The organism is Aeromicrobium sp. PE09-221, assembly GCF_002174305.1.
Lineage (GTDB): Bacteria > Actinomycetota > Actinomycetes > Propionibacteriales > Nocardioidaceae > Aeromicrobium.
On sequence record NZ_MIJB01000014.1, the window covers coordinates 56,491 to 112,305 of the forward strand.

Annotated in this window: 56 protein-coding genes and 5 pseudogenes (2 of these 61 cut by a window edge); 23 read left to right on the forward strand and 38 right to left on the reverse strand. The window is 65.1% G+C overall.

Annotation, left to right across the window (positions count from 1 at the left end; translation table 11 throughout):
- From BHE97_RS07805 to BHE97_RS07820, 4 genes are all read left to right on the forward strand, one after another.
- Positions 1-395, forward strand: partial view of an acyl-CoA dehydrogenase family protein gene (locus BHE97_RS07805; RefSeq protein ID WP_087623477.1) — the 3' portion only. 721 nt of this gene lie to the left of the window's left edge; only the last 395 of its 1,116 coding nucleotides appear in the window; the start codon falls outside the window, past its left edge; the stop codon is at positions 393-395.
- A gap of 57 nt (positions 396-452) precedes the next feature.
- Positions 453-632: a hypothetical protein gene (locus BHE97_RS07810; protein ID WP_087623478.1), complete on the forward strand. Its 180-nt coding sequence runs from the start codon at positions 453-455 to the stop codon at positions 630-632.
- Between the two features lie 98 nt (positions 633-730).
- Complete coding sequence (locus tag BHE97_RS07815; RefSeq protein ID WP_087623479.1) at positions 731-1,858, forward strand: NDMA-dependent alcohol dehydrogenase; 1,128 nt, start codon at positions 731-733, stop codon at positions 1,856-1,858.
- Between the two features lie 60 nt (positions 1,859-1,918).
- Positions 1,919-2,833 carry an acyl-CoA thioesterase domain-containing protein gene (locus BHE97_RS07820; RefSeq protein WP_236757583.1) on the forward strand — a complete coding sequence of 305 codons (915 nt, stop codon included), beginning with the start codon at positions 1,919-1,921 and terminating at the stop codon, positions 2,831-2,833.
- Positions 2,834-2,873: 40 nt separating this feature from the next.
- Here the strand turns inward: BHE97_RS07820 and BHE97_RS07825 are convergent, their stop codons facing one another.
- The 5 genes from BHE97_RS07825 to BHE97_RS07845 all read right to left on the reverse strand — a co-directional run bounded on the left by BHE97_RS07825 (position 2,874) and on the right by BHE97_RS07845 (position 10,077).
- On the reverse strand, positions 2,874-3,551 hold the full coding sequence (locus tag BHE97_RS07825) for a TetR/AcrR family transcriptional regulator (RefSeq protein WP_087623481.1): 678 nt from the start codon (positions 3,549-3,551) through the stop codon (positions 2,874-2,876).
- Between the two features lie 159 nt (positions 3,552-3,710).
- Positions 3,711-5,312, reverse strand: coding sequence for an MFS transporter (locus BHE97_RS07830; protein ID WP_140400043.1), 1,602 nt, complete (start codon positions 5,310-5,312; stop codon positions 3,711-3,713).
- Between the two features lie 111 nt (positions 5,313-5,423).
- Positions 5,424-6,851, reverse strand: coding sequence for an MFS transporter (locus BHE97_RS07835; RefSeq protein WP_087623483.1), 1,428 nt, complete (start codon positions 6,849-6,851; stop codon positions 5,424-5,426).
- 36 nt (positions 6,852-6,887) lie between these two features.
- Positions 6,888-8,579 carry an AMP-binding protein gene (locus BHE97_RS07840; RefSeq protein WP_087623559.1) on the reverse strand — a complete coding sequence of 564 codons (1,692 nt, stop codon included), beginning with the start codon at positions 8,577-8,579 and terminating at the stop codon, positions 6,888-6,890.
- 73 nt (positions 8,580-8,652) lie between these two features.
- Positions 8,653-10,077: an aldehyde dehydrogenase family protein gene (locus BHE97_RS07845; protein WP_087623484.1), complete on the reverse strand. Its 1,425-nt coding sequence runs from the start codon at positions 10,075-10,077 to the stop codon at positions 8,653-8,655.
- A 181-nt stretch (positions 10,078-10,258) separates the two neighbouring features.
- Between BHE97_RS07845 and BHE97_RS20665 the strand changes: the two genes are divergently transcribed.
- The 3 genes from BHE97_RS20665 (at position 10,259) to BHE97_RS07860 (ending at position 13,334) form a co-directional block, all read left to right on the forward strand.
- Positions 10,259-10,570, forward strand: a complete 312-nt coding sequence (locus BHE97_RS20665) for a 2Fe-2S iron-sulfur cluster-binding protein (RefSeq protein ID WP_236757584.1) — start codon at positions 10,259-10,261, stop codon at positions 10,568-10,570.
- Between the two features lie 61 nt (positions 10,571-10,631).
- Positions 10,632-11,987, forward strand: a complete 1,356-nt coding sequence (locus BHE97_RS07855) for a cytochrome P450 (RefSeq protein WP_201791353.1) — start codon at positions 10,632-10,634, stop codon at positions 11,985-11,987.
- Between the two features lie 87 nt (positions 11,988-12,074).
- Positions 12,075-13,334 (forward strand): FAD-dependent oxidoreductase, encoded by a 1,260-nt coding sequence (locus BHE97_RS07860; protein ID WP_087623485.1) that lies wholly within the window; start codon positions 12,075-12,077, stop codon positions 13,332-13,334.
- A gap of 70 nt (positions 13,335-13,404) precedes the next feature.
- Here the strand turns inward: BHE97_RS07860 and mftF are convergent, their stop codons facing one another.
- Genes mftF through mftA form a run of 7 tightly spaced genes read right to left on the reverse strand, consistent with a single transcriptional unit; the run spans position 13,405 to position 19,178 of the window.
- A complete protein-coding gene (mftF, locus tag BHE97_RS07865) occupies positions 13,405-14,772 on the reverse strand; it encodes a mycofactocin biosynthesis glycosyltransferase MftF (protein WP_170931324.1) in 1,368 nt (455 codons plus the stop codon).
- A gap of 26 nt (positions 14,773-14,798) precedes the next feature.
- The gene (locus BHE97_RS07870) at positions 14,799-15,596 is read right to left on the reverse strand and encodes a mycofactocin-coupled SDR family oxidoreductase (protein ID WP_236757585.1); all 798 of its coding nucleotides are present in this window, start codon (positions 15,594-15,596) and stop codon (positions 14,799-14,801) included.
- The gene (gene mftE, locus BHE97_RS07875; RefSeq protein WP_087623488.1) at positions 15,593-16,312 is read right to left on the reverse strand and encodes a mycofactocin biosynthesis peptidyl-dipeptidase MftE; all 720 of its coding nucleotides are present in this window, start codon (positions 16,310-16,312) and stop codon (positions 15,593-15,595) included. Before mftE ends, BHE97_RS07870 begins: the two co-directional genes overlap by 4 nt.
- Positions 16,309-17,520: a pre-mycofactocin synthase MftD gene (mftD, locus tag BHE97_RS07880; RefSeq protein WP_087623489.1), complete on the reverse strand. Its 1,212-nt coding sequence runs from the start codon at positions 17,518-17,520 to the stop codon at positions 16,309-16,311. Before mftD ends, mftE begins: the two co-directional genes overlap by 4 nt.
- Positions 17,517-18,782, reverse strand: a complete 1,266-nt coding sequence (gene mftC / locus BHE97_RS07885; protein WP_087623490.1) for a mycofactocin radical SAM maturase — start codon at positions 18,780-18,782, stop codon at positions 17,517-17,519. Before mftC ends, mftD begins: the two co-directional genes overlap by 4 nt.
- The gene (mftB, locus tag BHE97_RS07890) at positions 18,779-19,060 is read right to left on the reverse strand and encodes a mycofactocin biosynthesis chaperone MftB (RefSeq protein ID WP_087623491.1); all 282 of its coding nucleotides are present in this window, start codon (positions 19,058-19,060) and stop codon (positions 18,779-18,781) included. The genes mftC and mftB overlap by 4 nt, the downstream gene beginning before the upstream one ends.
- A gap of 10 nt (positions 19,061-19,070) precedes the next feature.
- Entirely contained in the window at positions 19,071-19,178 is a 108-nt protein-coding gene (mftA, locus tag BHE97_RS07895; protein ID WP_140400045.1) for a mycofactocin precursor MftA, read from the reverse strand.
- A gap of 95 nt (positions 19,179-19,273) precedes the next feature.
- Between mftA and mftR the strand changes: the two genes are divergently transcribed.
- From mftR to BHE97_RS07915, 4 genes are all read left to right on the forward strand, one after another.
- On the forward strand, positions 19,274-19,873 hold the full coding sequence (gene mftR, locus BHE97_RS07900) for a mycofactocin system transcriptional regulator (protein ID WP_087623493.1): 600 nt from the start codon (positions 19,274-19,276) through the stop codon (positions 19,871-19,873).
- A gap of 335 nt (positions 19,874-20,208) precedes the next feature.
- Positions 20,209-20,607, forward strand: coding sequence for a hypothetical protein (locus tag BHE97_RS07905; RefSeq protein WP_087623494.1), 399 nt, complete (start codon positions 20,209-20,211; stop codon positions 20,605-20,607).
- Between the two features lie 265 nt (positions 20,608-20,872).
- Positions 20,873-21,631, forward strand: a complete 759-nt coding sequence (locus tag BHE97_RS07910; protein ID WP_087623495.1) for a tyrosine-type recombinase/integrase — start codon at positions 20,873-20,875, stop codon at positions 21,629-21,631.
- Between the two features lie 26 nt (positions 21,632-21,657).
- Positions 21,658-21,987 carry a hypothetical protein gene (locus tag BHE97_RS07915; RefSeq protein ID WP_087623496.1) on the forward strand — a complete coding sequence of 110 codons (330 nt, stop codon included), beginning with the start codon at positions 21,658-21,660 and terminating at the stop codon, positions 21,985-21,987.
- A 54-nt stretch (positions 21,988-22,041) separates the two neighbouring features.
- Here the strand turns inward: BHE97_RS07915 and BHE97_RS07920 are convergent, their stop codons facing one another.
- Both BHE97_RS07920 and BHE97_RS07925 read right to left on the reverse strand, forming a co-directional pair.
- A complete protein-coding gene (locus BHE97_RS07920) occupies positions 22,042-22,284 on the reverse strand; it encodes a hypothetical protein (RefSeq protein ID WP_087623497.1) in 243 nt (80 codons plus the stop codon).
- Positions 22,275-22,727 carry a hypothetical protein gene (locus BHE97_RS07925; protein ID WP_087623498.1) on the reverse strand — a complete coding sequence of 151 codons (453 nt, stop codon included), beginning with the start codon at positions 22,725-22,727 and terminating at the stop codon, positions 22,275-22,277. Before BHE97_RS07925 ends, BHE97_RS07920 begins: the two co-directional genes overlap by 10 nt.
- A 692-nt stretch (positions 22,728-23,419) precedes the next feature.
- On the opposite strand from BHE97_RS07925, the pseudogene BHE97_RS07935 reads away from it, so the two are divergent.
- A pseudogene (locus BHE97_RS07935) lies at positions 23,420-24,413 on the forward strand (IS481 family transposase).
- Positions 24,414-24,424: 11 nt separating this feature from the next.
- On the opposite strand, the pseudogene BHE97_RS07940 reads toward BHE97_RS07935, so the two are convergent.
- The 4 genes and pseudogenes from BHE97_RS07940 to BHE97_RS20675 form a co-directional block, all read right to left on the reverse strand.
- A pseudogene (locus BHE97_RS07940) lies at positions 24,425-25,340 on the reverse strand (IS5 family transposase).
- Positions 25,341-25,420: 80 nt separating this feature from the next.
- A pseudogene (locus BHE97_RS07945) lies at positions 25,421-25,927 on the reverse strand (DDE-type integrase/transposase/recombinase); the annotation flags it as partial.
- A 107-nt stretch (positions 25,928-26,034) separates the two neighbouring features.
- A complete protein-coding gene (gene ltrA, locus BHE97_RS07950) occupies positions 26,035-27,474 on the reverse strand; it encodes a group II intron reverse transcriptase/maturase (protein ID WP_236757586.1) in 1,440 nt (479 codons plus the stop codon).
- A gap of 622 nt (positions 27,475-28,096) precedes the next feature.
- Positions 28,097-28,861: pseudogene (locus tag BHE97_RS20675) on the reverse strand (IS3 family transposase); the annotation flags it as partial.
- Here BHE97_RS20675 and BHE97_RS07965 point away from each other — a divergent pair.
- Positions 28,860-29,111, forward strand: a complete 252-nt coding sequence (locus BHE97_RS07965) for a hypothetical protein (protein WP_140400051.1) — start codon at positions 28,860-28,862, stop codon at positions 29,109-29,111. The pseudogene BHE97_RS20675 and the gene BHE97_RS07965 sit on opposite strands and share 2 nt — an antisense overlap.
- A gap of 455 nt (positions 29,112-29,566) precedes the next feature.
- Here BHE97_RS07965 and BHE97_RS07970 read toward each other — a convergent pair whose 3' ends face one another.
- Positions 29,567-29,821 carry a HigA family addiction module antitoxin gene (locus BHE97_RS07970; protein ID WP_087623562.1) on the reverse strand — a complete coding sequence of 85 codons (255 nt, stop codon included), beginning with the start codon at positions 29,819-29,821 and terminating at the stop codon, positions 29,567-29,569.
- Positions 29,822-30,319: 498 nt separating this feature from the next.
- On the opposite strand from BHE97_RS07970, the gene BHE97_RS07975 reads away from it, so the two are divergent.
- Complete coding sequence (locus BHE97_RS07975) at positions 30,320-31,810, forward strand: NAD(P)/FAD-dependent oxidoreductase (RefSeq protein ID WP_087623505.1); 1,491 nt, start codon at positions 30,320-30,322, stop codon at positions 31,808-31,810.
- A gap of 75 nt (positions 31,811-31,885) precedes the next feature.
- On the opposite strand, the gene BHE97_RS07980 is transcribed toward BHE97_RS07975, so the two are convergent.
- The 11 genes from BHE97_RS07980 to BHE97_RS08030 all read right to left on the reverse strand — a co-directional run bounded on the left by BHE97_RS07980 (position 31,886) and on the right by BHE97_RS08030 (position 39,267).
- Positions 31,886-32,413, reverse strand: a complete 528-nt coding sequence (locus tag BHE97_RS07980; protein WP_087623506.1) for a carboxymuconolactone decarboxylase family protein — start codon at positions 32,411-32,413, stop codon at positions 31,886-31,888.
- Positions 32,410-33,390 carry a zinc-binding dehydrogenase gene (locus BHE97_RS07985; RefSeq protein ID WP_087623507.1) on the reverse strand — a complete coding sequence of 327 codons (981 nt, stop codon included), beginning with the start codon at positions 33,388-33,390 and terminating at the stop codon, positions 32,410-32,412. The genes BHE97_RS07980 and BHE97_RS07985 overlap by 4 nt, the downstream gene beginning before the upstream one ends.
- Before the next feature lie 2 nt (positions 33,391-33,392).
- On the reverse strand, positions 33,393-33,926 hold the full coding sequence (locus BHE97_RS07990; RefSeq protein WP_087623508.1) for a VOC family protein: 534 nt from the start codon (positions 33,924-33,926) through the stop codon (positions 33,393-33,395).
- On the reverse strand, positions 33,923-34,240 hold the full coding sequence (locus BHE97_RS07995; protein ID WP_087623509.1) for an SCP2 sterol-binding domain-containing protein: 318 nt from the start codon (positions 34,238-34,240) through the stop codon (positions 33,923-33,925). The genes BHE97_RS07990 and BHE97_RS07995 overlap by 4 nt, the downstream gene beginning before the upstream one ends.
- A 95-nt stretch (positions 34,241-34,335) precedes the next feature.
- Positions 34,336-34,776: an SRPBCC family protein gene (locus BHE97_RS08000; protein WP_087623510.1), complete on the reverse strand. Its 441-nt coding sequence runs from the start codon at positions 34,774-34,776 to the stop codon at positions 34,336-34,338.
- Positions 34,773-35,771 carry an alpha/beta hydrolase gene (locus BHE97_RS08005; protein WP_087623511.1) on the reverse strand — a complete coding sequence of 333 codons (999 nt, stop codon included), beginning with the start codon at positions 35,769-35,771 and terminating at the stop codon, positions 34,773-34,775. Before BHE97_RS08005 ends, BHE97_RS08000 begins: the two co-directional genes overlap by 4 nt.
- A complete protein-coding gene (locus BHE97_RS08010; RefSeq protein WP_087623512.1) occupies positions 35,768-36,931 on the reverse strand; it encodes an alpha-hydroxy-acid oxidizing protein in 1,164 nt (387 codons plus the stop codon). Before BHE97_RS08010 ends, BHE97_RS08005 begins: the two co-directional genes overlap by 4 nt.
- Positions 36,928-37,830 carry an SDR family NAD(P)-dependent oxidoreductase gene (locus BHE97_RS08015; RefSeq protein ID WP_201791354.1) on the reverse strand — a complete coding sequence of 301 codons (903 nt, stop codon included), beginning with the start codon at positions 37,828-37,830 and terminating at the stop codon, positions 36,928-36,930. Before BHE97_RS08015 ends, BHE97_RS08010 begins: the two co-directional genes overlap by 4 nt.
- A complete protein-coding gene (locus tag BHE97_RS08020) occupies positions 37,827-38,354 on the reverse strand; it encodes a carboxymuconolactone decarboxylase family protein (RefSeq protein WP_087623513.1) in 528 nt (175 codons plus the stop codon). Before BHE97_RS08020 ends, BHE97_RS08015 begins: the two co-directional genes overlap by 4 nt.
- A 47-nt stretch (positions 38,355-38,401) precedes the next feature.
- Complete coding sequence (locus tag BHE97_RS08025) at positions 38,402-38,929, reverse strand: VOC family protein (RefSeq protein WP_087623514.1); 528 nt, start codon at positions 38,927-38,929, stop codon at positions 38,402-38,404.
- Entirely contained in the window at positions 38,926-39,267 is a 342-nt protein-coding gene (locus tag BHE97_RS08030; protein WP_170931327.1) for an SCP2 sterol-binding domain-containing protein, read from the reverse strand. Before BHE97_RS08030 ends, BHE97_RS08025 begins: the two co-directional genes overlap by 4 nt.
- A 165-nt stretch (positions 39,268-39,432) precedes the next feature.
- On the opposite strand from BHE97_RS08030, the gene BHE97_RS08035 reads away from it, so the two are divergent.
- The gene (locus BHE97_RS08035) at positions 39,433-40,053 is read left to right on the forward strand and encodes a TetR/AcrR family transcriptional regulator C-terminal domain-containing protein (RefSeq protein WP_236757587.1); all 621 of its coding nucleotides are present in this window, start codon (positions 39,433-39,435) and stop codon (positions 40,051-40,053) included.
- 147 nt (positions 40,054-40,200) lie between these two features.
- Here the strand turns inward: BHE97_RS08035 and BHE97_RS08040 are convergent, their stop codons facing one another.
- Genes BHE97_RS08040 through BHE97_RS08060 form a run of 5 tightly spaced genes read right to left on the reverse strand, consistent with a single transcriptional unit; the run spans position 40,201 to position 44,177 of the window.
- Positions 40,201-41,532 carry an ABC transporter permease gene (locus tag BHE97_RS08040; protein ID WP_087623516.1) on the reverse strand — a complete coding sequence of 444 codons (1,332 nt, stop codon included), beginning with the start codon at positions 41,530-41,532 and terminating at the stop codon, positions 40,201-40,203.
- On the reverse strand, positions 41,529-42,227 hold the full coding sequence (locus tag BHE97_RS08045; protein WP_087623517.1) for an ABC transporter ATP-binding protein: 699 nt from the start codon (positions 42,225-42,227) through the stop codon (positions 41,529-41,531). The genes BHE97_RS08040 and BHE97_RS08045 overlap by 4 nt, the downstream gene beginning before the upstream one ends.
- The gene (locus BHE97_RS08050; protein ID WP_140400052.1) at positions 42,224-42,892 is read right to left on the reverse strand and encodes a hypothetical protein; all 669 of its coding nucleotides are present in this window, start codon (positions 42,890-42,892) and stop codon (positions 42,224-42,226) included. The genes BHE97_RS08045 and BHE97_RS08050 overlap by 4 nt, the downstream gene beginning before the upstream one ends.
- Positions 42,892-43,557 (reverse strand): NAD(P)-binding oxidoreductase, encoded by a 666-nt coding sequence (locus BHE97_RS08055; RefSeq protein ID WP_087623519.1) that lies wholly within the window; start codon positions 43,555-43,557, stop codon positions 42,892-42,894. Before BHE97_RS08055 ends, BHE97_RS08050 begins: the two co-directional genes overlap by 1 nt.
- Entirely contained in the window at positions 43,554-44,177 is a 624-nt protein-coding gene (locus BHE97_RS08060) for a TetR/AcrR family transcriptional regulator (RefSeq protein ID WP_201791356.1), read from the reverse strand. Before BHE97_RS08060 ends, BHE97_RS08055 begins: the two co-directional genes overlap by 4 nt.
- A 28-nt stretch (positions 44,178-44,205) precedes the next feature.
- Between BHE97_RS08060 and BHE97_RS08065 the strand changes: the two genes are divergently transcribed.
- Positions 44,206-45,081 (forward strand): SDR family NAD(P)-dependent oxidoreductase, encoded by an 876-nt coding sequence (locus BHE97_RS08065; RefSeq protein WP_201791357.1) that lies wholly within the window; start codon positions 44,206-44,208, stop codon positions 45,079-45,081.
- A 74-nt stretch (positions 45,082-45,155) separates the two neighbouring features.
- On the opposite strand, the gene BHE97_RS20100 is transcribed toward BHE97_RS08065, so the two are convergent.
- The gene (locus BHE97_RS20100) at positions 45,156-45,617 is read right to left on the reverse strand and encodes a hypothetical protein (protein WP_170931328.1); all 462 of its coding nucleotides are present in this window, start codon (positions 45,615-45,617) and stop codon (positions 45,156-45,158) included.
- 380 nt (positions 45,618-45,997) lie between these two features.
- Between BHE97_RS20100 and BHE97_RS08075 the strand changes: the two genes are divergently transcribed.
- The 6 genes from BHE97_RS08075 to BHE97_RS08100 all read left to right on the forward strand — a co-directional run bounded on the left by BHE97_RS08075 (position 45,998) and on the right by BHE97_RS08100 (position 51,787).
- Positions 45,998-46,996: an ABC transporter substrate-binding protein gene (locus tag BHE97_RS08075; protein ID WP_087623522.1), complete on the forward strand. Its 999-nt coding sequence runs from the start codon at positions 45,998-46,000 to the stop codon at positions 46,994-46,996.
- Between the two features lie 31 nt (positions 46,997-47,027).
- Positions 47,028-47,873, forward strand: a complete 846-nt coding sequence (locus BHE97_RS08080) for an ABC transporter ATP-binding protein (protein WP_201791358.1) — start codon at positions 47,028-47,030, stop codon at positions 47,871-47,873.
- Positions 47,874-47,876: 3 nt separating this feature from the next.
- Entirely contained in the window at positions 47,877-48,629 is a 753-nt protein-coding gene (locus tag BHE97_RS08085; RefSeq protein WP_087623523.1) for an ABC transporter permease subunit, read from the forward strand.
- On the forward strand, positions 48,626-49,459 hold the full coding sequence (locus BHE97_RS08090) for an ABC transporter permease subunit (RefSeq protein ID WP_170931329.1): 834 nt from the start codon (positions 48,626-48,628) through the stop codon (positions 49,457-49,459). The genes BHE97_RS08085 and BHE97_RS08090 overlap by 4 nt, the downstream gene beginning before the upstream one ends.
- A gap of 1,105 nt (positions 49,460-50,564) precedes the next feature.
- Complete coding sequence (locus BHE97_RS20680; RefSeq protein WP_236757588.1) at positions 50,565-50,705, forward strand: hypothetical protein; 141 nt, start codon at positions 50,565-50,567, stop codon at positions 50,703-50,705.
- Positions 50,706-50,755: 50 nt separating this feature from the next.
- Positions 50,756-51,787, forward strand: coding sequence for an acyl-CoA dehydrogenase family protein (locus BHE97_RS08100; RefSeq protein ID WP_236757589.1), 1,032 nt, complete (start codon positions 50,756-50,758; stop codon positions 51,785-51,787).
- A gap of 1,046 nt (positions 51,788-52,833) precedes the next feature.
- On the opposite strand, the pseudogene BHE97_RS08110 reads toward BHE97_RS08100, so the two are convergent.
- Both BHE97_RS08110 and BHE97_RS08115 read right to left on the reverse strand, forming a co-directional pair.
- Positions 52,834-53,704, reverse strand: a pseudogene (locus BHE97_RS08110) (IS5 family transposase); the annotation flags it as partial.
- A 14-nt stretch (positions 53,705-53,718) separates the two neighbouring features.
- Complete coding sequence (locus BHE97_RS08115) at positions 53,719-55,224, reverse strand: AMP-binding protein (RefSeq protein ID WP_087623527.1); 1,506 nt, start codon at positions 55,222-55,224, stop codon at positions 53,719-53,721.
- Positions 55,225-55,469: 245 nt separating this feature from the next.
- Here BHE97_RS08115 and BHE97_RS08120 point away from each other — a divergent pair, with 245 nt between their 5' ends.
- Positions 55,470-55,815: the 5' portion of a carboxymuconolactone decarboxylase family protein gene (locus tag BHE97_RS08120; protein WP_140400054.1), read on the forward strand. 227 nt of this gene lie beyond the right edge of the window; only the first 346 of its 573 coding nucleotides appear in the window; it begins with the start codon at positions 55,470-55,472; its stop codon lies off the right edge, out of view.

Sequence of the window (55,815 nt, forward strand, 5' to 3'; positions counted from 1 at the left end):
CCGTGGGAGCCATGCGAGCGGTACTGCAACTGACCGTCGACTACCTGAAGGCCCGACAGCAGTTCGGAGTCCCCCTGTCGACCTTCCAGGCCCTGACCCATCGGGCCGCGGACATGTATGAGGCCGTGGAGCTGGCCAACAGCCTCACCCTCCAGGCGACCGCGGCGCTCGCCGACGGGATCGTGGACCCGGTATTGGCATCCCGTGCGAAACTGCAGGTCGGCCGTGCTTCGGTCTTCGTCGGTGAGCAGGCCGTCCAGATGCACGGTGGGATCGGCATCACCCGCGAGTACCCGGCCAGTCACTTCCTGAGCCGCCTCACCGCAATCAGCCGAACCTTCGGTTCGACTGACGACCACCTGCGCCACCTCGCGAGCCTGGTCGGCACGGACTGAACGCCCTCACGATCCGACAACACACCAAAGCTCACCACAGGCGACGGAAGGGACGTCATGCGTTATCAGATCGAATGCCCGTGCGGGCAGACCATCGTCGCCGCGGACGCGGTGTTCGTCGACCTCGTCAATGAGCATCTGGCCGCTGCCCACGACGGCCGCACTTACACCGAGGAACAGATCATGTTCCTCGCCTCACCCGCTCCCGACGGCGCACGCGGCTCCGACCCGCCGTGAGCTTTGAAAGCAGTCCTTGACAAGTCTGATCAATTTCAGAATATAATTCTGAAATTGTCGTTCTCAGGTAGCCCTGTCCGCCCGAAGGAAGAAGCCCCATGTCCGTGACCACGAGAGCCAGTCTGCTTCGCCATGCACCAAGCAAGTATGAGCTGGCCACCGTCGAGCTCGATGAGCCGCGCAAGGACGAGATCCTGGTCAAGATGGCGGCCTCTGGCCTTTGTCATTCCGACGACCACCTTGCCACCGGGGACCTCCCCGCCGGGGTCTACCCCTTGGCCGGCGGGCACGAGGGGGCTGGCGTCGTCGTCGAGGTCGGGCCGCACACGGGGAGCTTTGAGGCAGGTGACCACGTCGTCTTCTCCTTCCTCGCCTCCTGTGGTCGATGCGAGTTCTGCGCCCGCGGCTTGGGAAACCTCTGCGATCGAGGGGCCGACGTGCTCATGGGGGCCCGCCCCGGCCAGCCCGGTTCCTACCGCATGTCCGAGAACGGCACTGCGGTCGGTCAGGCCATGGGCATCTCGACGCTGAGCGAGTACACCACTGTCTCTGTGGACTCCGCGGTCAAGATCGACTCGACGATCCCCCTCGAGGCTGCCGCACTGCTGGGCTGCGCAGTTCCGACCGGTTGGGGATCGGCGGTCAACTCCGCCGACATCACCCCCGGAGGAGTCGTGATCGTCATGGGCGTGGGTGGAATCGGCGCCGTGGCACTCCAGGGGGCGGTGCACGCTGGTGCACGCACGGTCATCGCCGTCGACCCGGTGGCCTTCAAGCGTGAGGTCGCGCCCGCCTTCGGCGCCACCCACGCCTTCGCCACGATCGAAGAGGCCACCGAATGCGCCAAGTCGCTCACCAACGGGCAAGGTGCCGACGCCACGATTGTCACCGTGGGAGTCGTCAAGGGTGACCACATCGCCCAGGCCCTGGCCTCGGTGCGCAAGGCGGGCACCGTGGTGGTCACGGCACTTGGTCCGTTCTTCGACGTCGGTGCACCGATCATGCTCAGCGAGCTCACGCTCTACCAGAAGCGCATCCAGGGCAGCCTCTTCGGCCAAGCCAATGCTCGCTTCGACATCCCCCAGCTCCTCCGGATGTACCAGGACGGCGTGCTCAAGCTCGATGAGCTCATCACCCGCCGCTACCGCCTGGAGGAAGTTGCCCAAGCCTACGAAGACATGCACGCCGGGACCAACATCCGCGGCCTGGTCGTCTTCGACGATTGATCACCTCGACGGTCGGGCGACTTGGCCGACCTCATCACTCGAATCGCACTGGAGGCCGTCGTGACCGAGCGCGGTGTCAGCACCTTCGATCGCACCGGGCATCGCCCCCTGCCCATGGAGTCCTTGTTGGACACCGTTGGGCAGCTGGCTCCCGGGCTCTTCGAGGCCGGGCCGAGAGCCGCGGTCCGTGAGCACGCCTTCGGAGGCGGCACCGCGGCCCAGGCGCTCTGGGCGGCAACCCAGACAGTCGAGCAGGACCGCGAGGTCCACGCAGTCCACTGTCGATTCCTGCGCCACGGTGACACCACCGCGCCCACGCAGATCGAGGTGACACCGACCCAGGATGGCCGCAGGTACACTGCCCGCTCGGTCGTGGCCGAGCAGCACGGTCGAAAGATCTTGACCATGGACGCCGCCTTCCACCTGCCCGAGAGCGGCTGGCAACATCAGGTCCCCACGGCGGACGCCCCCGACGCTGAGGATGTTCCGGCGCTCGAGGACCGCTTGCTCACCCTCTCCGATGCGGGGCAGCGGTGGCTGGATCACCTCAGGAACAGCCATCCCTTCGAGTTCCGCTTTGTCGACACCCTGCACCCGATTCTCTCAGGTGAATGCACCTACCCACCCCGTCTTCGAGCTTGGCTGCGCTCACGCGACCCGTTGCCGAGCGATCGCTTCGCCCAAGCCTGTGCGATGGTCTACGTCTCGGACCTGTTCCTTCTCTCAACCGCGATGATGCCGCACGTGCCTGTGGCCAGCCGTGACAACGTGGCCCGCGCCAGTCTGGACCACGCCGTGTGGCTGCATCGCACACCTGACCTGGACGACTGGCATCTGTTCGACATGGAGAGCACCTGGGCAGGGCACGGCCGCGCGCTGTGCGGGAGCCGAATCTTCGACCGCGATGGCCGAATCGTTGCGACCGTCCAACAGGAGGTCATGCTCCGTCAGCCGTCAGAGCCAGCAACGGACTGACCCCGGCCGGGATGGGCGGGGTTATGCAAATCGATGACGTTCAGGACTTTCCCAGGACCTCGGAGACGACCTCAGCCTTGACCAGGTGGGTGATGATCGAGACGGCAGCGTCGGTCAGCTGCTCGGCCTCACCTAAATCGGCACTGCCCATGATCTCCTGACCCGCCTCACCGATGATGGTCGTCAGAATCGCGACGGTGAGCCGACCCGCTGGCTGGTCCGGCGAATGCAGCAGCAAGGTGTTCTGCTTGAGCCATCTGTAGCGACGCTGACGTCGCATCGCATCGAAACCCGACGGCCCGTCACGGTCGTAGAACAACCGGCCGATAGATCGAGTCTCCCACGCACCCTCCAGGTATCCGCGGGCTCCCGCCGCGAACAACGTCATCGAGTCAGACTCCCCAGCGCGACGCGCAACGGCGACGGCCTCGGCCGCTCGCTCCTCCTGGGAGCTCATCCACTGGTCCCACAGCGCCATGTACAGGCCGGTCTTGTCCCCGAAGTGGTGGTAGAGGCTGCCCACGCTGGAGTTAGCGCGCTCGACGACCTCGGCAACGCTGGCCTTGGCGTAACCGTGCTCGATGAAGACCTCTCGTGCCGCATCCAGCAACATGCGCTGGGTATCGGCAGTACGGCTCCACCTCCACGAGGAACGGTTCTGCTCCAATTCAACCGTCGCGTCAGACTCCTGACCGGTCTCGGACTGCCCGGTGGACATCAGGTGCGCTCGCCTTGTCCGAGGAGCTCGGGCCACGATCGGGAGATCCGGAGCCACCGCATCTGGGACGCGCGGGCCGGCGGCCAACTCTGGAACATCTCGCCACTCCTCGATGAAATCGGGTTCAGGTGTCCTGCGGATCGGGACGCCTGCGCCGAATCATACGAGATCGCGTGCTCGCTCGCCGGACTCGGCTCGATCCCGACGTGGTCTTCGCGAACGGGCGTTCGACCGTGCCGTGGTGGCGGCCGCGGTTGCTCTTTCCCCGCGCAGTCCCTGAACGCTGACCAGGAAACCGATCAGCGCCACGACGGAAATGAAGACGAACGCGTGCTGAAAGCCCAGCAGGATCACCGGGACCTCGTCGCGCGAAGCCGTCGCCGCCAACACAGCGTCGCGCAGCCGGCTCGGAAGGCTGGTGGTGAGAATGCTCAGCGCCAGGGCCAAGCTGACGACATTGCCGGTGTTCAGCAGGGTCAGCCGGATCGCATTGCCCACCCCTGCATGGTGAGATGGAAGCTTGTCGAGCAGGGCAGTGGCATTGGACCCCAGGAACAGGCCCGTGCCCGTTCCGACCAGGACCAACGAGACCGGCAACGACCAGGGCTGATCGACGAAGACGCCGGCAGTCAGTCCGAAGACCCCGGTCATGCCGAGTCCTGACCCCGCCATTGCCAGGGCGGCCGGAGTGAACCGCGACGACAGCAGCCCGAGGGTGAGCGAGGCGACGATCGTCGCCGCGGGCAGGGGCAGGATCGCCAGACTGGCATGAAGTGGATCCTGCATCATCACCGACTGGAAGTACAGGCTCATCAGCACCACGACTGGGAAGCGAGCCGCACCGTTGAGCAGTCCCGACAGGTACATCAACGGCACACCCGGAGTGGTGAGCACATCGGGACCGAGTACCGGATTTCTGCTTCGCCGCTCGACCCACACCAGGGGGGCGACGAGCACGGCCCCGACGACCAGCGGTGCCCATACGGTGGGATGCAACCACCCTTGGGAGGTGACTTGCGAGATGCCGACGATGATCATCACCAAGATCACGATGATCAGTGCATTTCCGGCACCGTCGAGCGATGACCGCTGGCGCGGTCCGTCGCGGGGGATCACCCACCACGCCAGCGCCAGAGCGATCACGCACAGCGGCACGTTGAACCAGAAGATCCACGGCCAGCCCCACAGCGCCACCACAGCGCCGCCGGCGGAGGGACCGATCAGGTTAGCCACTGAGAACGACGCTGTGTACAGCCCCATCGCGTGGCCCAGGCGTGAGCCGGCAAAGGCACGGTGGACGAGCGTCGCACCGCTGCCCATCAGGACCGCGCCGCCGAGAGCGGCCATCACCCGAAGCCCGATCAGGACGTGCATGTTCGGCGCGAATCCGCACAGCAGACTGGTCACAGAGAAGATGCCCAGCGCAGCCAGGTAGAGCCGTCGTTGTCCAAGCAGGTCGGTCAGACGGCCGCAGGCCAGCAGGCAGGCCGTCAAGGTCACGAGGTACGACAGCAGGAGCCACGATCCCAGTGAGGCGCTGGCCTGGAAGTGACGAGTGACCGAGGGCAGCGCGAGATTGGGCATGTTGACGTTCAAGGCGATCAGCATGCTCACCAGGCAGACGACCAACAAGCCGAGCCAGGCCGCCGCACCAGGCTTTCGCTCCGTGGCGTCCGTCGTCCCCACGACGCCACGAGCCACCGTTCCCTTGAGAGTCGCTTCGCGAGACGTCGTTTCCCTCGTGGCGGTGTCACGGGCCACCACAGATCACCTCACCTGTGAAGAATCTCGACAACGGCTGTCGCGCGCATGCGGCAGCCGTGCCGCGCGGTGAAGGCACAGGGCACCACGCGGCACGGCCTGCAAGGCAACTCAGGACCGCGCCAGACTGGCCGGGCCGTCCGCCTCGGCCGAGGTGTCGGCCGGCGCCGTGGAATCGTCGGCCGACTGCAGGCGTGTGCGGCGATGACCCCGCTGCAACCCCAGGTACAGCAGGCCCAGACCGATGAGGCCGACGACGCACGAGCCGTACATCGCGATGAAGTACGCTCCGCTGATGTCGAAGACCAGGCCCCAGCCGGGCACCGAGATCGCCAGACCGCAGAAGTAACCGGTCAGGACGACACCGTAGATGGCTGGGAATCGCTGGCGGCCCGCAGCCTCCACCACGATGAGCGGGAGGATCACGGTCGTGACTGCCATGGACAGTGCGGTCACCGCCAGGATCGGGAAGAGCAGACGGAGCTGAACGTAGCCCGCCTGGAGAACCAGACCCATCAGCGGCAGACCGGCGATGAACAAGATGGTGAGCATGACGAAGAGCGCTCTGGTCCCTAGCCGATCGTGCATGAATCCGAGCGCCGGTTTGGCGAGGATGCCGCACAGTGCGTTGAAGGACAAGGCATAGCCCGCCAACGTCGCATCCAGCCCCACCGATTCGTAGACCGCCGGCTGGACCGAGTTGAACGCGCCTTCAGGTGCACAGAGCAGTGCGGCCATCGCGAGCAGGAAGGCGACGAGGCCGTAGCCCGCCAGCCCGGCACGGCTCCCGCCACGGTCCGCCTCGGTCATGCCTGCCTCTTCGTCCTCGGCCGGCCGGCGGATCTCGTTCGGTGCCGCGTCCGTGATCGCCGGATCGTTGCACTCGCGCACGTTCACGTCGATCGGTGCTGTCCCGTCGGTGAAGATGACCCGTCCGGCGGGCGGGTTCTTGGCCAGCAGGAAGCCCGGCAGAATCCCGAACAGGCAGAAGATGCCGCCGATGGTGATGACGCCGCCTTGGAATCCCCAGGTCTGGATGATCGGCGGGAACACCAGACCCCAGGTCATCGCTCCCAGTCCGGTGCCGACGGCCGCGATCCCCAGCACCGTGCCACGACGCGGGTGGGTGTGCCATCCGGTGGCCAAGGTGTTGGCCGGCAGCAGGGTCGACCCTGCGACGGCCACGCCCAGCGGGACGGCGAGGAGGTAGATCACGTAGATGTTCGGCGCCAACGCCATCGCCAGCACCGATGCCGATCCGACCACGCCGCTGACCGTCATCAGCCTGCGCACTCCCAGGCGCACGATCCACGAGCCGACGAACGACATCGAGATGGCCGAGACCAGGATGAAGATCGAGTAGAAGAGCAGGAACTGTGCGGTGCTGACGCCGAAGTGTTTGGTACCCGGCACCACCACGAAACCGAAGGCGATCGACAACGAGGCGATGACGAACGCGGCGAACGCGGCAACCGTCGAGGTCGCGCGGTGACGCCGATATCGGCGCTCCTCCATCACGACGACCAGAGCTTGCGACATGGTGACTTCCTTTCGAACGGTGTGGTCGATGCTGAATCAGTCGGTCAGCACGTGCATCTCGCGGAGCCGGGTCTTGAGCACCTTTCCGGAGGGAGTGGTCGGGAGGCCCTCGATGAACTCGATCCCACGCAGGCGTGCGTAGGGGGCCACCCGCGCTGCCACGTGCTCGAGGAGTTCCGCAGCCAGGTCCGGCGACGGCTCATGGTCTCGGCGCACCATGACGTAGGCGACCGGAATCTCGCCGGCGTCGGAGTCCGGCACACCGATGACGCTCGCCTGCGCGACGGCCGGATGGCTCGCCAGGTGGCCCTCGAGCATGGCCGGGTAGACGTTGTAACCCTTGTAGATGATCAGGTCCTTGGCCCGCCCGACGAGGTACAGCCAGCCGTCGGCGTCCATGCGACCCAGATCTCCCGTCCTCAGCCAGCCGCCGGGGAACTGCTCGGCGGTGCGCTCGGGGTGGTTCCAGTAGCCGTCGGCGATCTGTGGACCACGTGCCCACACCTCGCCCACCTCATCGCGTGCCAGCTCCTGACCGTTCGACGCATCACGGATGGAGATCTCGGTGTCGAAGATCGGCGCACCGCAACTGCCTTCCGGCACCTCGTCTGGACCGACGAGCGGGTGCAGCGTCAACACCGTGGTGGCCTCGGTCAATCCGTACCCCTCGGTGATCAGTGCGTTGGGGAAGATCTCGGCAATCCGCGCCTGTGTCGCCGCATCGATCGGGGCCGCGCCGGTCAGGATGCTGCGCACGGACCGCAGATCGGCTTCCTCGATGCCCGGGACGGCCAGGAGCGCATGGAACAGGGCCGGTGATCCACCCATCGAGGTGATGCCCCGCTCCTCGATGACCCGGGCCAGGCGAACCGAGTCGAAACGGCCGAACATCGTGGTCTGACCGCCGGCCAAGACACCTCCGACCTGTCCGGCCATACCCAGGGCGTGGTAGAGCGGGGCGATCGCCACCGAGGCCTCGTCACCACGACGGCCGGTGTAGGCAGTGGCTGCCTCGGCGATGGGCTCGACGCCGATTCCGCCCTCCTCATCGAGCACGGGTCGCGATCCGGTACGCCAGCACACGGTCTGCAGAGCATTGGCCACCACATTGCGATGGAGAAGCCGTACGGCCTTGGAGACGCCGGTCGTACCGCCGGTGAATGACAGGTGAGCCAGGTCGTCCGGACTGACCGCAGTGGCAGGCTCGGGTGGATGCGCCAGCAGGTCGCGCAGCGGCACATGGTCCTCCACCTCGGCAGGCATGTCACCGGGTGCGGCCTCGGTGGACTCGACGACGACGGTGAGCCGGAGCCCTGCAGGATCTGCGGCCCGCACGGTGGCGACCGTGCTGGGGTGGCTGATGACCGCAGCCGCGCCGACCTCCTCCAACTGCTCCTTGAGTGCCAGAGGCGGGAGCGTCGGATTGGTGGGCGTGACGACCCCTCCGGCAAGCAGCACCCCGAAGTAGGTCACGGTGAACCACGCCGAGTTCGGCTGGTGCAGCGAGACGACGTCACCCAGCCCGATTCCTCGCTCGCGCAGGCCAGCAGCCAGGCTCAGGGCCGCGTCGTACAGCTCGGTGTATGTCAGAGAGAGGTCGCCGTCTCGAATCGCGACGCGGTCACCGTAACGACGAGCCGACCCGGCGAGGACGTCCCCGATCACACCCTTTGGTGGGTACTCCAGGTGGAACCCGGGCTGGCCCGGCGGCAAGTAGGTGCGTGTCATCGCGGTCTTCTCCATTCATTGATCGACTCCAGCGCTGGGTGCGCGTCACTCGTGCTCCACGCCGATGAGGGGTTCATCGCTGGATCGCCTTGACCTCCAAGAACTCCTCAAGGCCCAGGCGGCCGGCCTCGCGTCCGGTGCCGGACTGCTTGTAGCCGCCGAAAGGCGCCAGCGTGTTGAAGCCGCCGGAGTTGACTTGAACCTGGCCGGTGCGCAACCTCCGGGCCACGGCGAGGGCTCGCTCCTCGTCGGCTGACCACACGCCCCCGGACAGGCCGAAGTCGGTGCCGTTGGCGATGTCGATGGCCTCGTCGACGTCGCGATAGGCCATGACCGACAGGACCGGGCCGAAGATCTCTTCCTTGGCGATGGTCATCTGCGGCGTGACGTCGCTGAAGATCGTGGGGCCGATGAAGTTGCCCACAGCCTGATCGTGGGCGCGGCCATCGAGTGTCAGCGTCGCCGCTTCCTCGATGCCGGTCTCGATGTAGCGGGCCACCCGCTCACGCTGGCGAGCGCTTACCAGCGGGCCGAGGACGATGCCCGGTCTCTGCGGATCGCCAATCGTGAGCTCACCCGCGACCCGCGCGGCGACAGCCGCGTACTCGTCGATCCGGTCTTGCGGCACCAGCATGCGGGTCAACGCCGAGCAGGTCTGCCCAGAGTTCAGCATGCAGTTGTTCACCACCTGGGTGGCGGCGGTCTCCGTGTCGGCATCGGGCAGCACGACGGCAGCCGACTTGCCGCCGAGCTCCAACCCGACTTTCTTGACCGTTGTCGCGGCCAGCGCAGCGACACGTTTGCCCGCCACGTTCGATCCCGTAAAGGAGACCATGTCCACATCGGGGTGCGAGGCAATGGCCTCGCCCACGACCGGCCCGACTCCGCTGACGAGATTGACCACGCCGTCCGGGAGGCCAATCTCATCGAAGATGTCGATCAGTTCGTAGCTGATCAGCGGGACGACCTCGCTGGGCTTGAGCACCACGGTGCAGCCCGCCGCGATCGCCGCCCCGACCTTGAGCACGACCTGGTGCAGAGGATAGTTCCACGGGGTGATGGCACCGACCACTCCCACGGGCTCACGAACGACCAGAGAGTTTCCGACCGTCTCACCGTCGAAGTCGTACTGCTCAGCGAGGTCGGCGAAGTTCGCCAGGTTGGCCGCCGGCAAACCGATCTGCACCAGTTGCGCCCAGTCGATCGGCATACCCAGGTCGCGTGAGACCACGTGCCCCAGGTCCGCCATTCTCTGACGGAGGAGCTCGTGCGCCTTGCGCAGGTAGGCAGCTCGTTCGGGACCCGTGGTCTGCGACCAGTCCGCGAAGGCTGCACGCGCCGCGCGAACGGCGCGGTCGACGTCCTCGGCGGTGCCGTCCGCGACCATGCCAATGGACTCAGACGTTGCCGGATCGAGTACGTCGATCCGGCTGTCGGCGGTCGAGTCGATCCACTGCCCGCCTACATGGATCCGACTGCGATCCTTGAAGAGATTCAACGACGCCACTCCTTGGCCTCCGGAACTCGAGCGGGCGGCCGTTGGTGAGCCTGCCCGACATTACAGTGACTCTTGTCACAAATTAATTCTAGAGGTAGATTTTAGTAGTGGCAATGTTCTTCTTGAGATCCTTGACCGAAGGCAGCACACAAGACCCCGGAAACCAACCAAAGGTGCCGAAGTGAAAGTCACTTTCATCCTGCAGGATCAGACGGCGCGCGTGGTCGACGCCGAACCCGGCTGGAGCCTCATGGAAGTCGCCGTCAACAACTCCATCCCCGGCATCGACGCCGACTGCGGCGGTGCGGCCGCCTGCGCGACCTGCCACGTCTACGTGGACTCGCAGTGGGACGAACAAACCGGAGAACGGACCCCGCTGGAGCAAGCCATGCTCGACAATAGCTTCGAGGTCCGAGACAACAGCAGGCTCTCCTGCCAGATCGACGTGACCGAGGATCTCGACGGCATGGTCGTCGAGGTCGCCGACAGCTGAAGACCCGGACCGCACCGCGGTGCCCCCGACCCGTGACCAACTCCAAAGGAGAGGCCAGACCATGACGATGACCACCCCCGAAACAGGAATCCGCACCCCCGAGGAACGCGAGCAGATGCGCCAGAAGGTTTACAACGCGCCGCTGGAGTCGCTCGACCCCGGCGACCCCGGCGGATTCGAATCTGGTGAGATGTGGCTGAAGTTCGAGCGGCTGCGCTCCGAGGACCCGGTACACTTCACCCCTGGCGACCAGACCGTCTACGGACCGTACTGGTCGGTCACCCGGTGGGACGACATCGTCGCCATCGACTCCAACCACGAGGTGTTCTCCAACGAGGCCAGCATCATGCTTCGCCGGCCGCGCGGCGCCGACGAGGAAGTGAATCTGCCCTTCGCCGATGGCGGCAACTTGAGCGAGGAAGAGATCAAGCAGTACGAGGAGCGTGGTCTGCAGTCACTGCTGAGCATGGATCCGCCCGACCACGAGGTCCACCGCAACGCCGTGTCGATGGGGGTCTCGCCGGCTCGTCTCACGAGCATCGAACCGCTGATCCGTGAACGTGCCGGCCAGATTCTCGACGGGCTCCCGATCGGTGAGGAGTTCGACTGGCACGACCAGGTCTCCATGGAGCTGACGGCGATGACCCTGGCGACCCTGTTCGACTTCCCCCAGGCCGACCGCCGCAAGCTGACCTACTGGTCCGACGTCGCGGTCTGCACTCCCGGTCCGGGCCAGATCGTCCAGACCCGTGAGGAACAGATGGATGTTCTGCGTGAGTTCTTCACCTCCCTTGCAGGGATGTTCATGGAGCGCGCGGGCAAGGATCCCCAGCCGGACTTCCTGTCACTGATGGCGCACAGCCCCCATGCCAAGGAGTTCACTCCGGCTGAGCTGTTCGGTGACATCGCGGTGCTGTTGGTCGGCGGCAACGACACCACCCGCAACACCATCAGTGGCTCCGTCTACGCGCTCAACACCCGGCCCGAGGAGTACGACAAGCTGCGTGCCGACCACAGCCTCATCCCCTCAATGGTCTCCGAGACGATCCGCTGGCAGACCCCGTTGGCCCACATGATGCGCAAGACCACACGGGACGTCGAAGTCGCCGGAAAGCTCATCCCCGAAGGAGATCGGCTGGCGCTGTGGTACGTCTCCGGAAATCGCGACGAGACCAAGATCGACCGCCCCAACGACTACATCATCGACCGCAAGAACGCCCGTCGGCACATGTCCTTCGGTTTCGGGATCCACCGTTGCCTGGGCAACCGACTGGCCGAGATGCAGCTGAAGATCATCTGGGAGGAGATCCTGCAGCGCTTCCCCGACATCCAGGTGCTCAGGCCCCCCCGGCTCTCGTACAACAGCTTCGCCAAGGGGTACGAGGATCTGCACGTCATCATCCCGCGGCGTTCATGAGGAACCCGATGCCCGACACCCAGCACGACGCCGGGCGCGATCCTCAGATGCGCAGCGGCACCGGCACGAGCACAGAGGGAGACTGACATGTCCGTCGAGACCGTGGTGATCGTGGGTGCCGGCCAAGCCGGCTACCAGACGGCAGCCTCACTGCGTCAGAAGGGATTCACCGGGACCATCACCCTCGTCAACGGCGAGGCTGGCCTGCCCTACCAGCGCCCACCCCTGTCCAAGGCATACCTGCTGGGCAAGCTCGATGCCTCGAGGCTGCCTCTGCGCCAGGGGAGCTGGTACACCGACCAGCGCGTGGAACTGATCCATGATGAAGCGGTTTCGGTCGACCGACACGACGGCGTCGTGGTGCTACGAAGCGGCACGCGCCTGAGATATGACCATCTCGTCCTGGCTACCGGAGCACGCAATCGCACTCTCGAGATCCCCGGAAGTGACGTGCCCGAGGTGATCGGGATGCGTTCGCAGGCCGACGCCGATCGCCTCGCCCCGCTGGTGGTTCCCGGCACCCGCGTGGTGGTGGTCGGGGCGGGATTCATCGGCCTTGAGTTCGCCTCGGTGGCAGCCCACAGGGGGGCGTCGGTCCACGTGCTCGACCTCGCCGATCGGCCGATGGCCCGAGCGGTTTCCGAGCCCGTCTCCCGTTTCTTCCAGGACCGGCACCAAAGCTGGGGCGTGACCTTCGGTTTCGGCGAAGGCGTCACCCGGATCAAGGAGACCGAGGGTCATGTCACGGCAGTGGTCACCACGACCGGCCGCGTGCTGCCAGCCGATCTGGTGGTCTACGGCATCGGTGTGCTGCCCAACGCGGAGATCGCGCGAGAAGCCGGCCTACGGGTCGACAACGGCATCGTCGTCAACGCCGACCTGCTCACCAGCGATCCTGACATCTCGGCCATCGGCGACGCCGCCTGCTTCCCATGTGCGCAACTCGGCTACGCGCCAACCCGGCTCGAGTCGGTCCAGAACGCCGCGGACCAGGCGCGGCACGTCGCTGCCCGGCTCATCGGGGCCACAGCCGACGGGTACGGCGGCCTCGCGTGGTTCTGGTCCGACCAGGGTGATCTGAAACTGCAGATCGCCGGACTCGCCGACGGCTACGAGGACATCGTCGAACTGCCGGTCGCAGATGAGGACACACAGAAGTTCGTGCTGTGTTTCCGCGGTGATGAACTCGCGTCTGTCGAGACGGTCAACCTCCCGGGTGAACACATGAGTGCTCGCCGCCTGTTGAGCGGAGCGTCCGCTTTGCCGACCCCCAGCGACGCCAGGTCTCCGGGATTCGACCTGACGGCGTGGGGGCGGGCGATCCGCGAGCCGGCCTCGACCGCCTGAGGGCTCCGACGTCCCACGGCGGCGCGCCCGACGTCTCAGCTACCGTGCGTTCCCGGGGCCACAAGACACCTCAACGACTTCGTCCGGTCATATGCCATCTGGGGATCAGCGGACGTAGCGTGCGAGCTCGCCAAGCACCGGTCCAGACGCCGAGTCCGTAGGCTGCGTCGTCGAGTCGGCGTGCCAGGGCGAATCGGACGGGGTCGAGGTCGGGTCGGTGTCGCTGGAAGGTGAGCGCAGCGTCGACGACGGTCATCATGGCGACCCACCTTCTCGCCGGTCGGCTGATGGTGCAGGCCAGAGCCGTCACGGGCCAGGCGTGGCGGATCGCGAGTTCCGACAGTTGGGCCGCGGTGGACAGCACGCCGAGCGCTGTGAGTTTCGATGCATGGCGTCGTCTCCGGGTGCCGGTCGGCAGGGACCGGTGGGTGCGGAGCCAGATGGTGGCAAGTGCGGCGATCGCCAGAAGGAAGGACCATCGTCGTTGCACGGCGAGGGCGAGGATCGCGATCGTGGGTGCCGGTGTGAGCACGGCGGGGGCGACGAGGTCTCCGTGGCGCTGTGCCAGCGGGGCGGCGCCGGTCCCGTAGTAGGTCTTGCGTGCCAGCCAGGAGGTCAGCATCGCCCTGGCGTCGTGGGTGACCTGGATGGTCGGCTCGTAGCGGGCTCGCTTTCCCGCAGTGATCGTGCGCCAGACCAGGTCGACGTCCTCGGCGACTCTGAGGGCGGGATCGAATCCGTCACCGATGTCGTCCACGCGGGCCAGCAGACAGGCGCTGGGCAGCCAGGACAGCGCCGACCACGGCCTCACAGTGGACGGCTTGTCGGCGAGATCGAGCGACGACACGGCCTCCTCGTAGCTCTGGAACCAGGTTGGTGCCCCACCGGAGGTGATGCCGCGCACACGGGGGGCGATGAGTGCAAGCTGTGGGTCGGCGAAGTGGCGCGCGAGGTCACGCAGATCACCCGCCCGGGCGGTCACGTCGCTGTCGATGAAGGCCACGACGGGAGTTCGCACGCGTGCGAGGCCGATGTTGCGCGCTTGTGCCGGTCCGACGTTGTCGGGCAAGTGGATGATCGATGCGCCGTGCCTGCGGGTCACCTCGCAGAGAGCAGCGGGGTCGTCGGAGGCGTCGTCGACAACGATGACGGGCAGCTCAGCCCCGAGGTTTCGCAGAAGGCGGTCGAGTGCCCGGACCCGTCCGCGGACGGGGATGACGACGGTGAGCTCCGGAGCTTCGGGCAGGGAACCGGTCAGGGGGTAGGCGAGGTTGAGGTCGATGAGCCGCTCGGCCAGGGCCCTGCTCGCTGGCGAGTCGACCAGGACCTCCCTACAGTGGAACATGGCCACAGCGCGCTGAGACAGCCGGGCGACTCGATGGGGCGAGCCCCCCGAGAGCAGACAGCCGTCGAGGGTCACGTCCTCGCGAAGTCGCACGCGTGCATCGTCCGGAAGGCCAAGGGTCACGGGACGAAGCCGCCATCGGCGTGGACGGTGGTGCCGTTGAGGATGCCCCCGTCGAGCGAAGCGCAGTGCGCGATCGTGGCGGCGATCTCGCGGGGTGCGATCACGCGGCGGATCAGTCCATGCCGTCCGAGCTCCCCGGTGCCGCCTACATCGTCGTAGAGGGCGACGGTGGCCCGCAGCATCGCCGTATCGGTGGAGCCGGGTGAGACAGCCACAGCGGTGACTCCGGTGCCGACCAGGTCCGCAGCCAGACCCTTGACCAAGCCGACGACTGCATGCTTGGCAGCGTTGTAGGCGGCGAGCCGGAAGAGCCCGTGTGTGCCCGCGGCTGAGGACACGGCGATGAACCGGCAGCCCGCCGGGTCGGGGCCTGCCAGCATGGCGGGTACGGCGGTGGCAGCGGTGTTCCACACTCCCTTGACGTCGACGTCCCAGAGCAGCTCGAGGTCCGTCGCGGGTGTCTGCCACAGAGGTCGGCCACCGGCGATCACGGCTGCGGCAGCGACGGCGACGTCGAGTCGTCCCCACCGTGCGATCGCGGCGTCCACGGCCTGCGCGATCCCGTGATGGTCACGGACGTCGGACTCGACCGTGATGATCCTGTCCTCTCGTCCGGCACGCAGGGTTGCCAACTCCTGCGGTGTCGCCAACGGGTAGCCGGGTCCGTCCGGGCCCGCGCACGAGTCGAGGGCGACGACCGCGTAGCCGCGTTCGTGGAGAGAGTCGACGGTGGCCGCGCCGATCCCGCGGGCCGCGCCGGTGACCAGAGCGACGCGCTCGACGACCTCGCTCACACCCTGATTCCAGTACGACTGCGGAGCATGCCGTGGTCGTCTCGCCGCCATTCGGAGACACGGGCGGTGACGTCGGCGACGATCGCATTGAACTCGGCCTCTCCGCGGCTCGCCGTGGAGCCGGTGGGATCGCCCAACACGCCGTTGGGCGACACTGCGCCGATGCCTCCCGCCATCATCAAGGGGAGTATCTCGCGCAGTGGCCGGGTCTCGCCCGGCTCGACCATGTCCGTTCTGACCGTACCCGGTCGGAGATGAAGCATGAGCGAGGTCTCGGTGATTCCAGCATGCAGGTCGGCACCCTCCGTCACGCAGGGTACCCAGGCCACCTCATGCCTCTCGTCGACCATGAGCGCCACGGCGGAACCGAGAGTGCTGCTGTTTCCGCCGTGGGCGTTGACGAAGACCGTCCGACCGACCCAGGTGGCGATCGAGCGCACGAGCTCGACCACGACACCGTGAAGCGCCTTGCCGCCGATGGAACTCGTCCCGGGGAACGATTGGTGCTCGCCGCTGGACCCGTAGCTGATCGGCGGAGCCACGAGTACGACCTCGTCCATGGCCTCAGCCAAGGCGTCGGACACGGCTTGGGCGATCACGGTGTCGGTCTCCAATGGCAGATGCGGTCCGTGTTGCTCGAGCGACCCGACTGGTACGACGACCGTGGGGCGTGCCGGGATCTCGGTCCACACTGCCTCAGCCAAACTGATTCTCATGACGTACCCGCCGGACCGAGTTCGCGCCTGAAGCCCGGGGCGACCACCACGTCAGTGGGCGAGAGCTCGTGGATCGACGAGCGCCCTAGGCCGAGGAGACTCGAGTCGATGCCGCTGCGCAGGATGTCCAGCACGTTCTCGACACCGGCCTGGCCGTTGGCAGCCAATCCCCACAGGTAGGCACGTCCGATCATCACGGCCCTCGCCCCGAGCGCGAGCGCCTTGACGACGTCGCTGCCGCGACGGATGCCGCCGTCGAGGAGTACCTCGACCTGGTCTGCGACCGCGTTCGAGATCGATGGGAGCACGCGGATCGGGGCAGGCGTCCCGTCGAGGTTGTTGCCGCCGTGGTTGGAGACCGACAATGCGTCGACGCCGCAGTCCACCGCTCGCCGGGCGTCGTCAACGCGGCAGACCCCCTTGAGCATGAACGGCTTGCCGCTCAGTTGGCTCCACTGATCACGCATCCACGCCACGTCGTCCCACGTCGGCGGAGGGGTGGTCATCCACTCGTAGTAGGCACCGAAGAAGGTCGGCCCCTTTGATTCACCCGGCGCAGCTAGGTTCGGTGCCGTGAGGTCGGGCAGATTGCGGGCAAACGAGGTGAGCCAACGCGGCTTTCGCACAACCTGCGGCGCGAGCCTCACAGCTGTCCTGAAGTCGACCCTCTCCGGGATCTCCGGGCTCCCCCAATCGCGACCCATCGAGAAGGACCAATCCAAGGTCGCGATGAGCCCCACCGAGCCAGCAGCGTATGCACGCTCCATTCGCTGAATCATCACATCGCGGTCACCTGTCCAGTACATCTGGAAGAAGGTCTGCGGGTTGGCGGCCACCACATCCTCGACCGACCGGCTGGCGAAGTTGCTCAACCCGATGACTGTGCCGCGTGCCGCCGCGGCGCGGGCCACCGCGACCTCGCCGTCGGGGTGAACCGCTTGGACGCCGGTCGGGGACATGACGACCGGGAAGGAGATCTGCTGGCCCATCACCGTGGTGGCCAGGTCGCGCTTGGCCTGGTGCCCGGCCACATGGGGAGCAAGTCCGAGCTCGGTGTAGGCGGCCTCATTGTCAGACATCGACTGGCCACGCTCGGACCCGGCGACGAGCGCGTCGTAGACTGGACGCGGCAGTCGCCTGCGCGCTCGTCGCTGGGCGACGGCGACGGACTCGAACCACGGGTTCTGCTTCCAGGGGTTCAACTTCATGACGTGATCCCCTCCAAGGGAGCGACGAACCCCGCCAGAGGGTTCTCCGCGCAAGCCGAGACCGGAGGCGTCGCCGCCGCGACGACCGCGTCCTCGCGGCGCTGCAGCGTGAGCATGACCGGCTCGTTGCGAGTTGGCATCCGCCGGGAGTGATCCTGGCTGGCCGCCGGGATCGAGCGGTCGTCTGCGAGCGCGGCCTCGCCGTAGCCCTGGACGCACTCCGGATCGGGTCCGTCCAGGGGCAGGCCGGTGAAGAACTTGGCTGCCATGCAGCCACCCCGGCAACTGTCGAAGAACGCGCAGGACGAGCACGCGCCGCCGGTCTGGGGGGATCGCAGCTCGGTAAACAGCGCCGAGCGCTGCCAGACCTGGCCGAACCCACCGTCGGCGAGCACGTTTCCGGCAAGGAACTCCTCATGTATCGCGAACGGACAGGCGTAGACGTCACCGATCGGATCGATCAGGCACACCACCCGTCCGGCGCCGCACAGGTTGAGTCCCGGCAGACTCTCACCGAACGCCGACAGATGGAAGAAGGAATCCCCGGTCAGCACGGACTCGCCGTTGGCCATGAGCCAGTCGTAGAGCTCGCGCTGCTGCTCTGGCAGCGGGTGCAACTCGTCCCACACGTCCGCTCCACGGCCCGAGGGTCGCAGCCTGGTGAGCCGCAGAGTCGCGCCGTAGCGGTCGGCGATCGCCTTGAACTCATCGAGCTGGCCGATGTTCTGCCGTGTGCAGACCACCGAGATCTTGGCGTCGGCGAAACCCGCGTCCTGCAGGTTGGCCAACGCCCGCAACGCAGTGTCGTAGGAACCCGGCCCCCGGACGTAGTCGTTCACCTCAGCAGTTGCGCCGTCGAGAGAAACCTGGACGTCGACGTAGTCGGTCGAGGCCAGCCACCGCGCGCGCTCGGGAGTGATCCGCACCCCGTTGGTGGAGAACTTGACGCCCACCTGGTGATCGACGGCGTACCCCAGCAGCTCCCAGAAGTCCGGGCGAATGGTGGGCTCGCCGCCGCCGATGTTGACGTAGAAGACCTGCATGCGCTGGAGCTCGTCGATCACTGCCTTGCACTGCTCGGTGCTCAACTCGCGCGGGTCGCGCCGCCCCGACGACGACAGGCAGTGCGCGCAGGCCAGGTTGCACGCGTAGGTCAACTCCCACGTCAGGCAGATCGGTGCATCCAATCCGTACTCGAACTGCTCGATGAGCGTCCCACCGGACGGTCGCAGAGCTTCCGGACGCGTCTGCAGGATGGTCATGCCGCCTCCTGGTCGCGACGTCGGATCATGTCAGTCTCGGCCAGAGCCTGCAGTGCAGCGGCGTATGTCCCGTACTGACCCTCGGGGACGCCGGCAGCGTCCAGCGCGTCGCGCACGTCACGATGGTCTGAGAGCAGACGCACCACGGTCACCAACTCGGGACGCTTGAGGAAGGTCAGCTTGCGGTTTCCGAAGTGATAGGCCAATGCACCGAAAGGCTCCGGGCGCAGGGCGACCGATGGTGAGAGACTCCAGGCCTCGTCGAGGATCTCGGCCATCTCGATCTCCTCAGTAGACGCCGCACATGCCGTCGATGGAGACCTCCTCGATCAAGGACTCCACCTCGACCTCGGTCGTGGTATCGGCGGCGTCGTGCTGCGTGGAAGTTGGCTCCATGACTCCTCCATCGTGTGGATCGTGATGTGGCCCACACATTAATGGCACTCAGCGCCACAATGCAAGGGTCTGCAGCACATTGCTATCGTCCGGCCATGACGCCGGAAAGCGCACCGCCGCGGACGACGGTCGGCCGCCCCGGCGCCACCTCACACGCTGAGATCGAGCAGGCCGCCTTCGACCTGTTCACCGATCGCGGCTTCGACCAGACCACCATGGGTGACATCGCAGACGCAGTGGGGGTCGGCCGGCGCACACTGTTCCGCTACTTTCCGTCCAAGAACGACATCCCGTGGGGGCAGTTCGACCGAACACTCGAGGCATTCCGGCTCATCCTGGACCAGGCGCCGCGCGACATCGCCCTGCACGAAGCAGTGCACCGCAGCGTGGTGACGTTTAACGCCTTCCCCGACGACGCGCGCCCGCCCCACCGCGACCGGATGAGACTCATCCTGTCCACCCCGTCGCTCCAAGCCCACTCGGTCTTGCGCTACGCCGACTGGCGACGAGTGATTGTCGAGTTCGTGGCACGAAGAACTGGCCAGGACCCGACCGACGCACTCCCACGTACCGTCGGCCACGTCAGCCTCGCGCTGGCTCTGTCGGCCTACGAATCCTGGCTCGAACAACAGAGCAGCAGCATCACGACCCTGCTCGACGAGGCCATGGCCGAGCTGCGGTGGTATCTGAAGTGATGCGTAGGAGCGGTGACGGTTGGCCCCGTGGGACTCGAACCCACAACCCGCGGATCATGGAGATAACGTCTCTGACCTGCATGGACGTCGGCGGGTCGCGGTCGCGGAGCGTGCAGCATGAGCGGCGCGCTGGTGGAGTACGACGAGGACGCTTTCTACGGGTACGCCCACGCCTCACCGTTGCTCGGTCGGGCATGTGAGGACTGTGGTGCGACGGCTGGCCTGCGGTGGGTGCGGCTGTTGACGGCTCCCGATTGCTGGTTGTGCGTGGATGCGGCCGGGTGCCGTGCCCGTCGCGCGCGTCGCCTTCGATCGACCGATCAGGTTGATATCCGATGAGTGCGTGGGACGAGATGCAGCAGCGAGAGCAGGACCGGACCGCCGCGATCCGAGACGCGATCGGCGATCAGATCGACGTAGTGGTCGCGGAGTACGAGTTCGGATCTGCTCCGGCTGTGAAGCGCGGTCGGAACCCGCAGTGGCCCTACGTGCCGATCCTGAAGTCGATCGACGAGCACGGGCGTGCCAGCACCCGGCAGGTGCAGGGTCTGGCCTACGCCACCCGGGAGGAGGCTGTCGATCGTGCCGAGCGGTACATCGCCGAGTGGCGCGAGAAGATGCGTGCCGACCTCGCGAACCCGAGACACCGCGCTTGGCGTGAGCATTTGGGGCTACCACGGGACCCTCTATCGACCGACTCGGAGCATAGTGCAGACGGAGGGCGTGATGAGTGAGTTCAGGTACGGCGTGAGCGCGCAGGGCGTCGTCCTCGTCCACCGGCGAGGGTGCCAGCGCTGGCCCCGCTTGACCTTCGACTGGTCCCCGCCCGAGAACCGTCGTACCGGCGACCGTGCATGCCGACTGTGCCTGCCCGACGGCCTTCCCACATCGACCGATCAGGGGGAGCTGCGAACACTCAGGGTGCAACTGTGACACGGCTCTCCCTAGCATCCGGGATGGATACCTGGGAGAAAGACCATCGAGGACTGGACCACCTACATGACCGCCGCGGGCGCACCCGAGACCACCCGAAACCTGCGGACCTACCACCTACAGCGCCTCGCCGCCGACATGACCCGCGGACCGTGGACCGTCACGTTCGACTACCTCGTGCAGTGGCTCGCCGGTCAGGGTTGGGCTGCGAACACACGGAAGTCGTACCGGCAGTCGTTGCGGTCGTTCTGCTCGTGGGCGATGGCCACCGGCCGCGTCACGGAGTCGCCGGCCCATCTGCTGCCGCCGGTGCGGGTGCCGCGGGGGAACCCGCGCCCGGTGGACGAGGCGACGTACAGGGCGGCGCTCGCGTCTGCTGACGAGCGGGTACGGCTCGCTCTGCTGCTCGGTGGGGCGATGGGTCTCAGACGGTCGGAGATCGCGCGAGCACGCCGCGAGGATCTCGTGAGGGATCTCGTGGGCTGGTCGCTGCGGGTGACGGGGAAGGGTGGCCACGTGCGTGTCGTGCCCGCGCTGGCCGAGCTCGCCGAGGTCATCCGTGCCGGGCCGGCCGGATGGCTGTTCCCGTCAGCGCACGGTGGTCACCTGACCGGCCACCATCTGGCCAAGCTGATGTCTGCTGAGCTCGGGGACTACTCGGCTCACGCGCTGCGTCACCGTTGCGGGTCGGTGGCGTACGGGGTGACTCGTGACCTTCGGGCAGTGCAGGAGCTGCTGGGGCATGCGAGGCCCGAGACGACGGCTGCGTACACGTTGGTGCCGGATGACGATGTGCGTGCGGCGATGATGGCGGCTCCGGCGTGAGCCGCGGACATGAGAGGGTGCAGGCCATGACGGATCAGGTCGAGTTCAGGTTGGTGCAGCTGGGGACGCGTCCAGTGGTGCGGGTGTCAGCGTTGCAGCTGACGTACGAGCGTCGGTACGCGAACTGGATCACGAAGCTGATCCTGATCTGCTCCTTCGGTATGGCGTTCCTTGCGTGGCCGTGGATCCGGTTCGGTCGGGAGACGGTGACGATCCCGCGGTCGCGGGTGAACTCGGTGAAGACCAAGTTCGGCCCCGCGCTGGCCGACCTGACGGTGGTCACGTCGAGCGACTCGGTGTCGTTCCGCACGGACCTGTCGACGCCCGACGCTGCTCGGGCTCTGCTGATCGACTGACGCAGACGTGACGAGGCCCCCACCCCGATGGTGGGGGCCTCGTGCTGTGCCGGGTCACTCGGTGTCGAGCTTCATCCGCTTCCCGTTCCCGGGCGCGATCGGCGTCACCTTCCGGCGTGCGTAGAGCACCGACCCGAGCACCGCCCCCGCGGAGACGAACCCGACGATCCCCGTGGCCTGCGCCTCGGTGACGTTGATCCCGAACGCGGTCAACAGCGCGACACCGGCAATGACGACGCCGACGACCGCGCCGGACAGCGCGACTGGTTCGCGCTCGATGGTGTTCCTCACGTCCATGATTCACTTCCTCCCCTCTTGAGTCGACGGACCGGGAGCCACCCGCCGTTGACGCCCTCGCGCCAGCCCGCGCCCTTCCGGTCACGCCCTGATCCCACGGCCGTGAACGTCGAGCCCTTCCGAGCTCGCTTCGGCCCGCCACCAGAACGGACGGCAGCGTGGTGTGCGCCGGGACCGGTGCGCACGATCGTGTCCTTCTTCACCGTGTACTGAGCGCCCGCATCCTTCGGGGCCCGGTACCGGCCCGGGTTCAGCAGGATGTACGGGTGGTCCTTGTGGTTGGCCGTGGAGTTACCCCGATCAGCCATCAGCCGCGCGACGCCGGGCCGGTTGGTCGTCAAGGTGATCCGCTGCCACCAGATGACGTGCTGTAGCCGGAGCCGGACGCGATGCCGCCACACGTGGGCGTTGATCCAGTCGCCAGCGGCCTTGTTGTGGACCATCAGGTCCAGGGCACGGCCGGTGCGATGCTCGCCGCATGGAGCCCATGCCCCACATGAACCAGATCTCGTGTCCGGGCTTGCGGGCTGCGTTGTAGATCTCCTTCGCGACCGAGCGGGTGGCGGGGTCGATGTTGCCGAGCTTGCTTGAGACGTGTCGCCAGTTACTCATCGTCGGTCTCCTCGTCGTCGGCCAGCAGTGCTGGATCGTCGAAGCTTTCCGGCTCCTCCGGGCGTGTGGGGATTTCGGGGTTCATCTCTCACTCCTCTGTTGGTGGTTCTGGTGTTGGGATGCAGACGAGGCCGGGCACGGGCTGCGTCGTGCCGTCTGAGTAGGTGGCGGTCACGTCGCCGTCGATGCAGTCGCACCGCTCGACGCCGCGGCCGGTGGGGCCCTGCTCGCCGCGCGGTCCGGTCTCGCCTCGTGCGCCCTGGGGGCCGGCGGGGCCGGTTTGGCCGGTCGATCCGCCGGGCCCTTGAGCTCCGGGCTCCCCGTTGGCTCCGGGTTCTCCGGGCGGTCCGCGCTCGCCCATGACGCCGGGCTCGCCGGGTGCGCCGTCCTCCCCGTCCGTGCCGGCCGGACCACGCTAGCTGTGGTGTCCGGGGACGTTGTTTCGGGTTGGGTGCTGGATAGGTGAAGGCCTCCGGGTGAGGGTGGAGCTGTCTAAGAACCGTTTCTCACCCAGGAGGCCTTCATGGTCCACGCTAACGCTGCGCTCACTCCCAAAGCTCGTCTTCGTCTTGCCAGGTTGATCGTTGATGACGGCTGGCCGGTCGTGGCGGCCGCAAAGATGTTCATGATCTCGACTGTCACTGCACGCAAGTGGGCGGCACGGTATCGGGCTGAGGGTATGGCCGCGATGACCGATCGGTCGAGCCGTCCGCACTCGAGCCCGACCAAGACCTCGCTGGAACTGACGCGCCAGATCGTGCGGCGGCGGCTGCGGCACCGGCTGGGGCCGGTCCAGATCGGCCACGAACTCGCGCTGGCGCCCTCGACGGTCCACGCGGTGCTGGTGCGATGCCGGCTGAACCGGCTTACCTACCTGGATCGTTCCACCGGAGAGACGATCCGTCGCTACGAACACCCCTATCCGGGTTCGTTGATCCACGTCGACGTGACCAAATTCGGCAATATCCCTGACGGCGGCGGGCACCGGTTCGTGGGCGTCACCCAAGGCCGCGCCAACCGGATCGCCACCGCCGACGCGGGACGGAGCAAGAACTCCGAACCACGACTCGGGACCGGGTTCGTGCACACCGTCATCGACGACCACTCCCGGCTCGCCTACGCCGAGATCTGCGCCGATGAGAAAGCCGTCACCGCGATCGGGGTCCTGCAACGCGCGGTCACCTGGTTCGCCGAACGCGGCGTCACCGTCGAAAGGGTGCTCTCCGACAACGGCAGCGCCTACATCTCCCACGCATGTCGCGACGCCTGCACCGAACTGGACATCACGCCCAAACGAACCCGCCCCTACCGGCCCCAAACCAACGGCAAGATCGAAACGGTTCCACCGCACCCTGGCCGACGGCTGGGCCTACGCCCGTCTCTACTCCAGTGAAACCGAACGCCGAACCGCGCTACCGCACTGGCTGCACTACTACAATCACCACCGAGCCCACTCCGCCATCGGCGGCCAACCACCAGCCAGCAGACTCAACAACCTGCCCGGACACCACACCTAGGGTGCGGCTCCTTATTCGCGTAGCCAGAGGGTGATGGCTCTCAGGACGACGCCTCCTCGGTAGACGCGGGCGAGTTTGTCGTAGCGGGTGGCGATGCCGCGCCACTGCTTGTGGTCGTTGAAGGAACGCTCGATGACATTGCGTCCGCGGTAGATCTCGGCATCGAGGGCCGGTGGTCTGCCGCCTGCTGATCCGCGGGCCCGGCGGTGGCGGATCTGGTCAGATGGCTGCGGAATCACCGCGGTGATGCGCCGCGACCGCAGGTCGGCACGGATCGCCCGCGAGGAGTAGGCCTTGTCCCCGACCAGCGCATCGGGTCTGGTCCTGGCCGGCCCGGGACCAAGGCGTTTGACCCGCAGGTGTGACAGCAGCGTCGCGAGCATCGGCGAGTCGCCGGCCTGGCCCGGCGTCACGGCGATCACCAATGGACGGCCACGACCGTCGACGAGCTGATGGATCTTCGTGCTCAGCCCGCCACGAGAACGCCCGAGGCCGTGATCGGGTGGCTCGGCGCGCAGATTCGTGTGATTCGACTCAGCCCCCTGTGCGCCGTGCGGGTCGGCGGCCAGCCGGCTCCTCGAGGCGGCCCAAGGTTGCCGCGTGCTGGTGGGCACGGTTGATCGTCGAATCCACGCTGACGGTCCAGTCGACCTCCCCCGCGGCGTCGGCTTCAGCCACCAGCCGGGCATGGATCGCGTCCCACGTTCCGTCAGCACTGAACCGCCGATGACGCTTCGAAGCAGTCTGATGCGGACCGAACTGGGCCGGCAGATCACGCCACGCGATCCCCGTGCGGAGCCGATAGATGATCGCCTCGACCACCTGCCGATGATCCCGAAACGGCCGACCACGCTGCCCATCAGAAGACGGCATCACCGGCTCGATCCGAGCCCACTGAGCATCCGACAACACGGCAAGACGCGACATACGTCAACCATCCCCGCCCAACCCCGCTCGATTAAGGAGCCACGCCCTAGCTGAACCGCCCCGGCGAGTCCGGAGAGTTTCTAGTTTGAGACTCCAGCGGGTGCTGGGGTCTGGTGGTGAGCGTAGTGTGCCCGTTCGGCTTCGACGGGTGTGAGGTCGTCGCAGTATTCGAACGGGCGTCGGTGGTTGAACCAGTCGACCCATTCGGCGGTCGCGATCTCGAGGTCGTCGAGCCCCTTCCAAGGACGACGGGCTCTGATCAGTTCGGTCTTGTAGAGCCCGATCACCGACTCGGCCAGGGCGTTGTCGTGCGACGATCCGACTGCTCCGGTCGAGGGTTTGATGCCAGCGGTGGCGAGGTGTTCTGTGTAGGCCACGGACAGGTACTGAACTCCGTGGTCGTGGTGGGCGATCAGCCCGGCCAGGTCGCGGCCGTCGCGGTGCCGGGTCCAGATCGCCTGGTCGACCGCATCGACGACGAACTGGCTGGTCATCGTGGTCGAGACCGCCCAGCCCAGGATCCGGCGGGCGTAGGCGTCGATCACGAACGCGGTGTAGCACCAGCCCGACCACGTTGAGCAGTAGGTGTAGGGGTCGGACAGGAGCGCCCTGTCAGCCTTTCGGCTGGTGGGTTTCTCCTGCCCGCCCTCCGAACCGGACGTGCGGCTTCCACCGCATCCGGCTCTCCACATGTTCATGCCGTGGCTGCTGGTCCCCATGGTGTGAGAATCTTCGTTCCTCGATACCGGTAGCGAGTTACTGGATGCTGCCAGCAGCGGTAGAACTCGATCCCTTCGGCGCGGATCTCCCATCCGGGAAGGTGACGCCTGATGAGGGTGCCCATGTTCAGTTTGGGGTGACGTTTCTTCAACCAGCCCACGATCCGCCAGAAGGCGAAGTGATCGAGATAGTCAAAGACGCGTTTCGATACCCCGTGCTGAAAGTAGGTGCACCAGCCCCGCAGCACCGGGTTCAACCGGCGCAGCAGGTCTGCCAGCGTTCGATGTGATGCTCGCCGAGTCATGCGTCTGACCTTGTCCTTGATCGAAGCCAGCGAATTCTTCGATGGGTAGGTATAGACCGCAGTCTTCTCGGCCGAGTGTCCTCGAATATGCCGACGCTGGATGCGCCAGCCGAGGAAGTCGAACCCTTCGTCAATATGTGTCAGGCGGGTCTTCTCGGCCGACAGGCGCAAACCCATCGGTTCGAGCACCGCTGCTGTCTCACCCCACAGCGTTTCGGCATCGGCGCGGTTGCCGTGGACAAGAACAACGAAGTCATCGGCATAGCGGATGAGTTTCATTGTCGCGCCTCCAGCACGCCGGTGCTTCGCGCGTGTCCATTCCGGACCGAGAGCATCCCACTTCGCAGCGAAGTGCTCGTCCAGAACGGACAGGGCGATGTTGGCCAGCAACGGTGACAGAATCCCTCCTTGCGGGGTGCCGGTGATGGTGTCCCTGCTCAGGCCATCCTCGGAGAGGACACCTGCTCTCAAGAACCCGCGGACCAGCCGCAGCACACGTTTGTCCCCGATCCGATCTCGCACCCTGCCCATGAGGGCCGTGTGGTCGATCTCGTCGAAACACGCCTTGATATCGGCCTCGAACACCCATTCATAGTTCCGGGTGCCCGAGGCATAGAAATGAATCTCAGCGATCGCGTCCTGCGCTCTTCTTCTCGGCCGGAAACCATACGACGATGGTTCAAAGTCGGCTTCGAAGACCGGTTCCATCACCATCTTCAGGGACGCCTGCACGATCCGGTCCGTCATCGTCGGTATCCCCAGCGAACGCGTCTTGCCATTCGCTTTGGGGATCTGCTTCTGCCGGACCCGCTCAGGCGTGAATGCTCCCGACTTCACGCTTTCACGTAAATCGGCGAGCATCGCGACCACACGGTCGGCCGGTATCGAACAAGGCACGACCCCGTCGACGCCGGCAGTGCGGCCGCCCTTGTTGCCCCGCACCCGATCCCACGCTGCCATCAGGAACGCAGGATCATGGACGAGGGTGAACACATCATCGAAACGACGACCAGGATCGGCCGCCGCCCAACGGTGCAGTTTCGTTTGCATCCCAAGTACTCGCGCCCACGCCGACTGCGTGTCGACCGGCCACGAAACACCCGTATTCACCAGTGTGTCTCCTTGCCTGCATCCGCTACTGCGAAACATGCTGGACCCCTTCGCCATGTGGTCGGCTTTCCCGACCCCGGACTACTACGAGTCCTCCGCCCCATCCCGGCCCGATCAACAGGCCATGCGTTCAGCCAAGTCGTCTGCCGCTGGCTGCGGCAGACGACCGGCAGAGCCGGGACAGTTCCCACGTTCCTTCTTGGACCATTCGACGGGATCGGCACCCAGTTATGCCCCTGCACCATCGCCACGACTACGCCGCAGGCATTCATCGTGGCCTCCGGACCGGCGACATCACCCACTCCCAGAGTTCCCCGCACGACCGAAGCCGCCCAGGTGCGCGATGCGACCCAGCCCATGTCCGCCAGGTTTTGGGCTGGTGGGTTGGATTGAGGGGCTTTCAGCCACTGGTTCCTCACGTATGCCTCTCCGTCTCGCTAGCCGAGCCCGCACCATCTGGCAGTACTGATACGACTCGTCGTTGTCGAGGACTGCTCCACCACCCGCCCACATGCCTGAGCAGACGACCGTCCTCCAGCTATCAGATGCCTGCTGCGACAGGCATCCAGCGGTGTCCTTTCACCACCACAAGGTCCAAGAACGCCTCGTGGCGCTCGAAGTCGGCCACCCAGAGCCGATCCGGCGCCAGCGGCGCGAAGTTCCGGTCGACCAAGTCCAGCGGCTTCGGGGCCTTCGGGTCGCTGATCGTGGTGCGTTTGACCTTCCCGCGGACCGCTCCGGCCAGCCCGAGTTCGCCCATCAGCCGCTCGACCGTGCACCGCGCGATCGGCGCCGCACCGGCGGGCCGTTGGCGGTTCAGCGTCAACCAGACCTTCCGCGCTCCGTAGACGCCGTAGTTGTCCGCATGCACCTGCTCGATCGCGGGCCTCAACTCGGCATCGCGCTGCTCACGAGCGGTCGGCCGGCGGCCGCGGTGTTCGTAGTAGGTCGCGGGGGCGATCTTGCAGCCCAGCTTGGTGAGCTGGTCGCAGATCGACTCGACACCCCATCGCAGACCGTCGCCGTCGCGGACACCGACGTGCTCGTCGATGTAACGCACGATCAGCGCTGTGGCCGGTCGAGTTCGGCCGCGAAGAAAGCCGACGCGCTCCGCAGGATCGCGTTGGCCCGCTTCAGCTCGGCGTTCTCCCGCTTCAACCGCTTCAACTCGGCCGACTCCTCGGACGTCATCCCCGACCGCCGACCAGCGTCAACCTCCGCCTGGCGACACCACTTGCGCACCGTCTCCGGCGTCCCGACGCCCAGCAACTCAGCGACCTTGGTCATCGCGGCCCACTCCGACTCGTGATCGGCGGATCTCGGTGACCATCCGGACCGCCCGCTCACGCAACTCGACCGGGTACCTCGTAGACGTTCTCCCTGACATGACTCCATCCTTCCCAAGGGTCGAAGTCTCCGGACTCGCCGGGGCGGTTCAAGCCGGGCACAAGCCGGGTGAGCGGGTCGAGCAGGCCGGTCGTCTGCGGGCGGACGATGGGCTCCTCGCCGAGCTCCTCGACCTGCGCGGCCAGAGCCTCGGCGGTGAGCTGCTGGTCCCCGAGCTCTCGGCCCCGTCAGCAGCATCACCTCGGCAGGCACGCATGATCTGCTTCGCGCCGGCCTGGCCACGATGGTGACCAGTGCCCAGGACGTTCTCGAGGACCTCGGCGTGCTCTCGGCTGGGGAAGCCGAGGTCCGGACCGACAGTCGTGCTAGGCAACGCAGCCGGCTGCCTGAGCAGATGCCGTCGTGGGTTCACGCCCAGAGAGGCACCTCACCGCCGCGATGACAAAGAGGTGCGACGATGCTCGGGCGCCGATGGCGCAGACATGGCTAACGCAGATTGAGGGACCGGGTGGCGCCGGCGAATTGTCGAAGGGCCGGTGGGAGTCATGGCGACTCCCACCGGCCCTCTTTTCGGCTGCTGCCGAGGACAGATTGAGGACTGACGACCTGCTCAGACAGTGTTTGTGCAGGTCAGAGGCGCTTTACGTCCTAGATGTCGTCATAGTGATCCACCCACCAAGGCTGACCTGGGCAAACACCGTCTGAGCTTGAGTTGGGGCCCCCACGGGGCCGCACGTTGACGAGTTCAGCTCGCCACCAAGGCAGTGACCTTACCGAGCTCGTCGGCGTGCAGATCGCGCTCGACCTCCACGTTGTAGTCGGTAAGGGCGGTGTCGGTGGTGATGGCGCGCTTGCCTCGGTCGATCTGGCTGATGCGGGTCTGGGGGAGACCGGTGGCCTGGCTGAGGCGGTACTGGCTGATGCTCAGCGGCTTCAGGAACTCGGTCAGCAGGATCTCACCCGGGGTGATCGGGTCGTGTGCCTTCGTCGTGGTGGCCATGTTCGTCTCCTCTGGTGGTGCACGGTGGTAGTCGGTGATCTCGACGTCGTCTGGACCGGTGTCGGTCCAGGCGAAGCAGATCCGGTACCGATCGCTAATGCGTATGGGAGTGCTGGCCGGCGCGGTGACGTCCAACTTCTCTAGGCGGTCGCCGGGAGGCATCCGTGGCTGTCGAGTTCAGAGGCCGCGATGAGGAGCCGAAGCGCCCTTCTGCGCGGCACGTTGTAGCGCGGGCTTCTTTTGGTCGACAGGACTGGCGGGTCGGGCAGTCCCGCCGAGTAGGTGTGCCCGGCCGATTGCTGTGACCGCGTGCCGGCAGCACGAACGTCAGGTTCTTGCTAGCCAACTCGTCGTTCGATTACGCCGTGCTTCTACCCGAGCTGGCGCCACGGTGGACGCGCTGGCGAAACGTCGAGGCCTGGAGAATCTGACTCATAGACTTTTACCTACTCCGTAGGTAAACTACGCTGTAGGTATTTCCGAACGCGTGGAGGAGACATGGGCGACACAACGCTCAACGTGGAAGTCGACGAACTGGACTTCATCATCGTCGGAGCCGGCCTATCTGGAATCGGCATCGCAGCGACGCTGCAACGAGAGAGGCCGGGCACACGCTTCGTCATGTTGGAGGCCCGCGACGCCATCGGAGGAACCTGGGACCTGTTCAAGTACCCCGGGATCCGGTCCGACTCCGACCTCTACACCTTCGCCTACGACTTCAAGCCGTGGACCGACAAACGAGCCATCGCACCCGCTTCGGCCATTCTCAGTTACCTGCGCGAAACCGTGGCCGAGTACGACCTCGCTCCCACGATCCGGTACAACCACAAGGTCATCCGCGCGGTATGGACAAGTGAGGACGGCTGTTGGGAGGTAACCGCTCAACATGGCGAAGAGACGGTGCTCCTGCGAACCAAGTGGCTGTTTTGCGCCAGCGGCTACTACAACTACGACGCAGGGTATTCACCGGAGTTCCCGGGAGCGGCGTCGTTCAACGGGCAGATCATCCATCCCCAAGCGTGGCCGGACGACCTGCAGTATGCAGGCAAGCGCGTTGTGGTCATCGGTAGCGGCGCGACCGCCGTCACCCTCGTGCCTGCGATGGCGCCCCTCGCTGGTCACGTCACGATGTTGCAGCGGACTCCGAGCTACATCCTTCCGGTTCCGGGCGGTGACCCCATCGCCAATGGCCTGCGAAGGGTGCTCGGACCCAAGCGCGGCCACGCCATTGCCCGGCAGAAGAATGTCGCCCAAGCGCGAGGCATCTTCAACGTCTCCCAGCGTCACCCGTCGATAGTTCGCAAGGCCATCCGCAAGCTGACTGAGTCGAAGCTGCCGAAGGGCTATCCCGTCGACGCGCACTTCAACCCGCCGTACAACCCTTGGGACCAACGGCTCTGCCTGGTGCCAGACGGAGATCTCTTCACGGCCATCTCTGAAGGCAGCGCCTCCATCGTCACCGACCGAATCAAGACCTTCACCGCCGACGGCCTTCTCCTTGAATCGGGTGAGGAGCTTCCGGCCGACATCGTGGTCACGGCTACGGGCTTGGATCTGCTCGCACTGGGGGGCATGGACCTCGTCATCGACGGTGAACCGCTGGTCCTCACCGAGGCGGTCGCCTTCAAGGGGATGCTGATGAGTGGTGCTCCCAACTTCGCATTCGCCATCGGCTACACCAACATCTCGTGGACCCTGAAGGTCGGGCTCGTCGCCGAGCATCTCGTTCGCATCCTCGACTACATGGACGTTCACGGCTATGACGTTGTGGCGCCAGAGCTCCCTGGTGGCGAGTTCGCGACTCGCCCTTTGATGGACTTCGACGCGGGCTACGTCCAGCGCGCGATCGATCGACTTCCCCGCCAGGGGGCTGACGCTCCGTGGGTCATGCCGCAGGACTACCGCAAGGACACGAAACTGTTACGCCACGGACCTGTGACCGATCCTCAACTGCACTACCGCCGCGTTCCCGTGAAGGTTGCTCCCTGACGGGAGGGAAACAGGCGGGAACGCGAAGAGGGCCTGGCGGAAGTGCTCGCCAGGCCCTCTTCGCATTCAGATGCGCTAGAGAATCGCACTGTCCTCAAGTGGCACCCGCGCCGACTCCAGGAACCGACTCACGAGGTTGAAATAGCTGACGCACAGGACCAGCTCGGTGGTCTGCACGCGGCCGTAGCGATCGAGTAGCGCCTCCAGCAGGTCATCGCGCAGTCGGATGTTGAGTGTGATGTCCTCAGCGGCGTCGAGGACCAACTGCGTCTCCTCGTCGAACCCACGCACGGGTCCGTCAACGCTCACTCGTGCGATCTCGTCGTCGCTCAGACCGACGATCCTGCCAATCCGCTCGTGCTGGACCCATTCATACTTCGAGCTGGTGATGGTCGCGATCCTCAGGATCGCGAGCTCACGCAGGCGTCGGTCGAACTTGCTCTGCAACAGGATCGAGCCGGCGAACTCAAGGAACGGCTTCAAGCTCGCAGTCGTGTTGGCGACAGCCCGGAAGATGTTGGCATCGGGAATGCCCTTGAGCAGCTTGAACTCCTTCTCGGAAAGCTCCTCGTCGGTCGGCAGAGGAATGAATGGTTTGGTCACGCGAGGTCCTCCAGGTTGATGATGATCTTGCCGAGATGTTCATTTGCTGCCATACGGGCGAACGCAGCCTCGTACTCGGTTGCCTTGAGGACATGGTCGACCGGCATCCGCAAGCTCCCGTCGGCGATACCCGGCAGCAGCGCCTCGCGGGCGCTGGCGATGACCTCGTCGATCTCGCCGAGGGTTCGACTGCGGAACGTGGTCCCGAAGTACTGGATGCGGCGCGCCGAGTGCTCTTCGAGGTCGATCTCCACCTTGTTGCCGCCCATGCGCCCGATGTTGATCAGCCGTCCAGCCACGCGGGTGGCTTGGATCGTCTGGTTGACCAGTCGTCCCGCAACGAGGTCGACGGAGAGGTCGACGCCCTTGCGCTTGGTCGAGCGCAGGACGCCGCGGACCCATTCGGGGTCCGTGGGGTCCAGGGCAAGGTCGGCCCCGAACTCCGTGAGTCGTTCCCGTCTCGCCGCTGTGGTGGAGGTGCCGATGACCGTGGCCGCACCGAAGCGCTTGGCGACCTGCAGACCCATGAGACCCATCGCCGAGCTGGCACCTTGGATCAGCACCGACTCGCCCGCGACGAGGCCGCCGAGCGTGACCACGGCGTCATGCATCGTCTGCATCGAGACCGGAAGCCCGGCCGCCTCCTCGTAGGAGAGGGTGGCGGGGATCGGGTGGAGCCACTCGGGCTTGGTGACCAGATACTCCGAGAATGCACGTGGCCCGGCCGACATGACCCGGTCGCCAACCGAGGCAGAGGTGACGCCGTCTCCGAGCTCGACTACCTCTCCGGACCATTCGAGGCCGAGCGGCTGTCCGACACCCCCCATGAGGCCGTGGCTGTCCCCAGTGAGCATCGACAGATCAGCCCGGTTGAGTGCAGCAGCGCGGAGCTTGATGAGGACGAATCCCGGGCCAGGCGAGGGTTTGTCGAACTCGCCGATCGCCGGACCATTGGTTCCGGCAATGATGGCACGCATGGTCACTTGCCTCCCATCGGGCGGATCGGCTTGGACCCGTCCCAGCCGATCGACGACTTCCGGATGAAGTCGAACACCGCCCGTTTGGGGCCGCTGACGTCAGAGATCTCCACGACGGTGCCGGGATGTCCCTGAGTCTCGAAGTAGGCGAATCGCCCGTGCTCGCCCCCGATCTTTCCCTCCTGCCCAACCACGTAGCCGAGATCAATTGCGTTGTCGTAGAGATCCTGATACTCGGTGGTCCAGTAACACATGTGCTGGAGGCCTTCGTGGCCGGCGGCGAGGAAGTCGCGGTACATCGACGGGGCGTCGTTGCTGGGCTGAATCAGCTCGATCTGCAGATCGCCGGAGTTGGCCAGAGCCACGCTGATCCGGGCGTCAGATGGCTCGCCGCGGTACCGGAAGTCCTCGACCTGGACGTCCTCGAAGTAGAACCACGGGCCAACTCCAAGGGCATCGACCCAGTGCTTGATCGCGGAGTCCAGATCGCGCACCACGTAGCCGTTCTGGGTCACCGCACCGAAGATCCGGCTCATGCGAGCTGGTCCTTGTTGAAGAAGGTGGGGATGTCCTTGGCGAGTTGGAGGTCGCCTTCGACCTGGAGTTTGCCGGCGAGGAAGGCCTCGACGCCGTCGAGGTCGCCGCGGAGGACGGAGATGAGGTCCTCGTCGGAGGCGATGAGCGTGACGTCGGGGTCGGCGGCGGTGCCGTCGTGGACGGTCAGGCCGTCGCTGGTGAGGACGACGTAGGCGGGGGTGGAGACGTTGAGCTGGACGGTTCCCTCGGCGCCGTCGGCGGCCTCGGCGTCGTAGGCGGGGGGCAGCATGTTGAGAAACTCGGAGGCGGACATCGGGGTGGGACCTTTCAGTTCAAGAACCTACGGCGTAGGTAATGCACATCACACCATAAACATACGGCGTAGATATTTCAACCCGGGAGAGCTGCTCAGGTGGCAAGTTCCTGCTCTGCCGCGTCGAGAATTCCGCTGAGTAGGCGCTGCGCGGATCGCTGGACGAGGTACCCGGCCGGCCCGTGAGCCCAGCCGGGCAGAGCGAGCTCGATGTGCGACGACCAGACTACCCTGGTGCCCTGTGCGTCATCGAGCAGACGGACATGGCCTGAGCCGCGGACGGGAGGGAAGGCCGCTCGAATGACGTAGCCGATCGAGTCGCCGGGAACGTAGCTGGTGATCTCTTCTCGGAACCATCCAGTCGAGCTGATGAGGCTGCGTACTGCATGGACACCGAAGGGGAACCGGGCGCCAGCGGCTAGCCATCGGGCGCGCAGCACCGTGCTGGAAGACGAGTAGCGTCCAGCGTCGGAGAGCCAGGTGAACACCAGTGGACGCGGGGCGGAGATGACTCGGTCGACGATCGTGCGTGTCATGAGGGCCGCGTCACCTCACCCTCGTGCCCCACGGCCTCCCGCAGGGTCCTGGCCATGGTCTCCCAGAGCGCGGTCATCGTCGGCGGCTGTGGACGCACCATCACATCCGCGGCGTGGTACATGCCTGGAACGGTGTGGACCTCGCAGGGCACGCCGGCTCGTCGCAGTCGTGCGCCGTACAGATGCACCTCGTCGTAGAAAAGGTCGAGATCCCCGACTCCGATCCAAGCAGGCGCAAGTCCGCGAAGGTCCTCTCGCCTGGCGGCTGAGCCTTCGAGGGTTTGCGCGTCCTGCAGGTACTGCGCCCAGGCAAAGCGGTTGGATGCCGCCGTCCAGATCAATCGCCCTCGTCCACCGCGGGATGCGCGGGTGCGGTCATCAAGCATCGGGTAGAGCAGCATCTGCAACGAGACCGGTATCCCTTCGTCCTGCGCCCGCTGGGCAACTTCGGCCGCAAGGCCTCCGCCGGCAGAGTCCCCACCGACTGCGATGCGCTCAGGATCGACCCCGAGGGCCGCGGCGTTGGCGCGCAACCAGCGCAGCGCGGCCATGCAGTCGTCGACTGCGCAGGGAAAGGGGTCCTCAGGCGCGGTCCGATACTGCGGCAGCGCGACCAGGACGCCCGCCTTGACGGCAAGGAAGCTGCCCTTCTCGTACTCTGATCTGGGCGAACCAAAGAGCCGTCCTCCTCCGTGGATCCACAGGAGAGCGCCCGTGACACCGCTCCTGTCCTCTGCGTCGACCAGGTGGATGGCGCGACCCTCGGGCAGGTCGTTGAGTCGCCGTGCGCGCGTGGACCCGATCAGCGGCGTCGGTCGGCCCATGACCCGTCGTGCCATCTGCAACGAGGCCGTCGATCGCACGCTCGTCGGCAACCACAGCAGCACGTTTCTTCGTAGTTCAGGTGCTGCTCGTCGCACCTGTCGCGCGCGTACGACGAGCGCTCCGAGGAGACCGAGGCCGGTCAGGACGAGCCAGACCCGGGTCCTCGTCATGGCACTGGAAGCAGGATGTCGGGGTGGAGTTCCGTGATGCTCGCGTACCCATTCAGTGCCATGGTCAGGTCCATCTCCGCGAGGAGACTCTTGAGGACGTGGACGATGCCATCGGTGGCGCCCAGCGCTGCTCCGTAGCCGTACGGACGACCGATTCCGACGGCGGTCGCGCCGAGGGCGAGTGCCTTCACGATGTCGACTCCGCTGCGCACGCCTGAGTCGAAGAGCACGGGCAAGTCGCCCGCAGCCGCGACGACCTCGGGCAGGAACGTCAGTGCCGGCGCGCTCGCGGCTTGACGACCCCCGTGGTTGGAGCAATAGATGCCGTCAACGCCAGCGTCACGTGCCTGGCGAACATCTTCGGCCGCGCAGATGCCCTTGAGGATGAGGGGAAGGCTGGTGCTGCCGCGCAACCAGTCCAGATCGGCCCAACTGAGGGTGGGATTGCCGAAGACTCCCGCCCACTGCTCGACCGCCGCGGCCGGATCGTCGCGGCGCTCGGCGGGCAGGCGTCTGAGGAAGACCTCGTCGCTGGTGTAGTTGGCCAGCCCGGCTCCACCCAGTTGGGGGAACGTGCCGTGCCGCAGATCCCGCGGCCTGTAACCCAGCGTCCAGGTGTCGAGGGTGACGACGAGCGCTCGATAGCCGGCCGACTCGGCCCGCGAGATGAGGCTCACGGCGAGTTCTCGATCATTGGGGGTGTAGAGCTGGAACATGCCAGGCGTCTGTCCCAAGTTGGCCGCAACCTCTTCGAGTGGATCCTGCATCAGGGTTGAACCCACCAGCGGAACACCGGTCGCCGCAGCTGCCTTGGCGGCCGCTATGTCGCCGTGCCCGTCGCTGCTCAAGACACCGAGAACACCAATCGGTGCCATGAACACCGGTGAGGGCAGGGACATGCCGAACAGGTCGACTGATTGGTCACGCTGTCCAGCCCCGACCAGCATGCGCGGCCGGATGCCGAGCCGCTCGAATGCTGCGACGTTGCCCTGCTGAGTGTGCTCGTCACCCGCGCCTCCGGCCACGTAGTCCCACAGGTCCGGGACAACGGCTTCTTGGGCCTGCGCCTCCAGCTCTGAGAACGTGAACGGCATGGTCGGCGCCTGCCCCAAGATTCCTTCGAGATAGACACCGAGCTGGAAGTCAGAGAAGTTGCTCATGGCTTCGTCTCGACCACGTCGGCCGTCGAAGTCGCGTGATCAACAAGATCCCATAGGTGCGCGGCAAGGCGAGGGTCTGATGCCTCCTTGGTGCGCCCTACCGGCTTCGGGTGCCCACGGAATTCGTAGAGGCGATCAGGGCCGATGTAGCTGTTGTTCGGCAGCACCTCGGTAGCGGCGTAGAGGGTGGTGAGGGCTCCCTTCGTCGGCGGCTGTCCGAGCATGGCGACGCCGACGTCGAAGAGGCGGTTGAGTGCCTTGCTCGGTGTCGGGTTCGTCAGGCTCGTTGCAGCCCAGCCGGGGTGCGAGAGTTGGACGTCGACACCCGGCCGCAGGGCGTGGATGCGCCTGGACAGCTCGGCGCCCCAGATCATGTCGCCCAGCTTGGACTGACCGTAGGCTGCAGGCTTGGTCCACTTCCTGCGCTCGAAGTGCGGGTCGTCAAGGTCGAAGGTGGCCTGCTTGTGGGCCATCGAGCCCACGACGACGACGCGACGCTTGACTCGGGGCAGCACCAGGTTGGTGAAGCGGAACGGCCCGAACAGGTTGACCGCAAGGTTCATCTCGAAGCCGTCCTCGCTCACCTGGCGGGAGTTCGTTGCGGCGCCGGCGTTGTTGATGAGCACGTCCACCTGCTCAGTGACCTGGTTGGCTGCGGACTGGACGCTCGCCTGTGAGGAGAAGTCAACCCTCAGCACATCGGCGTCGCCGAGTTGGCTGGCAACCTTCTGCCCCAAGGCCTCGTTGCGTACCGCCAGGATGATCCGCGCGCCGCGGCTCGACGCGACCCGCACAGTCTCCAAGCCGAGGCCGTTGGTGCTGCCGGTGACGAGCCACGTCTGGCCGGTAAGGTCGGGCATGTCGTCGAGGTCCCATCGGGGGGTGGCAGGTGCACTCACAGCAGGGCCTCGCTCTCCAGCGGCACCCGCGCGGACTCGAGGAAGCGCGGAATGAGGTTGTAGAAGCTGATCGCCAGCACGAACTCAGTGGTCTGCTCGCGCCCGTAGCGCTCCAGCAGGCGCTCGAGCAGGTCGGAACGAAGCTTGATGTTCCGAGTGATGTCCTCGGCGGCCTCGAGGACGAGCAGCGTCTCCTCGTCCAGCCCCTCGGTCGAGCCCGGAGTGTTCGCGGTGACGATGTCTTGCTCCGGCACACCGACCACCTTGGAGATGCGCTCATGCTGGACCCGTGCGTACTCAGAGCCCAAGATCGCAATCACGCGCAAGATCGCCAGCTGGCGCAGGCGCCGGTCGAACTTGTTCTGGAGCAGCACGGAACCCGCGAAGTCCAAGAACGGCTTGAGGCTTGCCGAGGTGTTCGCAACCATCCGGAACACGTTGGCCTCCGGAAGGCCCTTGAGCAGCTTGAGCTCTCGCTCGGTCAGTTGCTCGTTGGTGGGGAGTGGGATGTGGGCGTCGGTCATGTGGCGCTCGATTTCTGGTAGTCGTGGGTTGATGTCGGTGCCGCTGCTCAGTTCATGTGGCGGATGGGTCTGGAGCCGTCCCAGGTGGCAGCCGTCTTGCGCATGAAGTCGAAGATGGCCTTCTTGGGGCCGCCGTGGTCGGACAGCTCGAGCACGGTGCCGGGATGGGTCTGGGTGTCGAAGTAGGCGAAGCGACCTTGCTCGCCGCCCACACAGCCCTCCTGGCCGACCACGTAGCCGAGTTCGAGTGCCTTGTCGTAGTCGGCTTGGAAGTTGCTGGTCCCGTAGCAGATGTGCTGCAGGCCTTCGTGGCCTGCGGCGAGGAAGTCGCGGTACATCGACGGAGCGTCGTTGGTCGGCTCGATGAGCTCGATCTGCAGGTCGCCGGCGTAGGCGATGCCCACGCTCATCCGGGCATCGGAGGGAACGCCACGGTAGCGAAAGTTCATGATCGGGATGTCGTGCACATAGAACCACGGGCCGACATGCAGGTTCTCGGCCCAGTGCTGCATCGCAGTCTGGATGTCTCGCACGACGTAGCCGTTCTGGGTCACCGCACCGAAGATCCGGCTCATGCGAGCTGGTCTTGGTTGAAGAAGGTGGGGATGTCCTTGGCGAGTTGGAGGTCGCCTTCGACCTGGAGTTTGCCGGCGAGGAAGGCCTCGACGCCGTCGAGGTCGCCGCGGAGGACGGAGATGAGGTCCTCGTCGGAGGCGATGAGCGTGACGTCGGGGTCGGCGGCGGTGCCGTCGTGGACGGTCAGGCCGTCGCTGGTGAGGACGACGTAGGCGGGGGTGGAGACGTTGAGCTGGACGGTTCCCTCGGCGCCGTCTGCGGCGTCGGCGTCGTAGGCGGCGGGGAGCTTGTTGAGAAACTCGGAGGCGGACATCGGGTGGAACTTCCTCTCAGGCATGGAATGAAACGAAAACCTACGCTGTAGGTGACACACGCCACAGACTAAACCTACGTTGTAGGAATAGCAACGGTGGGGCATGATGGACCAATGAGCAGCGTCAAAGCCAAGCCCGCTCGACGAGGACGCCCGCCGCGGGGGAGCGAGCTCCTGTCCCGCCAGCGGGTGCTGGAGGCCGCCCTCGCGCTCGTTGACGAGGAGGGCCTCGATGCGATCAGCATGCGCAAGCTGGCGTTGCGCCTCGATGTCGATCCGATGAGTTTCTACAATCACGTCGACGGTAAGGACGCACTGCTCGACGGCATCGCCGAGATGATGTTGTCCTCCATCGGCTTTCCCGAGACCGTTGGTGACAGCGAGCACAAGGGGCTGCGGGAGAGCATGGAGGTCATGGCGCGGAAGTTCCGGCAGGCCATGCTGGACCATCCGCGAGCGGCACCTGTGGTGCTGACCCGACAGCTTCCGTCGATCGTCGCGCTGGCTCCCATCGAAGCCGTGATAGGTCCGCTGCTTGCCGCCGGCTATCCATCGGACAAGGCGGTTCATGCTCTGCGCTCCGTCCTCGCCTTCCTGATTGGAGCGTTGATGAGGGAAGTTGGGGCAGCGCCGACTTTCAGTGCCAGCGACTCTGAAGCGAGCCGGCAGCGGGAAGCCGATCTGCGAGCTTCGGGACTGCCTGCAGTGATGGCCACTGCCGCGCACCTGGCTGTGATCGACCACGAGACGGAGTTCGAGTTCGGTCTCGCGCTCCTGCTTGACTCGCTGGATAATCAGCTTCGTCCTTAGCTTTTTACGCCGTGCGACGAGTGACCGGCGTTAGGCCACGGTGATCCTTGGCGGACGATGGCACTCGAAAGCCAAACGATAGGCACATGAAGTGCTCCACGGACAGTTACGGCGTGCCCAATTCCCGCCGCCACCGGAATGGAACCGCTACTCATGGCGGAGTGCGTCGATGGGGTCCTTGCTGGCGGCGCGGATGGCGGGGAGTGTGCCTGCGGTGAAGGCGATGCCGATGATGACGGCAGCCACCGCAGCGATCAGGGTTGGTGTGAAGGAGATCAGTTGGAGTCCTGGGAGGTCTGCGAGGGGGCCTTCGGCGAGGACTTGGTTCACCCATGGTGCGAGGGCGACGGGGGTGGTGATGCCGATGGTGGCGGAGAGGACGCCGATGGTGACCGCCTCGAGGCTGAACAGGGTGAACACGCGTCGGGAGGTGAGGCCGAGGGCTTTGAGGAGTCCGATCTCGCGGGTGCGTTCCTGGACGCTCATCAGGAGGGTGTTGATGATGCCGAGGCTGCCGGCCAGCAGCGTGATCGCGGCGAAGCCGATGAGCATGAGCAGGATCGCGTCGAAGAAGGCGCGGAACTGGCCGAGGATGTCGTCGATGGTGCGGCCCTGGAACCCGGTCTCGTCGAGTCTTTCCTGGACGGCGGCGACCGAGTCCGCGACAGGGGTCCCTTGTTCGGTGGTGACGGTCACGGCTGCGAGGGCCCACCGGTTCTTCTGCTCGTCGGGCAGTCCGCGGGCCTGAATGTCGTAGATCGCTTCGGCGAGTGCGACGCTGGGCGTCGCGGCGGGTGTGCTGAAGGTCAGCACCGGGTCGGTGACGCCGACGACGGTGGCGGTGAGGGTCTCTTGTGTTCCGGTCGGGTCGGTGACGCCGAGGAGGAGGGTACGGCCGGCGAGGTCGTCGGCGCTGTCGAGTCCGAGGATCTTCACGTAGTCGCGTGGCAGGAGGATCTGCGGTTCGTCACTGTCGAGGTCGGGTTGCGTGCCGGCGGCGAGGGGGAATCGGACGCCGGGGATGCCGGGGCTGAGGGAGAGTTTCCATCGGTCGGCTTCGGGCGCGTCTTCGAGCTGCAGGTAGTCGACGCGGACGGGACGGACGGTGTGGACGCGCTCGACGCCGTCGAGGGAACGCAGGGTGTCGAGGTCGTCGGTGGTGAGGAGTTCGGTCTGCCCGGAGGATGCGCCCAGGAGCACCGATCCGGAGCTGCCGATCCCGCCGACGGTCGGGGCGTCGGGGTCGTAGCGGACGATGTCCCCTTCGACCTCGCCTGCGGGTTTGGTGACGGTGAGGGTGTCTTCGGAGCCGACGGTGGCGACGGTGTCGTCGATGTAGCTGTTCAGCCCGTTGTTGACTGCCAGCGTGAGGGCGAGGGTGAACGCGCCGATCACGATCGCCAGCGCGGTCAGGGAGGTGCGCAGCCGGTTGCGGAAGGTGCCGGCGACGGCGGTGCGGACGAGGTCACGGGTCTTCATGCCGCCCTCCTCTCGTCGGCGACGACACGGCCGTCAGCGATCGTGACCGCGCGGTCGCAGTGGGCGGCGAGGTCGGGGTCGTGGGTGACGATGACGAGGGTGATGCCCTGTTCCCGGTTGAGGGTGAACAAGGTGTCCTCGACGGCCTGCCCGGTGGCGGTGTCGAGGTTGCCGGTGGGTTCGTCGGCGAAGATCACCTCGGGGTCGTTGATCAGCGCGCGGGCGATCACGACCCGCTGCTTCTGCCCGCCGGACAGATCGGTGGCGCGGTTCCGCGCCTTGTCGGCCATGTCCAGGCGCTCGAGCGCCGCCAGCGCCTTGCGCTCGCGTTCCTTGCGGGAGACGCCGGCGATGCTCAGCGGGAGGGCGACGTTGTCGAGGACCGATGCGCCGGCGATGAGGAAGAACTGCTGGAACACGAACCCGAAGGTGTCGTTGCGGGTGCGGGCCACCCGTGACGCGGAGAGTCTGGTGGTGTCGGTGCCGTCCAGCGTGATGGTCCCCGTGCTGGGAGTGTCCAGCAACGCCATGACGTGCATGAGGGTGGACTTGCCCGATCCACTCTTACCGACGATAGCCAGCGACTCCCCACGGGCAATGCTCAGATCGACTCCCCGCAGCGCGGTGAAGGCAGACGAGCCTTCCCCGTAGGTCTTGGTTACGTTCGAGACGGTGATCAGATCAGCGGACGTCATCCGGTCGTGCCCTGTTCTGCCGTCGCACGTGCTTTCGGCCGGTCGATCCACCACCCCACCGCCAGCACGATCAGGTTGAGCGTGAGGGTGGTGGCGGCGAGCAGCTTGACGTTCTCCGGCGGGGTGGCCAGTTGGGAGAGGAGTTGGATGCCGATCAGGAGGGTGAAGATTCCGACGGCGGAGCGGGTACTCATGCCCATGCGTGAGCGGAACACGGCCCAGACGATGACCGCCGCGCCCAGCAGCCCGATCTCCAGGGTCGCCGCCGGGACGGGGATGTCCCACATGCCCAAGCCCACCCTGGGCCCGCCGAACCACAGGTCGAGGTCGGGGCGGTGCACGATCAGGTCGAGGATCCAGTGCGAGAACACCACGGCGCCGAGCACGATCGATGGTCGCCACGGAAGTTTGAACAGTCTCGCCAGGCCGATCACCAGCGCGGTCCAGAGGACTGCGGCAGGCAGGCTGTGCGTGAAGGGCATGTAGTCGAGGTGGATCGGGGATCCTGGGAGGTCGGCGTCGACGCGGGCGACCTCGACACCGGCGATGATCAGCGGCGCCCAGGCCAGATCCAGCGTCTGGGAGGCGGAGAGGTAACTCCACAGCGGGGCACGGCTGTCGACCGCCTTGCCGGCGAAGCCGGCGGCGAAGTGTCCGACCAGCATCAGCGGCCGCCCCCGGTAGCGGGCATCCACCCGGTCGGGGTGGTGATCAGCAGCCGCTGCCCTGCGGTCTTCGGGTCGGTGACGACATCGAGGAGCGCCTCGGCGGCGTTGTCCATCGGGAGGGTCGGCAGGCCCGGGACCTTCCCGACCTGATCGAGCCGCTTGACGGCCGCCTTCTCCGTGAGGGCAGTCGTGTCCCTGAGGTTGACCGGGTACACGATCGTCCACTCCAGCCCGGAGGCCTGCAGTATCTTGTCGGCGGCAGCCTTGTCGTGAAGGAACTTGCCCAGCGCGGTCCTGTAGACGAGCTTGGCGAGCCCCGACGCCTTCTCGGCGGTGTCGCCGGCGCCGAAGACCGACACAAGCACCAGGCGGGTGACGCCGGCCTGCTTGACCGCGTCGATGACCCTCGGGAGGCGCTGCTGCATGAACGTTCCATCGCTGGTCTTGCCGGTGATCGACACCACCACCACATCGGCGCCCTTCGCAGCGCTAGCGAGGGGAGCGGTGTCCTCGGCTGATCCCTGGACGATCGTGACGCCCTTGCTCCTCGGCACAGCATCGGGGCGGCGCGCGAACGCGACCACCTCATGTGCTGCTGCGGTTGCTTGTGTGGTGAAACGCGATCCGACATTGCCGGTCGCTCCCAGTACGACGATTCTCATAGCGACTCCTTCTGCATAACGTTGATAGCGGTGTGCTCCGGGACGTCAAAGGACGTCTCCAGGGCTCCCTCCAAGGTCGTGATACACAAATCGATGACCTGCTCACGGACGAGGCCGCCGGCCTCGACGGACTGGCGGGCGGTGAACTCGACGAACGCGAGCCACCCTCCGAGCGCCAGCCGGGTACGCGGGGTGTCCGGCTGACCGGCGTGCTCCAGCAGCCAACGCATGTGCAGTTGGTGATTGGCCTGCGACAACTCCTGCACCGTCGGCACCGCCGCAGCCGCCGTGTACAACTCCCGCACGGCGCCGCCACTGGCTGCGAAGAAGTTCAGGTAGGCGCCCAAGGCCCGCTGCAGGTTTTCCCGAGCGCTGAGTGCCGGATCCGGTCTGGTCGCCTCCAGCAACCGATCCGATTCCGCATGAAGCACCGCCTCCAGCAGCGCCTCCTTGCCCGAGAAGTAGTGATACACCAGCGCACGAGTCACCCCGGCGTCCTTCGCGATCGCACTCATCGACGCGCCCGCGACACCATCTCGAGTGAAGTGCTCAGCGGCGACCCGGACGATCTGCTCGGAACGATCCTCAGCCCGCATGCGCCCACGACTTGGATTTGACACGTGTCTAATTATACGTCATATTAGTCATGTGTCAAACAATGAATCGAGCACCCCGCAGAAGTGGACCGCCACCGACCTGCCCGATCTGACCGGACAGCGGTGGCTGATCACCGGCGCCAGCAACGGACTCGGTCTGGCCACCGCACGGGCCGCCGCCGAACACGGCGCACAAGTCATCCTCGCGGTGCGCAACCCCGACAAAGGCGAACAGATCGCCCGCACCCTGCCGAGCGCCACTGTCCTCCCGCTCGACCTGTCCTCCCTAGAGGCCGTGCGCACAGCCGCAGCGCGGACCGGCGAGGTGGACGTGCTGATCAACAACGCCGGCACGCAGACCGTGCAGCGCGAAGAGACCATTGACGGATTCGAGGCGAACCTGGGCGTGAACCTCCTCGGCCCCTTCTTGTTCACCCACCTCGTGCTTCCCCAGGTGCGGCGCCGGGTGGTGATCCTCGGGTCGATGGCGCACAAGCGGGCCCGCTTCGACTTCGACGACCCGCACTTCCGCCACCGCCCCTGGAAAGCCGGGACCGCCTACGCACAGTCCAAACTCGGCGACATGCTCTGGGGATACGAGCTGAACCGCCGCCTCCTCGCAGACGGCACCAGTGTGGACATGCAACTCGCGCACCCCGGCTGGTCACCCACCGCCGTCGCCAACCCCACCGGCAACCCGGTCATCGGATGGGCTGCCGGTGTCATCGGCCAGCCACCCGCGATGGGCGCCCTGCCCACCCTCTACGCCGCCACCCAACACCTCACGCCCGGCAGCTACATCGGCCCCGGCGGCCCCTTCGAACTGCGCGGCTACCCCAAAACCGTCGAACGCGCCGCCGCAGCAAGCGACCCGGACGCCGCCCGCCGGGTATGGGAGTTCGCCTCCCACGAAGTCGGCACCGCCTGACTTTGTTTCAGGGTCGACTGTTTGTCGACGACGAAGAGTGATCACATTGGAGGACTATCGCGGCGTCGTTCAGATCACGACGCCAGTCCGCATCCCCTCGGGTCAGCTACTGTGTCGCTGTCGCGCGTCAAGATTTTGGCAGGGTCGTTATGTAGGTCCTGAAGGAGAATTTGAAGATGGGAAGACACCCGCAGATTCCGGTGGAGCAGAAGACCCGGATCGTGCTCAGCGTGATCGCTGGCGAGTTGTCGATCGCTGATGCTGCTCGTCGCGAGAAAGTCAGCGAGTAGTCGATAAGTCGCTGGAAGGCTGAGTTCCTCGATGCCGGCAAGACCGCGCTGGCGGCTGGTCGTAGTGCGCCGTCGAGCCGAGAAGAACAGCTCGAGGCTGAGGTGGTCGAGCTGACGCAGGCCCTCGGTGAGGCGGCCGTGGAGATCCGGGTCTGGAAGAAGAGCGCCGAGGGCCGCTTGGGACCTCGAGGTGATCAGGCGCGAGTTTGGGATGTCGACCGCGAGGTGGTGCAGGAAATTTGACATCCCGGAACGGAACGGGCGACGTTGGCAGGCCAAAGCCAGCCGTGACGTTCCAGCGCGTGGTCCGTGGCCGTAGCCAGCCTGGGACGCCGCACGAGATCGGGTCCTGGCGCACGCGTCTGCTCACCCGGTGCCGGGTCATCGCAAGACCTGGGCGCTGGTCCGTCGCGACGGTCACGTCGTGTCAGAGGTGACAGTGCGCCAACCAGTTTGCGAATTCGGCGATCCATAAAGCTGATGCCTACGAGGCATGAGCAATGTGTGCCATGAACCAATACCGCGTCCTTGATTGACGATATGTCAAGATTGTGTCTAGCATCACACCAGTGATCGCTGTGAATCCCGTACAGCGGCTCTCGTCATGGGAATGAGAAGGAATTCTGATGAAGCGTGCGTTGAAGAAGGCAGCCATTCTGGTCGCGGCGATGAGTACGATCATGGCTGCGGGGGCATGTGGGAGCGGTGAGTCTGGGCAAGGGAATGCTGACGACCTGACAGTTCTTCGTGTTGCGGTGAACTCTGGAATCTCCTCGCTCCCAGTCAAAATTGCGATGGAGAATGGCATCTTCGAGGAGAATGGCCTCGCAATCGAGTTGACTGAGGGGTCCGATGTTCCCGCGTGGCAGGCCGCGGTCGGCAAGCAATTTGACATCGTGGTGACTTCGCCGGCGAACTATGGGCCGTCGGTCGCCAAGGGTCTGGATAACACGGTCTTGTACAACATGACGCAGTCGGGTGAGGGATACCTGTCAATCCCGATCGTGTCGCGCGATCCGATCACCAAGTTCGCTGATCTTGAAGGCAAGACGATCGGCGCCACTGCTTTGACCGGAACGTCGCCGGATGGACTCAAGTACCTGCTTTCGGAGGCGGGGCTTTCTCCTGACTCCATCAAGCTCATCCAACTTCCATACAGCGCACACCCAGATAACTTGAAGGCCGGCAACGTCGATGCGGTGCTGTCGGCTAATCCGTACTTCCCGGGCCTTGCAGAGGACGGGTTCCACGTCTTCCCTGAAGATGTTCCGGCTGCTGCGATGGCCGCGGTCACGAACGGAAAGTCAAAGACCGCGTCCCCGCTGATGTTTTGCGCGAACACCGTGTGGGTGGAAAAGAACGCTGATGTGGTCAACGCATGGGTCAAGTCCGTGCAGGAAGCTGCGAAATTCTCGAATGAGAACAAGGAAGAGGCGCGCGCGATCCTCACTCAGTGGTTGAACTTCTCTGACGACCTCGCGGCGCAGGTGATCATTCCCGACTTTGAGGAGGAGGTCGACGCCGAGCTCATCGAGACCCACATGCTCGGGACGTGGGACATCCTCAAGAACAACGGTGGTGTTCAAGGTGAGTTCCCGCTCGACAAGTTGAAGATCCATAAGTGAGAGCGCTGGGAATGAAGGCAGGGAGCCGCACATGAGGCGTTCCACCATGGCTGGTGATGCACAGACGAATGACGAGCCGGAGGAGTCGGCGTCCTCGCCCGTGTATGAGTTGAAGGAGGTGGCGGTTGATCTGACGGGCGTGCTTGGCACTCGTCGGATCTTGTCGGACATCTCGCTAACGGTCCACCAGCGAGAGATCGTGGGAATCGTCGGTCGCTCTGGAACGGGTAAAACCACGTTGATGCGTGCTCTCGGGGGACTGACGGCACCCGCGGCGGGGGAACTCCTCCTGAACGGGGAGCCGATCTCGGGTACTCCCGAGGGCGTCGTCACGATCTTTCAGGATTATGGCAACGCGCTGCTCCCTTGGCGCACTGTTGCCAAGAATGTCGCACTTCCTCTCGAAGGTCGGATGCGGCGCTCTGAGATTCGTGAGCGCGTTGACCGGGCGATTGATTCTGTGCAGCTCCGGGGTCGCGAGAATGACTACCTGAACAGCCTGTCGGGAGGCATGCAACAGCGGGTACAGATTGCCAGGGCGTTGGCCGTCAACCCTGCTGTACTTCTGATGGATGAGCCATTTGGGGCCTTGGATGCTTTGACCAAGGCGTCCCTTCAAGACGTCTTGCTCGACCTACATAGTCACAACGACGCGACGATCATCTTCATCACACACGACTTGGATGAGGCGATCTATCTGAGCGACCGTACCTTCGTTATTTCTGGCGATGTGAGTGCAGGAGATCCCGGTCATCTCTCACTCGAACTTGATGTGGAGCTGCCTCGACCACGACACCAAGTTCGCACGCGAGAGTCGCCGGACTATCTTTTCTTGCGACATACGTTAGGCGATGCGATCGACTTGGCGAGAGGTTGAGGCGTGAGAAATCTCAACCTTCTTGGGACCGCGGTCATCGGCTTGGTGATCGGATTGTGGGAAGTGGCCGCCAGGTGGGGACCTCTCGCGGATCTGGACGCACTTCCGAGCCCAGGTGAGATCGTCGCGGCATTCGGAGAGTTGCTCTCCGATGGCTCGCTCATTCCGGCGGTCGTGCATACGCTCTGGATTGCACTGCTCGCCGCGGTCGTCGCTATCTCAGCAGGAACCGTGCTGGGACTCCTTCTCGGGGCTTCGTCGGCCTTTCGGCTGGTGACCCAAAGCAGTTTCGACGTGCTGCGTACGATCCCAGCGGTTTCGATCATGCCTGTCCTACTGCTCTTGCTAGGCCCGGAGCCGCGCACGGAGATCATTGCCGGATCCATTGCCGCGACCTGGCCGATGCTGGTGAATGCCGCCGACGGAGTCCGCTCGGTCCATCCGCGCCTCGCTGAGGTCGGCCAGGTGTTCGGGTTCAGCAGGACGCGAGTAGCAGTAAGACTGACGCTGCCTGCGGTCGTCCCAAACCTGCTCGTCGGTGCGAGGTTGGCCGTTGTTACTGCCTTATTGGCGACGCTCCTCGCTGAAATGATCATTGTTCCGACCGGGCTCGGCTGGGCGTTGATCAGTGCACAGAATGCGATTCAGATGGCCCAGATGTGGGTGGTCGTCGTGGTCTGTGGGTGGATCGGATGGCTTCTCAGCATCGCACTCACCCAGATCGCCCGAAATCTTCAGCCCGGAGGAGCCCGATGAGTACGCAAGTGGATTCGACTTTGGCGCTGGCGACCAGCCCGCGCAAAGGACGCCGGCTCAAGGTGAAGCGACGCAATACTCGGGGAGCCGGCCGTATGCTCGTCGGGCTCCTGCCGTTGGTTCTCGGCCTGGCCCTGTGGGAGGCACTGGGCACCGATCAGTCCTTCTCCTTTCCCCGCCCGTCCAGCTGGTGGGCCGCTGCGAGCGACATGTGGCAGGCAGGCGAGCTGGCTCCCGCGCTTCGGCGTACGGTGCTCACGTTCGTCCTCGGGCTGTCGGCTTCCATCGTGGTGGGTTCAGCACTTGGTTGGCTGATCGGCGCGTCGACTCGCTTCCATCAGGCTCTCAATCCGATCCTGGAGTTCATCCGATCGACTCCCTCCGTGGCGATTGTCCCCGTGGCCACAGTCCTGTTCGGTGTGAGTATGCGGATGAGCATCGTGGTCATGCTGACGGCTATTATCTGGCCGGTATTGCTCTCCACCACGACTGCCCGCAGGACGATCACGCCGGTGCGACTGGAGATGGGCCATGTTGTGGGGTTGAGTCGTTCTGATCAGATGCGCAAGGTGGTCTTCCCTTCGCTACTGCCGGCGATCATGACCGGAACGCGTGTCTCGGCGTCCCAGGGCCTGATCATCGCGCTGATCATCGACATCATCGGTTCCGGAGAGGGAATCGGGCGCGTGCTGGTCGAGAAGCAGCAGTTGTACGAAGCGGCTTCAGTTTGGGCGTTGATGGTCATTATCGGTCTGCTGGGACTGGTCGCGAATGGACTTGTCGGAGCCGTCGACTCCTACGTTCAGCGTGGCTGGAGGACCGAGAGTTGACTGGATCGGGTATCGGTTCGCGCCGGCGTAGGAGCGCGCGTGGCCAAAGCGTCGCAGGTCTTGGCCGTTCCGGATGCTAGATCTCAGGGTCCTGCGGTACTTGGTGGCCGTTGCCGACGAAGGAAGCCTCACTGCGGCTTCGGAATTGGTTCTAGTCGCGCAACCGTCCTTGTCGCGTCAGTTGCGGAAGCTCGAGTACTCACTGGGCTTCCCCCTGTTCGACCGATCATCGAATTGCTTGTCGCTGACCAGCGCTGGCTATGTTTTCGCACAGGAGTCCCGCAGCCTCATCAGTCACGCGGAATCGGTCGAGAGAATTGCGAGGCGGTTCGCCGATGGTCTCACTGAGCGAGTTGTCGTACATGCGCCGCCCACGATCGTCGACGATCTGGTGTCACCCTTTATTGCGACAGAGTTGCGGGCAAGTGATCCCATGATCGATGTGACTCCGGTCCCGACTACAGCGCGCTTCACACCCCTCGAGGAAGGGGCGGATATCGCCATCGCGTTCGCGCCTGCTCCGTCGCGATATATCTCAAGAATACTGGGGACAATACCCCTGTTCGCGCAGATGCCGAGTGGGCATCGTCTCGCATGCCAAGACTCGATCGATATGACGGAGCTTTCGAGCGAGACGGTCATTGCTCTGGAGGGAGCCAGTCGGACCCGGCAGCTGCTAGTGCGCGGACGAAATCGCGTATCGCAGAGGGGAGACGAGATTCTCAGCTCTCCGAATCCGCTGGCTGCGCAGGCCTTGGCTGCGGCAGGTCGAGGCGTCGCAGTATCGACGAGTATGCCCAGATTTGGGCTCCGCGCGGTTCCGCTTCGCACGAAGGGTGATGTCGTCGAAGTCCAGGCATGGTGCGCCTGGCGTTCGGGGCACCATGCTGCGCCGGTCATCGAGGACCTGGCGGAACGTCTCGCTTCGCGATACGTGCGGCTTATACGCAGCTTGTCCCGTCAGGACCATAGCGACACGAAGGTGATCACCTCGGCGACCTGATCGCTCTCGCCCCTCCCCGTTCGCCCTGCTCCTCAGCTTCAGCCGAATGCCTGAGTACCCGCCACTGTACAAATCGATCACTTCGCGAGGAAAGTAGGAGTAATGCAGTTTCAGCTTGATGACCGGACCCTCGACCTGCAACGCCGGATCCGTACGTTCATGGATGAGTTCGTCTATCCGGCGGAAGAGCAGTTCGCACTCGAACTGGATGCGCGTGATGACCGTGGCTGGCGCCTCCTGTGATCGACCGGCTGAGAGGCGAAGCCCGAGCACAGGGGCTGTGGAATCTTTTCATGCCCGGTGAGGAGCACGGCGCTGGCTTGACGAACCTTCAGTACGCGAGCCTGGCTGAGGAGATGGGTCGGAGCCTCGCGCTGGCTCCGGCGGCGTTCAATTGTGCCGCGCCGGATACCGGGAACATGGAGGTTCTGGCCCGTTTCGGCACTGAGTCTCAGAAGGAGCAATGGCTGCGCCCACTCCTCGAGGCTGAGATTCGATCAAGTTTCGCCATGACAGAGCCGCAGGTCGCGTCTTCCGACGCGACAAACATCGAAACGTCGATCGTCCGCGATGGAGCCGACTATGTCATCAACGGCCGGAAATGGTGGATCACTGGCGCCATGAGCAAGGATGCGAAGATCTTCATCGTCATGGGCAAGACAGATCCCGCCGCGGCACGGCATCGCCAGCAGTCCATGCTCCTGGTGCCGCGTGACACGCCGGGCATCACCATTGTGCGTGGCATGACGATCTTCGGATATGACGACAGCGACCACGGGGGTCACGCCGAGATTCACTTCGATGAGGTTCGTTTGCCGGCCGCGAACATTCTTGTAGGCGAAGGGGAGGGCTTCGCGATTGCTCAAGCGCGGCTCGGCCCAGGTCGAATTCACCACTGCATGCGGCTGATCGGCATCGCGGAACGTGCGCTTGACCTCATGTGCTCACGCGCGCTGGAGCGGAGTGCTTTCGGCTCGACTCTCGCCGACAAGGGAGTCGTGCAGGATTGGGTGGCGGAATCACTCGTGCGGATTGAGCAGTTGCGACTCCTAGTGTTCAAAACAGCTTGGTTGATGGATACCGTGGGCAACAGGGGCGCCCATCGTGAGATTCAGGCGATCAAGATCGCTACCCCCCGCACGGTTGAATGGATCGTTGATAAGGCGATCCAGGTGCACGGTGCGGGAGGGCTCAGCCAGGACTTCCCACTTGCAGAAGCCTTCGCTCAGGTTCGTACGCTCCGCTTCGCTGATGGCCCCGACGAGGTTCACAAGTCGTCGATGGCCCGCGCGGAGTTCCGCCGCCGCGCAACTGGTCAACAGTAGGCTTGATGGAGCGGCGGCGTCGGACCGGTTCGATTGGACCGAACTGTCGACCCTGTTCATGCCGGACCTAGAATCGATCAGTCCTCGCCTCCGACAGATCGTTAGCGGAGATCGTTACGCGGGGCAAGTAGTCGGTGCACGGAGGAGTCTGGTGCTGTCGCCATTGTGCGTGCGGCCAATCATCTATGATTTGGATGAGCGAAATTCGGAATGGGATTAGACGTACATGAGGTGGCCATGCTCTTGTCAAAGCGTCAGTCAAGTAGGTCCAAGTGTCTGGTGCTCGGACCTACCGAAGCCTCGGTGCGACTGCAGCTTTCGGCCATCGATTTACTTCCATGGGAGAAGCGGGGTTGGCGGTCGTGAACCGGCGCAAGGCAGTCAGGCAGGAAGAGACTGCCGAGGTCAGACTTGAGCGGGCGGCCCTCCGCATCCTTGAGCGTGATGGGGTACTCGCCGGTCTCAACTTGCGCGAAGTGGCTGACGAGGCCAAGGTTACACGCGGGTTGGTGTATCACCACTTTGGAGACCGACGGTCATTTCTCCGTTCGGCCATCGAACGATCCACCCGTCGCCGCCGATCCACAGTTCTTCGCCGCGAAAAGCTTCCGGCGCGGGCACGACTCGAGTCCTACTTCGCCTCCACGATGTCGGACCCTTCGACGGTCCGCCTCATCACTCTCTTGCTTCTCGATGGAGATGAGGGATTCAACGCATTGCCCTACGCGCAGATCACTCGCAAGGCCGATCAACGCGATGTCGAGGCGGGTCTTCTAGCGGACGATCTCAGTGTGGATTCGTTGCAGGCCGGACTCCTGGCTGCGCTCTATGGATGGGCCCTGTTTCGTGAGTCGTTCGCAGCGTCATTGGGGCGCACGCCAGATGAACTGGACGACGGCGTCCTGGAGATGCTGCACCGGATGTGGGAACCCGAAGCCGATCGGGGGGAGCCTTCCAAGTCGGGTGGGGAGCCTGAGCGGCCCGGTGGAGACGTGGAAGGTCAGGCAACTACCTAGGAAGGTGGTGTCGGTCCAGTGGAGTGTCGCGGCGAGGCAGAGTCCGGCGTGGTAACTGCTGGCGGTCTTGTCTGATCGCATCGCGATGCCGCGCCATTGCTTGAGCTTGTTGAAGCAGCGTTCGACGACGTTGCGGCCCTTGTAGCGGTCCTGCTGCTGATCTCCGAAGTCGATCGGTCGGCCGGGGCGTTTGCGGCGATGCGCGATCTGGTCGTCGCGTTCGGGAATCGGGGCGGCGATGCCGCGCTCGCGCAGCCAGGCCCGGTTCGTCTTGGACGGGTAGCCCTTGTCCGCGATCAGCCGGTCCGGCCGCAACCGCGGACGGCCACGTGCCTGGCCAGGAACCCGGATCTGGTCCACGGTCGCTGCGAGCATGGTCGTGTCGGCGACCTGCCCACCGGTCAGGATGAACGCGAGCGCGCGTCCCTTGCCGTCGCAGACCAAATGGCTCTTGGTGGTCAGGCCACCACGGGACCGGCCGATCGCGTGATCGGCCGGTTCAAGCCCGAACTTCCTGTAATTCGATCCCGCCCCCTGTGTCCCTGGGCAGAGTCGCGCCGTGCTGATGGACCCGCACGATCGTCGAGTCGATCGACGCGACCCAGTCCAGATCGCCACGGGCGTAGGCCCTCGACTGGACCTGCTCGAGCACCCGCGCCCAGACACCGTCGGCAGCCCACCGATTGAAGTTCTTGTAGATCGTGTTCCAGTTCCCGGACCGCTCCGGCAGATCCCGCCACGGCGCACCGGTGCGGAAACGCCACGCCGTCGCCTCCACCACGATCCGCCGATCCACCGGCGGACGCCCCGTCGACCTCGACGCGGGAAACAACGGACCGATCACACTCCACGCCTCATCAGAGACGACATCACGCGACACGCTCCAAGCCTCGCCGATCAGCCACCCAAAACGGTTTAGCAACACGGCCTAGCTGTCTTCAGCGTCTTCCTGAGCTCCCGCTTTAGAATCTTCTGGCTGGGACCCATCGGCATCTCTTCTTGGACGACAATTCGCCGCGGATACTTCTGCCCTCCCAGCCTCTCCTTCGACCATGACTGCAAGTCGTGGGGATCGATGGAGGAGCCGCTCTTCGGCACGACAACTGCACACACCTCCTCTCCGAGTATCGGGTCGTCAATGCCGATGACGGCCACGTGCAGCACGGCGGGGTGCCTGGCGAGTTCTTCCTCGATTTCGCGCGGGTAGACGTTGTATCCGCCACGGATGATCAAGTCCTTCTTGCGATCGACGATGAAGATGAAGCCGTCGGCGTCTTTGACGCCGATGTCGCCTGTCCGGAACCAGCCCTCTTGGACTACGGCACCGGTTGCTTCGGGGTCACCCACGTACTCGGAGAAAACGTTGTGCCCGCGCACCACGACCTCACCATGTTCACCGGCTTCCACCAGTTCAATCCGCTCCTCGACAGTTGAGTTCGCGATCTCGACGTCGACGCCCCATATCGCGTGTCCAACCGATCCGGCACGCAAACCAAACTCGGGCTGATTGACCGTGGCGGTGGGCGACGTCTCCGACAAGCCGTAGCCCTCAAGGATCGGCACGGAGAACGCGCGCTCGAACTGCTCCAGCACTGCAACAGGAAGGGCGGCCCCGCCGGCCGTAGCTAGGCGTAAGGGCGGTCGGTCATCGACTTGCTTCGCTGCTTCCAAGATGCGGATATACATCGTCGGAACCCCGGAAAAAACAGTGACCCCATTATCGATCATCAACCTCAAGGTCTCCATTTCGCTGAACCTGGCCTGGGTGAGCATCGTCGCCCCCGCGCGGAAGGTCGCGTTCATGCTGACGGTCTGGCCATAGGTGTGGAACAACGGCAGCACAGCCAGCACGATGTCTTCGGGGGTGTAACGGTTCAAGTCGAATGCGTTCACGGTTGCATTCATAACCAGGTTGAGATGGCTCAGTACGGCGCCTTTGGGCCTTCCCATGGTGCCGCTGGTGAAGAACACCACTGCAGCTGACTCCGCCTCGGTCATAACGATGGTGCTTTGGGGCTCTTGGTCGGCCCGGAACGAAATCTGCAGGGCACGGTCGGCGCCGAGCGCACATGCTTGAGCGATCCGCGCATGGGCAGAGTCGTAAAGCAGTCGACTGGCATTCGCCGTGTTGGTGATGTGATCCATCTCGGCTGGCCTCAACATGGTTGGCATGGGCGCAACCGTCGCGCCCATGGCCAAGATTCCAAAGTACCCCGCAACGAAATCGCGGCCGTTACCCGCCAGAAGCGCCACCACGTCCCCAGATGCGACGCCGTCGGCACGAAGATCCTCAGCGACGTTCAGGGCGGCGCGCCACACTTCGGCGTACGTATGCTCCTGATCGTCGTCGATGAGTGCCGTCGAAAACGGGTGGCGCATCGCGGATTCCCGCAACACCGAAGCCAAGGACAACGTTGTCACTCTGTGATCCCTTCGTTCAACCAGGCTGGCATAGCGTCAATCATGAATGGCCTTCGCGTATGGATCGAGGGTGGTTCAGAACGGTAAAGAATAACCTCGTGCGGTCAGGCGCAGTTGACAGAACGTTAGTAGATTTCTAGTCTCAGGACAAGCATCTTATGACTGCAGCCGATGTGCTTAACCGCTCGCATGATGTACGAACTTAGCGGTGGCATGCGGAAGCCTTCCGGACGAAGAGAGACGACGTGACCGTTGAAGCACCGAACATGAACGTGGCCCCCCTTGAACGGGCTGAGCTGACTGCGACCCAGAGCCTTATGCTCAGGGAAGCCTTGGGCGGGCGCGAGATCGAGGTCCACATCTATTCGACCCTTGTGCGTGTGCCGGAGATGTTCGAGGCCTGGGTTGCTCTTGCAAAGGAGTTCCTTGCCGGCGACGCGCTTCCCCGGCGGGCGAGCGAGATCGCGATTCTTCGCCTCGCGACGCGGACTGAGTGCGAGTACGAATGGGTCCACCACGTCGGTCGCGCCAGGGCTGCGGGAGTCGATGAGGAGACGCTCGCGGCGATCAGGGAAGGAAGCGGGGACCCGC

Coding starts and splice junctions, on each gene's coding strand:
- BHE97_RS07975 (WP_087623505.1), top strand. CDS start 30,320: ATGGGCGACACAACGCTCAACGTGGAAGTCGACGAACTGGACTTCATC.
- BHE97_RS07825 (WP_087623481.1), bottom strand. CDS start 3,551: ATGTCCACCGGGCAGTCCGAGACCGGTCAGGAGTCTGACGCGACGGTT.
- BHE97_RS08025 (WP_087623514.1), bottom strand. CDS start 38,929: ATGAGCCGGATCTTCGGTGCGGTGACCCAGAACGGCTACGTCGTGCGA.
- mftA (WP_140400045.1), bottom strand. CDS start 19,178: ATGGAGCCAACTTCCACGCAGCACGACGCCGCCGATACCACGACCGAG.
- BHE97_RS07990 (WP_087623508.1), bottom strand. CDS start 33,926: ATGAGCCGGATCTTCGGTGCGGTGACCCAGAACGGCTACGTGGTGCGC.
- BHE97_RS08010 (WP_087623512.1), bottom strand. CDS start 36,931: ATGAGCAACTTCTCTGACTTCCAGCTCGGTGTCTATCTCGAAGGAATC.
- mftD (WP_087623489.1), bottom strand. CDS start 17,520: ATGAAGTTGAACCCCTGGAAGCAGAACCCGTGGTTCGAGTCCGTCGCC.
- BHE97_RS07995 (WP_087623509.1), bottom strand. CDS start 34,240: ATGTCCGCCTCCGAGTTTCTCAACATGCTGCCCCCCGCCTACGACGCC.
- BHE97_RS08080 (WP_201791358.1), top strand. CDS start 47,028: ATGAGGCGTTCCACCATGGCTGGTGATGCACAGACGAATGACGAGCCG.
- BHE97_RS07860 (WP_087623485.1), top strand. CDS start 12,075: ATGTCCGTCGAGACCGTGGTGATCGTGGGTGCCGGCCAAGCCGGCTAC.
- BHE97_RS07905 (WP_087623494.1), top strand. CDS start 20,209: ATGAGTGCGTGGGACGAGATGCAGCAGCGAGAGCAGGACCGGACCGCC.
- BHE97_RS07840 (WP_087623559.1), bottom strand. CDS start 8,579: ATGACACGCACCTACTTGCCGCCGGGCCAGCCCGGGTTCCACCTGGAG.
- BHE97_RS08005 (WP_087623511.1), bottom strand. CDS start 35,771: ATGACGAGGACCCGGGTCTGGCTCGTCCTGACCGGCCTCGGTCTCCTC.
- BHE97_RS07815 (WP_087623479.1), top strand. CDS start 731: ATGTCCGTGACCACGAGAGCCAGTCTGCTTCGCCATGCACCAAGCAAG.
- BHE97_RS07965 (WP_140400051.1), top strand. CDS start 28,860: ATGACTCCATCCTTCCCAAGGGTCGAAGTCTCCGGACTCGCCGGGGCG.
- BHE97_RS07915 (WP_087623496.1), top strand. CDS start 21,658: ATGACGGATCAGGTCGAGTTCAGGTTGGTGCAGCTGGGGACGCGTCCA.
- BHE97_RS07920 (WP_087623497.1), bottom strand. CDS start 22,284: ATGGACGTGAGGAACACCATCGAGCGCGAACCAGTCGCGCTGTCCGGC.
- BHE97_RS07835 (WP_087623483.1), bottom strand. CDS start 6,851: ATGTCGCAAGCTCTGGTCGTCGTGATGGAGGAGCGCCGATATCGGCGT.
- BHE97_RS08100 (WP_236757589.1), top strand. CDS start 50,756: ATGCCCGGTGAGGAGCACGGCGCTGGCTTGACGAACCTTCAGTACGCG.
- BHE97_RS08055 (WP_087623519.1), bottom strand. CDS start 43,557: ATGAGAATCGTCGTACTGGGAGCGACCGGCAATGTCGGATCGCGTTTC.
- BHE97_RS07970 (WP_087623562.1), bottom strand. CDS start 29,821: ATGGCCACCACGACGAAGGCACACGACCCGATCACCCCGGGTGAGATC.
- mftE (WP_087623488.1), bottom strand. CDS start 16,312: ATGAGAATCAGTTTGGCTGAGGCAGTGTGGACCGAGATCCCGGCACGC.
- mftR (WP_087623493.1), top strand. CDS start 19,274: ATGACGCCGGAAAGCGCACCGCCGCGGACGACGGTCGGCCGCCCCGGC.
- BHE97_RS20680 (WP_236757588.1), top strand. CDS start 50,565: ATGCAGTTTCAGCTTGATGACCGGACCCTCGACCTGCAACGCCGGATC.
- BHE97_RS07925 (WP_087623498.1), bottom strand. CDS start 22,727: ATGGTCCACAACAAGGCCGCTGGCGACTGGATCAACGCCCACGTGTGG.
- mftB (WP_087623491.1), bottom strand. CDS start 19,060: ATGGCCGAGATCCTCGACGAGGCCTGGAGTCTCTCACCATCGGTCGCC.
- BHE97_RS07810 (WP_087623478.1), top strand. CDS start 453: ATGCGTTATCAGATCGAATGCCCGTGCGGGCAGACCATCGTCGCCGCG.
- BHE97_RS20100 (WP_170931328.1), bottom strand. CDS start 45,617: ATGTCAAATTTCCTGCACCACCTCGCGGTCGACATCCCAAACTCGCGC.
- BHE97_RS08020 (WP_087623513.1), bottom strand. CDS start 38,354: ATGACCGACGCCCACATCCCACTCCCCACCAACGAGCAACTGACCGAG.
- BHE97_RS08040 (WP_087623516.1), bottom strand. CDS start 41,532: ATGAAGACCCGTGACCTCGTCCGCACCGCCGTCGCCGGCACCTTCCGC.
- BHE97_RS07985 (WP_087623507.1), bottom strand. CDS start 33,390: ATGCGTGCCATCATTGCCGGAACCAATGGTCCGGCGATCGGCGAGTTC.
- BHE97_RS08000 (WP_087623510.1), bottom strand. CDS start 34,776: ATGACACGCACGATCGTCGACCGAGTCATCTCCGCCCCGCGTCCACTG.
- BHE97_RS07910 (WP_087623495.1), top strand. CDS start 20,873: ATGACCGCCGCGGGCGCACCCGAGACCACCCGAAACCTGCGGACCTAC.
- BHE97_RS08050 (WP_140400052.1), bottom strand. CDS start 42,892: ATGCTGGTCGGACACTTCGCCGCCGGCTTCGCCGGCAAGGCGGTCGAC.
- BHE97_RS08075 (WP_087623522.1), top strand. CDS start 45,998: ATGAAGCGTGCGTTGAAGAAGGCAGCCATTCTGGTCGCGGCGATGAGT.
- BHE97_RS08090 (WP_170931329.1), top strand. CDS start 48,626: ATGAGTACGCAAGTGGATTCGACTTTGGCGCTGGCGACCAGCCCGCGC.
- BHE97_RS07855 (WP_201791353.1), top strand. CDS start 10,632: ATGACGATGACCACCCCCGAAACAGGAATCCGCACCCCCGAGGAACGC.
- BHE97_RS08030 (WP_170931327.1), bottom strand. CDS start 39,267: ATGCCTGAGAGGAAGTTCCACCCGATGTCCGCCTCCGAGTTTCTCAAC.
- mftC (WP_087623490.1), bottom strand. CDS start 18,782: ATGACCATCCTGCAGACGCGTCCGGAAGCTCTGCGACCGTCCGGTGGG.
- BHE97_RS08045 (WP_087623517.1), bottom strand. CDS start 42,227: ATGACGTCCGCTGATCTGATCACCGTCTCGAACGTAACCAAGACCTAC.